The following is a 57,671-nucleotide window of genomic DNA, read 5'->3' on the forward strand; positions in this document are numbered from 1 at the left end:
CCGCTGTCCCCGCGCGCGGTCTTCGCCCCGCTGTCCCCGCGCGCGGTCTTCGCCCCGCTGTCCCCGCGCGCGGTCTTCGCCCCGCTGTCCCCGCGCGCGGTCTTCGCCCCGCTGTCCCCGCGGGCGGTCTTCGCCCCGCTGTCCCCGCGGGCGGTCTTCGCCCCGCTGTCCCCGCGGGCGGTCTTCGCCCCGCTGTCGCCGCGCGCCGTCCCCGCCCGGCCGTCCCCGCCCCGTTGTCAGCCCAGAGTCTCCCCGCCCCGTGTCGATCATGGAATTGTGGTGCCTCACAAATCGGGTGAACGTGGTTATCCTGCCCACCACAACTCCATGATCGGCAGGGGCAGGGGCAGGGGCAGGGGCAGGGGCAGGCTTGACCCCGTTCCGCCCCGCCCCCGCCGATCTTGCACTTCCTGCCGCGACTAATGCCCGTAATTGCGACATCTTGGCGACAGTAAGTGCAAGATCGCCGTGCCGTGCCGTGCCGTGCCGTGCCGTGCCGTGCCGTGCCGCGTCGCGCGCATGGCGGGGCGGGGCCGGGCGGGGTGAGGGCGGGGCTGCGGTGGAGGTCCGGGTTAGGGGGTTTGTTCTTTGCGGGCCTGGTCGGCTAGGTGGGTGGGCATGGGGTCGTGGCGGACGAAGTGGCGGCGGAAGGTGCCGGTGCCGGCGGTCAACGAGCGCAGCTCGACGGCGTAGCGGAGCAGTTCGAGGGCGGGTACCTCGGCGCGGACGAGAGAGCGGCCCTCGACCTCCGGGTCCGGTTCGGTGCCGAGCACCCGACCGCGCCGGCTGGACAGGTCACCCAGGACGGCGCCCACCGAGCCGTCCGGCACTCGGATGGTCACCTCGTCGATGGGTTCGAGCAGTGTCGGCTGACCGCGTTCGGCGGCGTCGCGCAGGGCCAGCGCGCCGGCGGTCTGGAAGGCCGCGTCGGAGGAGTCGACGCTGTGCGCCTTGCCGTCGACGAGGGTCACCCGCAGGTCCACCACGGGGTGCCCGGCGACCAGGCCGCGGTCCAGTTGGGCGCGTACGCCCTTCTCCACCGACGGGATGTAGGTGTGCGGCACGGCGCCGCCGACGACCCGGTCGACGAACTCGAAGCCGCTGCCGCGCGGCAGGGGCTCGACCTCGATGTCGCAGACCGCGTACTGGCCGTGGCCGCCGGACTGCTTGACGTGCCGGCCGTGCCCCCTGGCCGGCGCGGTAAGGGTCTCGCGCAGCGACACCTTGACCGGCTCGGTGTCCAGCTCGACGCCACCGGCGCGCAGTCGGTCGAGCACCACGTCGGCGTGCGCCTCACCCATGCACCAGAGGACCAGCTGGTGGGTCTCCGGGTTGCGCTCCAGACGCAGGGTGGGGTCGCCGGCGACGAGCCGGGCCAGGTTGCGGGCCAGCGCGTCCTCGTCGGCGCGGCTGCGGGCGACGATCGCCACCGGCAGCAGCGGCTCGGGCATCTCCCAGGGGGCGATCAGCAGCGGGTTGTCCTTGGCCGAGATGGTATCGCCGGTTTCGGCGCTGCCCGACTTGGTGATCGCGCAGATGTCGCCGGCCACGCAGAGCGGCACCTCACGCAGGGTGGCGCCGAGCGGGGTGTAGATGTGCCCGACGCGCTCGTCGGCGTCGTGGTCGGGGTGCCCGCGTTCGGCCATGCCGTGCCCGGAGACGTGCATCGTCAGGTCGGGGCGCAGCGTGCCGGAGAAGACCCGGACCAGGGAGACGCGGCCGACGTGCCGGTCGACGGTGGTCTTGACCACCTCGGCGACGAGCGGCCCGTCCGGGTCGCAGGTCAGCGGTGGGCGGGGTGAGCCGTCCACGCCGGTCACCGCGGGCAGTTCGTGTTCCAGGGGCGACGGGAACGCGGCGGTCAGCACCTCCAGCAGCGCGTCCAGGCCGACGCCGGTCTGGGCGCAGACCGGCACCACCGGGTAGAAGTGGCCCCGGGCGACCGCTTTCTCCAGGTCCTCGATGAGCACCTCGGTGTCGATCTCCTCGCCGCCGAGGTAGCGGTCCATGAGCGTCTCGTCCTCGCTCTCGGCGATGATCCCCTCAATCAGCTCGTTGCGGGACTCGGCGATGGCCGGCTGGTGCTCCGGGTCCGGGTCGCGTACGTCGGCGGGGAGCCCGCCGGTGTAGTCGAAGACCCGGCGGGTGATCAGCCCGAGCAGCCCGGCGGTGGAGACCCCGTCGTCGCCGAGCATCGGCAGGTAGAGCGGCATCACGTTGTCGCCGAAGAGTCGCTGGCACAGCGCCACGGTCTCGTCGACGTCGGCGCGGGGCTGGTCCAGTCGGGCCACCGCGACGGCGCGGGGCATGTCGACCGCCGCGCACTCCTCCCACAGCGCCACGGTGGCCGCGTCCATCCCGCCGGCCGCCGACACGACGAAGAGCGCGGCGTCGGCGGCCCGGAGGCCGGCGCGCAGCTCACCGACGAAGTCGGCGTACCCGGGGGTGTCCAGCAGGTTGACCTTGATGCCGTTGTGCAGCAGGGGCGCGCAGGACAGACTCACCGAGCGCTGCTGGCGTACGGCTGCGGGGTCGTGGTCGCCGACCGTGGTGCCGTCGACCACGCTGCCGGCCCGGCCGATCGTGCCGGTCGCGGCGAGCAGCGCCTCGACCAGCGTCGTCTTGCCCGCTCCGGAGTGCCCGACGAGCACCACGTTGCGAACCCGGTCGGGCTCGGTCACCGCCGACGCGCCGCCGGCGGGACCCTTTTCCTGACTTTTCTGCGCCATGGTGGCGCACCTCCCTCAGCCGGTGGTGGTGGCGACCGCCGCGCGACGGGAAGCGGCCCGGGGCGAGTGCGCGGCGATATCCTCCGGTGGTCTGCTGCACAGCGGGAACGGGACGGGTGGATGGGTGAGCTGGCTCACCTCTCGCCTCGATCTCACACCCGTTGCCGGACAGGCACAAGCCTGCCCCCGGCGGGTCGGAGGGACCGGCCGTTCCGCCGGAGCTGGGCGGACCGTTATCGTGGGGACCGCCATGGCGAAGATCTTCCAAGTGTCGGCCCGCGCGGGGATGACCCGCGTCGTCGAGCCGATCGCCCGCGCCCTGCTGCGCGCGGGCGTCACCCCCAATGCCGTCACCGTCGCGGGCACCGTTGGTGTGCTCGTCGGCGCGCTCGGCTTCGGTGCCCGCGGCCATCTGGTCGCGGGCGCGTTGATCGTCACCCTGTTCGCGCTCACCGACCTGCTCGACGGGACGATGGCCCGGATGAGCGGTGGCTCCACCAAGTTCGGGGCGTTCCTCGACTCAAGCATGGACCGGGTCGCCGACAGTGCCGTCTTCGGCGCTGTCGCGTACTGGCTGGCCACCCAGGGTAACCACTCCGGGGTGGCGGCCGCGCTGCTCTGCCTGGCCGCCGGTGGGCTGGTCTCCTACGTGAAGGCCCGCGCCGAAGGGCTCGGCATGACCTGCAACGTGGGCATCGCCGAGCGCACCGAGCGGCTGCTGATCGTCGGGGTCGGCGGCATCCTCACCGGCGTCGGCGTGAAGCCGGCGCTGGAGATCGCGCTCTGGCTGCTCGCCGCCATCTCGATCTTCACGGTGGGGCAGCGGATGGCGCACGTCTACCGCCAGGCCCAGCAGCTCCAGCCGGACGGCCAGGCGTGAGCGGGGCCAGGCGGGAGACGCGACGACCGGACGTGTCGAGCGTGGGTCGCGCGCTGGCGACGCCGCGCCGGACGACCGGCGGCCGGGCCGCGTGAACCTGACCGAGCTGGGGTACGTCGCCGGCTGGCGGCTGGTCCGCGCGCTGCCCCGGCCGCTGGTGGCGGCGGCGTTCCAGGCGGGCGCGGACCGCGCGCACCGCCGGGCCGGCGGGGGTACGGCTCGACTGCGCGCGAACCTGCGTCGGGTGGTCGGCCCGGAGCTGCCCGAGGCCGAACTGGACGACCTGGTCAAGCGCGGTCTGCGCTCGTACGCCAGGTATTGGATGGAGGCGTTCCGGCTGCCCGCGTTGAGCCGGGCGCAGATCCTGGAGGGCTTCCGCCTCGACGGCGCGGAGTTGCTCGCCGCCGACGTGGCCGCCGGACGGGGTGCGGTGGTGGCCCTGCCGCACGCCGGTAACTGGGACGCGGCGGGCGCCTGGGTGGCGGCCACGGGCTGGCCGATCACCACGGTCGCCGAGCGGCTCAAGCCGGAGGGCGTCTACGAGCGGTTCGTGGCGTTCCGTGAGGGTCTGGGGATGGAGATCCTGCCGACGCACGGTGGGCCACGTCCGGCGTTCGACGTGTTGCTGGACCGGCTGCGCGCGGGGGCGATCGTGCCGCTGCTGGCCGACCGGGACCTGTCGGCCCGTGGCGTGGAGGTGGACTTCTTCGGCGCGAAGACGCGCATGCCACCTGGGCCGGCGTTGCTCGCGCTGCACACCGGCGCGCCGCTCTACGTGGCGTCGATGTGGTTCGAGCAGGACACCGCGCATGCCGCGCTCGCCGGCCCGCTGCCGGTGCCGGGGCCCGAGGTGGGGCCCCTGGACCAGCGGGTGCGGTCGCTGACCCAGATGATCGCGGACCGTCTGGCGGCGGGTATCGCCCGGCATCCGCAAGACTGGCACATGTTGCAGCGGATGTGGCTCGACCAGCGAGGGTCGGGGGGCGCGGCGCTGTCCGCACCGGCCTCGGGCCGGTCCTGAAGGGGGTGGGCTCGGTGCGCGTGAGGAGTGCAGCGCAGCGGAGCCCCGCTGTCGCGGACGAGGGGCGCTGACGTATGCGGATCGGCATCGTCTGCCCGTACTCCTTCGATGTTCCCGGCGGGGTGCAGAACCACGTCATGGACCTCGCGGAGGCGTTGATCGCCCTGGGTCACGAGGTCAGCGTGCTCGCGCCGGCCGATGAGGATTCACCGCTGCCGGAGTACGTGGTCTCCGCCGGTCGGGCGGTGCCGCTGCCGTACAACGGGTCGGTGGCGCGGATCGCGTTCGGCCCGGTCTCCACGGCCCGGGTCCGGCGGTGGCTCACCAACGGTGACTTCGACGTGCTGCACGTGCACGAGCCGCTCACGTTGAGCCTGTCGCTTTTGGCGGTGCTGTCCGCCCGTGGGCCGGTGGTGGCGACGTTCCACACCGCGATGACGCGGTCGCGGGTGTTGGCCGCCGCGCAGGGTGTGCTGCAGATCGTGCTGGAGCGGATCACCGCCCGGATCGCGGTGAGCGCGTTGGCCCGCAAGGTGCAGGTCGAGCACATGGACGGCGGCGCGGTGGAGATCCCCAACGGGGTGGCGGTGGTCAAGTTCGCCGACGCCGAGCCGTTGCCCGGGTGGCCGGGGGAGTGCGCTGCGGGCTCCGGCGGCACGTTGGGGTTCCTGGGCCGCTTCACGGAGGCGCGGAAGGGGTTCCCGGTGCTGCGGGACGCTTTCGTGTCGTTGGCCGAGACCCGTCCGGGGCTGCGGCTGCTGGTCGCGGGGCCGGGTGACCCGGACGACCTGTATGACCAGTTCCCGGCGGCGCTGCACGACCGGGTGACCTTCCTCGGGCTGGTCTCCGAGCCGGACAAGGCGCGGATGCTGCGCAGTGTGCACCTGTACGTCGCGCCGAACACGGGTGGCGAGTCGTTCGGGATGATCCTGACCGAGGCGCTGGCCGCGGGGACCACGGTCGTCGCGAGCGATCTGGACGCGTTCCGTCGGGTGCTCGACGGCGGGCGGGCCGGGCGGCTCTTTCCCACCGGTGACGCGGCGGGGCTGCGCGACGCCCTGTCCGAATTACTGGACGATCCGGACGGCCGGGCCGTGTTGAGCGCCTGCGGCGATCAGGTGGTGGCGAATTATGACTGGCCGGTGGTTGCTCGCCGTGTTCTGGAGGTATACGCAGCGGCGATCGAGGCAACCGACGGGCGGGTCATCGACCAGGAATGGGTGGGGCTGGGCTGAGCCGATGTGACGGATGGCGCGGCTGGTGACAGGGTGACCGGCGAGAACGCGCACAGTCGGAGGAGAAACGGAGCAGCACGACGATGCCGCACATGTGGTGGGTGGTGGCCGCGAGTGTGGTCGTGGGGCTGGTCGCGGCGTACCTCATCTGGACCGCCGGCCGGGTCGAGCGGCTGCAGGGCCGCGCGGAGCTGGCGGCGCGGGCCCTCGACGCCCACCTGTTGCGCCGGGCGGCGGCCGCCGCCGTGTTGGCGGAGCGGCGCTTCGGCGTCGAGCTGTACGCGGCGGCCCGGATCGCGCTGGACGCGCACCCCGACGAGCGGGAGGCGGCGGAGAACGATCTGACCCGTCAGCTGCGCTCGGTGCAGCTGGACCCGGCCGACCCGGACTGCACGGCGGTGATCGCGGCGAGCCGCCGACTCGCGCTGTCCCGGCAGGTCCACACCGACCTGGTGCGGGACGCCCGGTCGGCACGCAGCCGGCCGCTGGTGCGGTTGTTGCGGATGGGGCGGGGTCGGGACTGGCCGCGCTACTTCGACATCGACGACCCGACGCTGGTCGCGCCAGCGGACGTCCCCACCGGCTGACCGGCACCCACCGGCCGGCTGGTGACGACGGCCACAGGGCAGGCCACCGGGGGTCGAATTGGCTGTCGGAGTGGCGTTGCACCGGACGTAGCATTTCGCTGCCACCTCCCCAGAGCACGTCCAAGGAGCGATGCCCCGTGTCCGACACCACCGCCTCGACCACCGGTACCGGTACCGCCCCCGTCGTCGGCACGGCCCGCGTGAAGCGCGGCATGGCCGAGATGCTCAAGGGCGGCGTGATCATGGATGTGGTCAACGCCGAACAGGCCAAGATCGCTGAGGACGCCGGCGCCGTCGCCGTCATGGCGCTGGAGCGGGTGCCCGCCGACATCCGCGCCCAGGGCGGGGTGTCCCGGATGAGCGACCCCGACATGATCGACGGGATCATCGAGGCGGTCTCCATCCCGGTGATGGCCAAGGCCCGCATCGGTCACTTCGTGGAGGCGCAGATCCTCCAGTCGCTCGGCGTCGACTACGTCGACGAGTCCGAGGTGCTGACCCCGGCGGACTACGCGAACCACATCGACAAGTGGGCGTTCACGGTCCCCTTCGTCTGCGGTGCGACCAACCTGGGCGAGGCGCTGCGCCGGATCACCGAGGGCGCGGCCATGATCCGCTCCAAGGGTGAGGCGGGCACCGGTGACGTCTCCAACGCCACCACCCACATGCGCAAGATCCGCCAGGAGATCCGCCGGCTCCAGTCGCTGCCCACCGACGAGCTCTTCGTCGCGGCCAAGGAGCTGCAGGCCCCGTACGAGCTGGTCAAGGAGGTCGCCGACAGCGGCAAGCTGCCGGTGGTGCTGTTCACCGCCGGCGGGATCGCCACCCCGGCCGACGCGGCGATGATGATGCAGCTCGGCGCGGAGGGTGTCTTCGTCGGCTCCGGCATCTTCAAGGCCGGCAACCCGGCGCAGCGGGCCGCCGCGATCGTCAAGGCCACCACCTTCCACGACGACCCGGACGTGCTGGCGAAGGTCTCCCGTGGCCTCGGTGAGGCGATGGTCGGTATCAACGTCGACGAGATCCCGCAGCCGCACCGCCTGGCCGAGCGCGGTTGGTGAGCAGGCCGCCGTTTCAGACGCTCGGGCGGGCGCGAGTGCGTCCGCCCGGCGTCCGCGACAGGTCGACGAGAGGAACTGTGACATGAGCGACGTACCCGTCATCGGTGTGCTCGCCCTGCAGGGCGACGTGCGCGAGCACGTCGCCGCGCTCGTCGAGGCCGGCGCGGACGCCCGCCCGGTGCGTCGTGCCCGCGAGCTGGACGAGGTGGACGGGCTGGTGATCCCCGGCGGCGAGTCCACCACCATCAGCAAACTCGCCGACATCTTCGAGCTGCGCGAGCCGATCGACAAGCGGATCGCCGACGGCATGCCGGTGTACGGCTCCTGCGCCGGCATGATCATGCTGGCGACCGAGGTGCTCGACGGTCGCCCCGACCAGCGGGGCTTCGCCGGCATCGACATGACGGTCCGGCGCAACGCGTTCGGCCGGCAGGTCGACTCGTTCGAGGCACCGGTGGAGATCACCGGAGTGCCGGGGCAGCCGTTCCACGCGGTCTTCATCCGCGCCCCCTGGGTGGAGCGGGTCGGTGCCGGCGTCGAGGTGATCGGGACGGTGACCGGTGGCCCGGCCGCCGACCGGATCGTCGCGGTCCGCCAGGGCAACCTGCTGGCCACCTCCTTCCACCCCGAGCTGACCGGTGACCTGCGCGTGCACGCGTACTTCGTGGAGCTGGTGCGGGCCGCCACCTGAGCGGCGGCCCCGCGCCGCCGGGGCGTGGTTCGCGCCCTCCGACCGTCGATTTCTGGGTGATCCGACGCCGCGACGGCACCCCGGGCAGGTCCCGGGTGTGACATGCCGGGGTGTCACGTCGGTAAGATTGCCGCGGTTCGGCAGGGCCGTCGCCCGGCGCGGCATCTCCCCGCAGGGCCGACCGGCCGCCGGATCACCGGATGCGGCGCGGATCGGTGCGGCAGTCGACGCAGGCGTGCAATGACAGACGGAGGTAGAAGATGTCCGGCCACTCAAAGTGGGCGACGACCAAGCACAAGAAGGCCGTCATCGACGCCAAGCGCGGCAAGATGTTCGCCAAGCTGATCAAGAACGTCGAGGTGGCCGCACGGACCGGCGGCGGCGACCCCTCCGGTAACCCGACGCTCTTCGACGCCATCCAGAAGGCGAAGAAGAGTTCGGTGCCGAACGACAACATCGAGCGCGCCGTCAAGCGCGGCTCCGGCCTGGAGGCCGGCGGCGCCGACTGGCAGACCATCATGTACGAGGGGTACGGCCCGAACGGCGTCGCCATGCTGATCGAGTGCCTCACGGACAACCGGAACCGGGCGGCCACCGAGGTGCGGACGGCGCTGACCCGCAACGGCGGCTCGCTGGCCGACGCGGGCTCGGTGTCGTACATGTTCTCCCGCAAGGGCGTGGTGATCGTCCCCAAGGGCGACACGACCGAGGACGACGTGATGATGGCGGTCCTCGACGCCGGCGCCGAGGAGGTCAACGACCTGGGCGAGGCCTTCGAGGTCGTCTCCGAGCCGACCGACCTGATCCCGGTGCGTACCGCGCTGCAGGACGCCGGCATCGAGTACGAGTCGGCCGAGTCCGCCCTCATCCCCAGCATGAACGTGCCGCTGGACGAGGAGGGCGCTCGCAAGATCTTCAAGCTGATCGACGTCCTGGAAGACTGCGACGACGTGCAGAACGTCTACGCGAACTTCGACGTCTCCGATGACGTGATGGCCGCAGTAGACGCCTAACCCGCGCCGCCCCTGATCTCCGCCCCAACCCGCGCCGCGATCTTGCACTTTCTGCCCCGACGAAACGGCGTTTAGACGACATTTCGGCGACACAAAGTGCAAGATCGCGGCGTGGTTTGTGGGGAGCGCGGGGGACGGTCGAGAGGGGAGGGGCGGGGTGGGGTTTTTGCGGGGCGACACCGTTGTTCGGCGTGAGGTTCTGCGCGGTGAGGTGTGGTTCGGCTGCTCTACGATCTGCGTCGAGGACTCGCCCGACCTGCTCGCCCTCTACCTCCCGCCGGGGGCCGAGTTCGGCTTCCCGCGGACCGGCGTCTTTCCCTGCGGGCGGCACCCGTGGGAGGTCGCCGGGCACCGCTCCTGGTCGGGGCACGGCAAGCTGATGCTGCACCGCCCCGGCGAGGCGCACTCGATCGACGTGTTCTGGACCGGGCCGGGGCGTGACTTCGCCGGCTGGTACTTCAACCTCCAGGACCCGTTCCGGCGTACGCCGATCGGGGTGGACACCCTCGACCACGAGCTGGACCTGTGGTGGGGCGCGGACGCCGACCGGTACGTCTGGAAGGACGTGGGAATGTTCGCCCAGCGCCTCGTCGAGGGGCGCTACCCCGGCATGGCGGACGCCATCCAGGCCGAGGGTGACCGGATTGCGGCTCTGCTCGACGCGGGCGAGCGCTGGTGGGACCCGGCGTGGGCGCGGTGGCAGCCCGACCCGGCCTGGTCGGCGCCCCCGCTGCCCGCCGGCTGGGACGAGGTCCCGCCCGCCCGCTGAGCAGCCCGCCGATCAAGGTTGGAACATCCGGGCGTCGGCGTCCGATCAGGACACCGACGCCCGGATGGGGTGACCGCTCGGCTCAGCCGATCGTCTCCCGCTCCCGCCAGGCGGCGCGCAGGGAGGTCCGGCCGTTGGTCCGCAGCAGCGAACCCTCGTAGATCCGGGCGCCGGCGACCACGAACACGCCGGCGGCGACCAGCAGGATGGCCAGCGACACGATCGGCTCCCAGCCTGCCGCGTCGCCGGTGAAGAGCCGCAGCGGCATCGCCGTGGGCGACGAGACCGGCAGGTACGACAGCACCCGCATCGCGGTCGCGTTGTCGTTCAGGAAGATCACCGCGAAGAACGGCAGCATGACGGCGAGCTGCACCGGCGTCGACACCCCGGCGATGTCCTCCTGCCGGTTGACAAGCGCCCCGGCCGCCGCCCACATCGCGGCCAGCAGCACGAAACCGAGCAGGAAGAACGGCACGAACCAGCCGATCGCCGGGGCGAGCAGGGTGAGCAGGTCGCCGCTGTCGCCGATCTGCATGCCGATGACGGCCACGAGGCCGATCAGCACGATCTGCCCGAGCGCCAGGATGCTCCCGGCGAGCACCTTTCCGGCCAGCAACGCCCGCACCGGCACCGCCGCGACCAGGATCTCCACGATCCGGGTCTGCTTCTCCTCGGTGACGCTCTGCGCGATCTGCAGGCCGAACGTCTGCGAGGTGATGAAGAAGACGAACGCGAAGATGAACGGCACCAGGAACGCGACCACCGGATCGACCGCGTCGGGGTCGAGCAGCTGCACCGGCGGCGCGCTGCTCAACGCCCGGACCACGTCGTTGGGGATGTCGTCCATGGCGAGCACCTTCGGGCCGGCGACCACCGCGGCGTCCACGTCGCCGTCGCGGACGGCCTGCTCGGCGGCGCGGTCGTCGGCCACCACGCGGACGTCGAGGCCGGCGTCCCGCAGCGGACCGGCGGCCTCCTGGGTGACGGCGACACTCTCCGGGCCGCCGGACAGCAGCGGCGGCAGGATCGTGCCCGCCGCCGCGATCAGCAGGAAGAAGAGCGTGCCGAACAGGAAGGTACGGTCGCGCAGCTTGACCCGGATCTCGCGTTCGGCGACCAGCCGGGTGGCCTGGGAGACGTTCACTGGGTGACCTCTCGGAAGATCTCGGTGAGCGAGGGGCTGACCGGGCGGAAGGCGCGCACCGGGCCGCGGGCCAGGGCCGCGCGCAGCACGGGCTGCTCGTCGGCGCCGACCGGTAGGTCGAAGACCGCCCGCGGGCCGTCCAGCTCGACCAGGGTGACGCCGGGCTGGTCGCGGACCCAGCCGGCGTCGGTCTCCACCACCAGCTCGAAACGGGGCGAGGTGTACGAGGCGCGTAGCTGCTCGCGGCTGCCGGTGGCCCGGATCGCCCCGTCCCCGATGATCACGAGGTCGTCGCAGAGCCGCTCCACCACGTCCAGTTGGTGGCTGGAGAAGAGCACGGGCGCCCCGGCGGCGGCGCGTTCGCGCAGCACGCCGACGACCGTGTCGACGGCGAGGGGGTCGAGGCCGGAGAACGGCTCGTCGAGCACCAGCACCTCGGGGTCGTGCACCAGCGCGGCGGCGATCTGCGCCCGCTGCTGGTTGCCCAGTGACAGCGTCTCCAGCAGGTCGTCGCCGCGTTCGCCGAGCCCGACCCGTTCCAGCAGGTCGTCGGTGGCGCGCCGGGCGGCGGGGGCGTCCAGGCCGTGCAGCCGGCCCAGGTACGTCACCTGCTCCCGCGTGGTCATCTTGGGATAGAGGCCACGCTCCTCCGGCATGTAGCCGAAGCGGCTGCGGTCCTGCCGGGTGAGCCGCGCGCCGCCCCAGCTCACCTCGCCGGCGTCCGGGGCGAGCACACCCAGGATGATCCGCATGGTGGTGGTCTTGCCGGCGCCGTTGGCGCCCACGAAGCCGGTCATCCGGCCGGCGACCACATCAAAGGACACGTTCGTGAGTACCTGCCGGTCGCCGAAGCTGCGTTCGACGCCGTCCAGGCGGAGCGTTCTGGTCACGCACCCACGCTAGATCCAGTACGTCGGCGCGCCGTCCACCCGGCGGCGGAACCGGTCGGTCCCCCTTGCGACGGATGCCGGTCACCCGCCGGGTCGGACCACCCCGTTCTCGTACGCGAACACCACCGCCTGCACCCGGTCGCGCAGGCCGAGTTTGGCCAGTACGCGGCTCACGTGCGTCTTCACCGTCGCCTCGCCCAGGTGCATGCTCACGGCGATCTCCGCGTTGCTCGACCCGGCGGCGAGCAGCACCAGCACCTCCCGCTCGCGCGGCGTCAGCTCGCCCAGCGCGACCTCGGCGCCCGGCCCGAGGTGGGCGGTGCCCGCCGGATCTCCGGGACGGGCGAACGTCGAGATCACCCGCCGGGTGATCTCCGGGGCGAGCAGGGCGTCTCCCCGGGCGAGCACCCGGATCGCGTCGACCAACTCCTCGGGTGTGCCGTTCTTGAGCAGGAAGCCACTGGCCCCGGCTCGCAGCGCCGCGAAGAGGTAGTCGTCGCGGTCGAAGGTGGTGAGGATGAGCACCGCCGGCGCGCCGGGCCCGGCGCCGGTGATCTCTCCGGTGGCCTCCAGCCCGTCCATGACGGGCATCTCCACGTCCATCAGCACCACGTCGGGCTGGGTGGCGCGGGCCATGGTGACGGCACGACCGCCGTCGGCCGCCTCGCCGACCACCTCAATGTCGTCCTCCACCTCGAGGATGACCCGGAAGCCGGTGCGTACGAGGTGCTGGTCGTCGGCGAGCAGCACCCGGATCCGCTCGTCGGCGCCCGGCACGGCGTCACCCGCCACCGAGGTGCTCACGCCGACCATCCCGCACCGGCCGCCGCCCCGTCTCGGGTCGGCGGCTTCCCGCGCTGGGTCGGCGTCGCGCCCGCGCCTGCCCGGGCCCGGGTCGGCGCGTTCTCGCCCCGGCTCGGCACGTCCTCCTGGGGTGTGGACCCGGCGTCGGTTCGCGTCACGTCCGGCTCATTGCCCGTGGGCAGGGGGAGTCGGGCGCGGACCCGCCACCCGCCGCTGGAGCGCCGCCCGGCCTCCAGGACGCCGTCCTGGGCGGCGACGCGTTCCCGCATGCCGATCAGGCCGAGCCCGTCGGTGGGGAACTGGCTCCCGCCGTGTCCGTCGTCGCTCACGTCCAACTCGACCTCCCGTGCCAGGTAGCGGATCCGTACGTCCAGCAGGCCGGCGCCGGCGTGCTTCAGCGTGTTGGTGACCGCCTCCTGCACCACCCGGTACGCGGTCTGGGACACCGACGCGGGAAGCGGAACCGGCTCGCCGTACACCCCGATGGTGGCCGTGAGGCCGGCGGCGCGGGCCCGTTCGATCAGCTCGTCGATGCGCTCGATGGTCCCGGCGGACGGCGGCGGGGAATCGGTGGCTCCGTCGGGGGCGCGCAGCACGCCGAGCATCCGGCGCAGCTCGTCGACGGCGGTGCGGGCACTCTGCTCGATGGCGGTGAGTGCCGTGCGGGCCTTGCCCGGGTCGCGGTCGAACACCCGGCGGCAGGCGGACGCCTGCACCCCCATCACCGACACGTGGTGCGCGACCACGTCGTGCAGCTCCCGGGCGATGCGTACCCGTTCGCCGAAGACCGCCCGCTCGCGGGACTCGGCCTGCGACCGGCGCAGTTCCTCGGCCTGGGCGCGTACCTCGTGTTCGCGCCGCGCGGCCACCCAGGAGGTCTCCCCGAAGAAGTACGCGAAACCGAAGTACAAGCCGTTGATCAGGACTCCGGTGACCATCGCGGCGAGCAGTGGTGGCACCGGCCCGACGGCGTTGGCGAAGGCGCCGGGTGGGATGTGCTCGATGCTGACGGCGTAGTAGACGCCCAGCCAGGCGAACATCGTGACGATCACACCGATGCGCAGCCGGCGGGCCAGCCGGCGATCCTGTCCCCAGGCGCCGACGGTGTAGAGGGCGCAGAACAGCGCCCACGAGGAGAGCTGGGTCTCCGGCGCCGACCGGGCCTGCGCCGCGATGAACGCCACCGAGACGACCAGCAGGGTGGTGGCCGGCCAACGTCGCCGCCAGATCAGCGGCAGCGTCACCGCGACGGTCCAGAGCAACTGCTCCGGCCCGGACGGTGGCGGGCCCAGCAGGAACGCCCCGGTGCTGCGGGCCAGGGTGAGACTCACCAGGGCCAGCAGGGTCACGCCCAGCCCGATCCAGAGGTCGATCCGGCGCTGCTCCGGCGTCGGACCCGGGCGGCGCCACCCGTCACGCTGTGCCACGGTCATCCGGGAACGATGCCACGTCACCCGCCGCGTCCGCTAACCGGACAGGGCGAAGGTGACCTGGTCAGGCCTGTGTGCTGTGGCTCCTTCGCGTCGGCGCGCGGCGGCCCGGCGCGGAGTCCGCGCCGGGCCGCCGTGTCCGGATCAGCTCACGCCGTCTGGCGGCGGGTCTTGATGGCGGTGTCGATCAGGTCCCAGACCAGCACCACCACCGCGCCTATCGCGATGACAGCCCCGAGGATGTTCGTGTTCTCCGGCTCGGCCAGCCAGCTCAGGCGGTCGGCCAGGGCCGGGTTGAGCAGCCGATCGGAGAGCGCCAACCAGATCACCGGCACCGTGAACGCGACGTTGATCAGGGCCTTCACCCCGAACAGGGCCCAGTTCCAGCGCCCGATCCGGTACTTGACGATTTCGAACACCAGGCTGGCGACCAGCACCGCGATCAGCGCCGGCAGCCAGAACGACCACAGAGCCGGGTCGAGGATCGGGATGTTCTCGCCGTTGGTGCCGTTCACCCAGGACCGGTAATGCTGGAAGGGCAGGTAGCCGATGGTCAACACCAGCATGGCCACCGCGGCGACGGTGTCGGTGAGGGAGACGTCCTTGTGGGCGGGGACGTCGGGCAGTTGGTCGACGTTCCAGTCGGGCAGGTCGGCGGCGGGTTGGAAGCGGTCGATGAGCGCGAAGGTCAGGGTGAGCCAGAAGGCGATCTGCACGGCAACCTCTATGGCGGTGCCGATGCCGCTCCCGATGGCCCCGAAACCCTTGCCTTCGGCCACCTCGACGATGGCGACGATCGCGCCGACGAGCGCCGGGATGAAGCTGAGCAGCAGCTTCAGCAGCCGCAGCCAGACGAGGTAGTAGGTCGGGCCGATGAGCTGGAGCCGACGGTCGGCGTACTGGGCGGCCAGCAGGTCCGGGTTGCCCAGCTCGGTGAGCACCGCCCGCTCGGCGGCGGTGGCGTCCTCGCCGCCGCTGGTCCGGTCCTCGATCATGTCCTGGATCGAGGCGCGCAGCTCCGTGGCGATCTCGCCGCGGCGCTGGGCGGGCACTGATCGCAGGGTGGCGGCGAGATAACGGTCGGTCAGGGTGTTCATCGGTCCACTCCTTGGATCAGCCCGGTGATGGAGGTCTGTACGGCGGCGAGGTCGTCCAGGAGCCGGCTCAGCATCGACTCGCCCTCGTCGCTGGTCCGGTAGAACTTGCGCGGCCGGCTCTCCTCGGTGTTCCACTCGCTGGTCAGCAGGCCCTGGTCCTCCAGGCGGCGCAGCAGCGGGTAGAGCGTGTTGGCGTCCACCGGGAAGCCGTGGTCGGTGAGCCGTTGCAGCAGTGCGTAGCCGTAGTCGGGTCGGCGCAGCGCGACCAGGCTGGCCACCACGACGGTGCCTCGACGCAACTCCTGTAGGTGCGTCCGTAGAACGTCCTCGCTAACCATGTGTCACACCATACTGTGTGCCACACACTGTTGTCTACGCCAATAACGTTGTGCCGGCTCGGCGGCTCGCGGGGGATCCCTGGTCGGCTGGTGTGGTGGTCGCCCTTTGCTCTGCTTCAACCCACGCAACAGGTAAGCGCCGTCCCTGGTGCGCCGGTTGAAGCAGAGCAAAGGGCGCGCGGCAGTGACCCGGCTCCGGCCGGTGCCGGGAGCGGGTTGGTGGAGGTGTGTGCGCGGGCGCGCTACTCGAAGCGGGACACGTCTCCCGCGCCCCGGCGCAGGATCTCCGGCTCCGACCCGGACAGGTCGATGACCGTCGTCGGGTCCTTGCCGCACTCGCCGGCGTCGAGGACCGCGTCGACTTGGTGGTCGAGCCGTTCCTTGATCTCCCAGCCCTGGGTCATCGGCTCCTCGTCGCCGGGCAGGGTCAGGGTGCTCGACACCAGCGGCTCACCCAGCTCGGCCAGCAGCGCCTGGGTCACCGTGTGCCGGGGTACGCGAACACCGACGGTGCGCTTACGGGGATGCAGCATCCGGCGCGGCACCTCGCGGGTGGCCGGCAGGATGAAGGTGTAGCTGCCCGGGGTGGACGCCTTCACCAGGCGAAAGACCGAGTTGCTGATCTGCACGAACTGGCCGAGCTGCGCGAAGTCCCGGCAGACGAGGGTGAAGTGGTGCCGGTCGTCGAGGTGACGGATCTGCCGGATCCGGTCCAGCCCGTCCTGGTTGCCCAGCTGGATGCCGAGCGCGTAGCAGGAGTCCGTCGGATAGGCGACCAGCCCGCCGCCGCGGATCAGGTCGGCGACCTGGCCGATGATCCGGGGCTGCGGGTTCTCCGGGTGCACGTCGTAGTACCTCGCCATCTCCCGAGACTAGCTGTGGGGGAGACACGGACCACCCTCGGCGCGGACGGTGGAGCCGTCGAGATCACCTCGGTAGGGTAGGTGCCGGTCGGCTCCGACCAACAAGATCCACAACGCCGGGGGGCGCCACACATGGCCGATTCGTTCGCGCATCTGCATGTGCACACCGAGTATTCGATGCTCGACGGGGCGGCCCGGCTCAAGGACCTGTTCGCCGAGGCCAACCGGCTCGGCATGCCGGCGGTGGCGATCACCGACCACGGCAACATGCACGGTGCGAACGACTTCTACAACCAGGCGATGGCCGCCGGGATCACCCCGATCCTGGGCGTCGAGGCGTACGTGGCGCCGGAGTCGCGCTATCACAAGGCGCGGGTCAAGTGGGGTCGGCCGGAGCAGAAGAGCGACGACGTCTCCGGTAACGGCGCGATCACCCACAAGACCATGTGGGCGAAGAACGCGCAGGGCCTGAAGAACCTGTTCACCCTCAACTCGCGCGCGTCCATGGAGGGGCACTACGTCAAGTGGCCCCGGATGGACATGGAGCTGATCGCCGAGCACGCCGAGGGCATCATGGCCACCACCGGCTGTCCCTCCGGCGCCGTGCAGACCCGGTTGCGGCTGGGTCAGTTCGACGAGGCGCTCAAGGTCGCCGCGAGCTACCAGGACATCTTCGGCAAGGACAACTACTTCCTGGAGATCATGGATCACGGCCTCTCGATCGAGAGCCGGGTCCGTGAGGGGCTCACCGAGATCGCCCGCAAGCTCGACATCCCGCCGGTGGTCACCAACGACTCGCACTACACCCACGAGGCGCAGGCCACGGCGCACGACGTGCTGCTCTGCGTGCAGACCGGCAGCAACATCGACGACCCGAACCGGTTCCGCTTCGAGGGCGGTGGCTACTTCGTCAAGAGCGCCGACCAGATGCGCGCGGTGGACTCCTCGGAGCTGTGGCAGGAGGGCTGCCGCAACACCCTGCTGGTCGCCGAGAAGGTCGACCCGAAGGGCATGTTCGAGTTCCACAACCTGATGCCGCGCTTCCCGGTGCCCGACGGCGAGACCGAGGAGTCCTGGTTCCGCAAGGAGACCTTCGCCGGGCTGGCCCGCCGCTACCCGAACGGCATCCCGGAGGGGCACGTCGTCCAGGCCGAGTACGAGCTGGGCGTCATCAACCAGATGGGCTTCCCGTCGTACTTCCTCGTGGTCGCCGACTTCATCCAGTGGGCCAAGAGCCAGGGCATCTCGGTGGGCCCGGGTCGTGGTTCCGCCGCCGGCTCGCTCGTCGCGTACGCGTTGGGCATCACCGACCTGGACCCGATCCTGCACGGCCTGATCTTCGAGCGGTTCCTCAACCCCGAGCGGGTGTCGATGCCGGATGTCGACATCGACTTCGACGAGCGTCGGCGCGGCGAGGTGATCAAGTACGTCACCGACAAGTGGGGTGAGGACAAGGTCGCCCAGATCGCCACCTTCGGCACGATCAAAGCGAAGGCCGCGATCAAGGACTCGGCCCGGGTCCTCGGGTTCCCGTACGCGGTCGGCGACCGGATCACCAAGGCGATGCCGCCGGCCGTGATGGGCAAGGACATCCCGCTCACCGGCATCTTCGACCCGAAGCACCCCCGCTACGCTGAGGCCGGCGAGATCCGTGGCCTGTACGACTCCGACCCGGACGTCCGCAAGGTGATCGACACAGCCAAGGGCATCGAGGGGCTGATCCGGCAGACAGGTGTGCACGCCGCCGGCGTCATCATGTCCGCCGAACCGATCATCGAGCACATCCCGTTGATGCGCCGCGACGCCGACGGGGCGATCATCACGCAGTTCGACTACCCGACCTGCGAGTCGCTCGGCCTGTTGAAGATGGACTTCCTCGGCCTGCGCAACTTGACGATCATCGACGACGCGGTCAAGAACATCGAGCTCAACCACGGTACGAAGCTCGACCTGCTGGGCTTGCCGCTGGACGACAAGGCCGCGTACGAGCTGCTGGCCCGGGGCGACACCCTCGGTGTGTTCCAGCTCGACGGTGGGCCGATGCGGTCGCTGCTGCGGTTGATGAAGCCGGACAACTTCGAGGACATCTCCGCCGTCCTGGCGCTGTACCGACCCGGCCCGATGGGCGTCGACTCGCACACCAACTACGCGCTGCGCAAGAACAACCTCCAGGAGATCACGCCGATCCACCCGGAGCTGGAGGAGCCGCTGCGGGAGATCCTGGCGCCCACCCACGGCCTGATCGTCTACCAGGAGCAGGTGCAGCGCGCCGCGCAGATCCTCGCCGGCTACACGCTCGGCCAGGCGGACCTGCTGCGCCGGGCGATGGGTAAGAAGAAGAAGGAGATCCTCGACAAGGAGTTCATCCCGTTCCGGGACGGCTGCCGCGAACGCGGCTACTCCGACGAGGCGATCCAGGCGGTGTGGGACGTCCTCGTGCCGTTCGCCGGGTACGCCTTCAACAAGGCGCACTCCGCCGCGTACGGCCTGGTCTCCTACTGGACGGCGTACCTCAAGGCGCACTACCCGGCCGAGTACATGGCCGGGCTGTTGACCTCCGTCGGTGACGACAAGGACAAGATGGCGCTCTACCTGTCCGAGTGTCGCCGGATGCGCATCCAGGTGCTGCCGCCGGATGTGAACACGTCGGCCGGGCCGTTCACGCCGGTCGGCAAGGACATCCGCTTCGGCCTGGCGGCGGTGCGCAACGTCGGCGCGAACGTGGTCGCCTCGATCATGCGGTGCCGCCAGGAGAAGGGCGACTACACCGACTTCTACGACTTCCTGTCCAAGGTGGACGCGGTGGTCTGCAACAAGAAGACCATTGAATCGCTGATCAAGGCGGGCGCGTTCGACTCGATGGAGCATCCGCGCAAGGGCCTGCTCGCGGTGCACGCGGACGCCATCGACGCGTACGCCGACGTGAAGCGCAAGGAGGCGGTCGGCCAGTACGACCTCTTCGGCGCCGGCTTCGGTGACGCCGACACGGGCAGCACGACGGTGATGCCGGTCATCGGTGACAGCGAGTGGGACAAGCGCGACAAGTTGGCCTTCGAGCGCGAGATGCTCGGCCTGTACGTCTCCGACCACCCGCTGTTCGGCCTGGAGCACATCCTCGGCGCGGCGGCCGACACCACCATCGCCTCCCTGGCCGAGGACGGCGCGGTGCCCGACGGGGCGGTCGTCACCCTCGCCGGCATCCTCTCCGGGGTGCAGCGGCGGGTCACCAAGCAGGGCCGTGCCTGGGCCTCGGCGACCCTGGAGGACCTGGCCGGTGGGGTGGAGACGCTGTTCTTCCCCAACACCTACGAGGTGATCGGGCAGTACATCGCCGAGGACGCCATCGTGGTGGTCAAGGGTCGGGTGGACCGCCGCGACGACACCCCACGGATCATGGCAATGGACATGTCCATGCCGGACGTCAGCACCAGCGCCACCAACAAACCGGTCACCCTCACCATCCCGGTGCACCGCTGCACGCCACCGCTGGTGGAGAAGCTCAAGGAAACGTTGGTGCTGCACCCCGGCGACACCGAGGTGCACGTCAAACTGCTCAACGGCGGCCGCACCACCACCCTGCGGCTAGGCCCGTTCCGGGTGGCGGCGACCACCGCGCTGATGGGTGACCTGAAGAGCGTCCTCGGCCCAACCAACGTGACCTGACCGGGCCGCAGACGCCGCCGATCGGGCTCAGGCCCGGTTGGGGGCCGCGATCTCGCGTAGTTGGCCGTCGGCGAGCCGCAGCCAGCGCCGCACGCCGATCTCGGCGAGGAACCGCTCGTCGTGGCTGACCACCACGAAGGCACCCTGGTACGCGGTCAGCGCGCTCTCCAACTGGGCCACGCTGACCAGGTCCAGGTTGTTGGTCGGCTCGTCGAGCAGCAGCAGCTGTGGCGCCGGTTCGGCGCAGAGCACACAGGCCAGGGTGGCGCGCAACCGTTCGCCGCCGGAGAGGACCCCGACGGGCAGGTTCACCCGGGCGCCCCGGAACAGGAACCGGGCGAGCAGGTTCATCCGCTTGGCGTCCGGCAGGCTCGGCGCGTACGCGGCGAAGTTCTCCGCCACCGTACGGTCGAGGTCCAGCAGGTCCAGCCGCTGCGACAGGTACGCGATCCGCCCGTCGGCCCGGCGGATCTCGCCCCCGGCCGGTTCGAGGTCACCGTTGACGAGGCGCAGCAGGGTCGATTTGCCGACGCCGTTCGCCCCGGTGAGCGCGATCCGCTCCGGCCCCCGGATCACCAGGTCGGCGCCGTCGCCGCCGAACAACTCCCGGTCGTCGAAGCGGGCCCGCATCCCCGTACCGGAGAAGACCGTGCGACCGCCCGGGACGGTGGTGTCCGACAGGTCCACGACGATCCGGTCCTCCTCGCGGAGCGCCCGGCCGGCCTCGTCGAGCCGGGACCTGGCCTGACCGAGTCGGGCCGAGTGCGTCTCCTGCGCCTTGCCCGCTGACTCCTGCGCACTGCGCTTGAGCCCGCCGGCCACGATCCGGGCCAGGCCGGCGTTCTTCAGGTTCTTGGAGGCGTTGCTGGCCCGCCGGTCGGCCCGCTCCCGGGCCTGCTGCATCTCGCGCTTCTCCCGCTTGACTTCCTGCTCGGCGTTGCGCAGGTTGCTCTCGGCCACCTCCCGCGCCGCCTGCACCGCCTCCGTGTACGCGGTGAAGTTGCCCCCGTACCAGTGGATCTCGCCATGGTCCAGCTCGGCGATGCGGTCCATCCGGTCCAGCAACTCCCGGTCGTGGCTGACCAGCAGCAGACACCCGGTCCAGTCGGTCAGCACGTCGTAGAGCTTGTGCCGGGCCTCCAGATCCAGGTTGTTGGTGGGTTCGTCGAGCAGCAGCACGTCCGGGCGTCGAAGCAGTTGCGCCGCCAGGCCGAGGGAGACGACCTGGCCGCCGGAGAGGGTGTGCAGGCGCCGGTCGAGCGACAGCTCGCCCAGGCCGAGGCGGTCCAGTTCGGCGCGGGTGCGCTCCTCGATGTCCCAGTCGTCGCCGATGGTGGCGAAGTGGTCCTCGCTGGCGTCGCCGCCCTCGATGGCGTGCAGGGCCGCGATCCGCTCGGCGACGCCGAGCACTTCGGCCACGGCCAGGTCACCGGCCAGGGGCAGGGTCTGCGGGAGGTAGCCGAGCACGCCGTCGACGGTGACGCTGCCGCCGCTGGGCGTCAGCTCCCCGCCGATCAGCTTCAGCAGGGTGCTCTTGCCGGCGCCGTTGGGAGCGACCAGGCCGGTGCGACCGCCCGGAACGGCGAAGGACAGCTCCGAGAAGACCGGGGTGTCGTCCGGCCAGGAGAAGGACAGGTTCGAGCAGACGATGAACGCATCAGACATGCGAGTGACCTCAGAGGTGGGGTGGGCGCGCCAGAGCCGCCCGACGACAACGGGGACCGGTGGAACGACAACATGGCCACGGCGGCTGCGCGGACGCGCGCCGAACGGTGGCCGAACACATCCGGTCTCACCCGGAGATGTCGTCGTCACCCGCCATGTCTGGTCTCCCTGGTCATTCGTTGACACCCAACGCGGCCGAGTCTAACAACGGATCTTCGCCCCGCCACCAGGTTCCCGCAGCGGACAGAGTGCTCGACGCCGCGGATCTAGGAGACGTCGAAGAGATGCAGCCCGTCATATTCAGCGAAGTCGGCGTAGTCCTTGCCGTTGAACGTCGCCAGCGGTAGCCGGTCGACCAGGCAGCACGCCGCGATCCAGGAGTCGTTTGTCGGCCGGGGCCGCCCCCGGTGCTGAGCCCGCGCCTGGAGTTGCCCCCAGGTCACCGCCACCGCCTCGTCGAAGGGGAGCAGCACGATCCCGGACCGCCATTGCGCGAGGTCAGCCAGCTTCCGTGGCCCCCAACTGCGCAGCGCCGTCCACTTGGTCAGCTCCCCGAGTGTCACGAAGGTGATGCACAGGGTCTTCCCGGTCAGACGGGCACGCAGACGGTCAGGTAGCCGGCCCCGCAGGATCGCTGATGCCACGTCGGTGTCCAGGACGACGAGGCTCACGCGGCACCGGCCCGCCGAGAGGTGTACAGATCGGCGAGAAAGTCATCCAACTCGTCGTCCGACTCGAACAGGTCCGGACGGGCCAGGTCGTCCACGGAGGCGATCGGTCGTATGCCCTGACGACGGGCCAACTCCTCGGCTGGCACGTGCTCAGCCGTTGGCCATTCGGGCACCCGCTCGGCGTTGCTCGACGTCACGGCTTGCCTCCTGCGTATCGGGTCGTCTTCGATTCTCGCACTTCCGACATCGATACACGGCACGTCGCGGCCGGCTGTCGAGGTCGAGCTCCGCTACCGGGGTCGGTATTCGACCTCGGGGCGGCCCGGGGTGCCGTAGCGAGGGCTGCGGGCTGCTCGGTCGACGGTCACCAGGTATTCCAGGTAACGGCGGGCCGTTACCCGGGAGATGCCGGTCAGACCGCTCACCTCGGTCGCGGACAGCCCCGCCCCGCGAGTCCCGTCGGCCAGGGCGGCGCGTACCCGATCGAGGGTGTGCGCGTCGAGCCCTTTGGGCAGGCTGTGCCCGGCGGTGCCGCGCAGGGTGGCGAACATCTGGTCCACCTCGTGCTGCGCGGCCACCTCACCGTCGGCGAGCGCCTGGGCACGGTAGTCGGCGTAGCGTTCCAGCTTGTCGCGGAACGCCGCGAACGTGAACGGCTTGAGCAGGTAGTGCGTCACCCCGAGGGACACCGCGGTGCGTACCACCGCCAGGTCCCGCGCGGACGTCACCGCCAGCACGTCGACGCTGCTGCCCGCCGCGCGCAGCGCCCGGCAGACGTCGAGGCCGTGCAGGTCGGGCAGCCGAAAATCGAGGAGTACGAGGTCCACGTCGCCGCCGCCGCCCGCGCGCAGCGCCGCCATCGCCGCCCGCGCGGTGTGAGCCACCCCGACCACCACAAAACCGGGAACCCTCTCGGTGTACGCGGAATGCGCCTCGGCCAGCAGCGGCTCGTCCTCGACGACCAGCACCCGGATGTCGGTCATCGGCGTGCCCCGACGACGGGTAGGCGGACGGTGAACACGCTGCCGCCGTCGGCCGAGCGGCCCACCTCGGAGCTGCCTCCGTGGCGACGGACCACCTGCCCGATCAGCGCCAGACCGAGGCCCCGGCCGGTGCTCTTGGTGGACCAGCCGCGCCGGAAGGCATCCGCGACCCGCTCGGGGGCCAGCCCGGGGCCGCTGTCGGCGACCCGTACCACCAACTCGTCGTCGACCTCACCGACGAAGACCCGCACCCGGCGCGGCGCGGGCGTGCCGGCCACCGCCTCCAGGGCGTTGTCGACGAGGTTGCCGACGACGGTGAGCAGGTCGCCGGTGGGCAGTGGGCTGTCGTCGAGCCGGCAGTCCGGCTCGATCACGAGGTCCACCCCGCGTTCGCCGGCCTGCGCCGACTTGCCGAGCAGGAGCGCGGCCAACGCCGGCTCGGTCACCGCGCCGACCACCCGGTCGGTCAGTTGCTGGGCGAGGGCCAGGTCCCGGGTGCCGAGCCGGACGGCCTCCTCGGTGCGGCCCAGCTCCACCAGGGTCAGCACGGTGTGCAGCCGGTTGGCCGACTCGTGGGTCTGCGCCTGCAACGCCTCGGTCAGCGCGCGGACCGAGTCCAGCTCGCTGGCCAGGGTGCGCAGCTCGGTCTGGTCGCGCAGGGTGAGCACGGTGCCGAGCACCGCGCCCTCGAAGCGGGTGGTCCGCTGGTTGGCGACCAGCACCCGGTCACCGGCGAGGATGGGCTCGTCGCGGGCGTCGCGCTGGGAGCTGAGCAGCTCGGCCACCGCGGGTGGCAGGTCGATCCCGGCGACCGGCTGATCGGTCACGGGTACGTCCGCGTCGAGGCCCAACAGCCGGCGCCCCTCGTCGTTGACCAGGGCCACCCGCCGGTCGGTGGTCAGCACGACGAGACCTTCGCGCACCGAGTGCAGGACCGCGTCGTAGTACTCGTACATCCTGGTCATCTGCGCTGGCCCCAGGCCGTGCGTCTGGCGGCGCAGACGGCGGCTGAGCAGCCAGGAGCCGGTCGCGGCGAGGGCGAGCGCCGGTGCGGCGACACCGAGCAGCACCGGCAGTTGTCCGAGCAGTTTGCGGTTGATCGCCCGGGTGGTGATGCCCACCGAGACGAGGCCGACAATGTGCCGCTGGTCGTCGTACACCGGAACGACCGCGCGCACCGACTCGCCGAGCGTGCCGACGTTGGTGATGGTGAAGGGGCGGCCCGCCAGGGCGGGCCCGATCTCCCCGACGAACGGCTGGCCGATCAGCTCCCGGGTGGGGTGCGAGAAGCGGGTCCGGTCGGGGGCCATCACCACCACGAAGTCGGTGCCCGTCGCCAGCCGGGTCGATTCGGCGTACGGCTGGAGGATGCTGGCCGGGTCGGCGGTCGTGAGGGCCGCGCGGACGTCGGGGGAGCGGGCCACGGTCTGCGCCACCGCGAGCACCTCCTCCTGTGCGGCCTGGCGGGCGTCGCTGCGGGCCAGCCAGAAGGCGCCCGCCGCGCCCGCCAGCACGAGCAGCGTCACCACCATCGCCTGGAGGGCGAAGAGTTGCCCCGCGATGCTCCACTGGCGTCGGGTCACCTCCACCACCTCCTCGGGTTTTCGCGGTGAACAGAATGACCGCAAGGCTGTCAACGGGTGAGACGGGCTTCACATTGTCGACATGGACACCACCGACTCCACCACCACACCGGCGCCGCCGGTCCGCCGGGACCGTACCCGTTACCTCTACCTGGCCGTCATCGTGGCCGTGCTCGCCGGCATCGTGGTCGGCCTGGTCGCCCCCGAATTCGGCAAGGAACTCAAGCCGATCGGCACCGGCTTCGTCAACCTGATCAAGATGATGATCAGCCCGGTCATCTTCTGCACGATCGTGCTGGGCGTCGGCTCCGTCCGGCAGGCCGCGAAGGTCGGCAAGGTCGGCGGCCTCGCCCTCGGCTACTTCCTGACCATGTCGACCGTCGCGCTCGCCATCGGCCTGGTGGTCGGCAACCTCATCCACCCCGGCTCCGGCCTGGACCTCGGCCAGGACCTCGCCGGCGCGGGCAAGGCCGCAGCCGGCGACGAGGCCGGCGGTACGGCGGACTTCCTGCTCGGGATCATCCCGACCACGCTGCTCTCCGCGCTCACCGAGGGCGAGGTGCTCCAGACATTGCTGGTCGCCCTGCTCGTCGGCTTCGCCGTGCAGGCCATGGGCCGCCGTGGTGAACCGGTGCTGGGCGCCATCGGTGTTATCCAGCGGGTGGTCTTCAAGGTCCTCGCCATGATCATGTGGCTGGCGCCGGTCGGCGCGTTCGGCGCCATGGCCGCCGTGGTCGGCGCCACCGGCGTCGACGCGCTCAAGAGCCTCGCCCAGATCATGCTGGGCTTCTACGCGACCTGCCTGATCTTCGTGCTGGTGGTCCTCGGCGCGCTGCTCTGGTTCGTCGCGCGGATCTCGATCTTCTCGCTGCTGCGCTACCTGGGCCGGGAGTTCCTGCTGATCCTGTCGACCTCCTCGTCGGAGTCGGCGCTGCCGCGCCTCATCGCGAAGATGGAGCACTTCGGCGTGAGCAAGCCGGTTGTCGGCATCACGGTCCCGACGGGGTACTCGTTCAACCTGGACGGCACGGCGATCTACCTGACGATGGCGTCGCTGTTCGTCGCCGACGCGCTGGGCAAGCCGCTGTCGATCGGCGAGCAGATCTCGCTGCTGCTATTCATGATCATCGCGTCCAAGGGTGCCGCCGGCGTCACCGGCGCTGGGTTGGCGACGTTGGCCGGTGGGCTCCAGTCGCACCGGCCGGATCTCGTCGACGGGGTCGGGCTGATCGTGGGCATCGACCGCTTCATGTCGGAGGCGCGGGCGCTGACCAACTTCGCCGGCAACGCGGTGGCGACGGTGCTGGTGGGAACCTGGACCGGGGAGTTCGACCGGGAACGGGCGGTCGGGGTGCTGCGGGGCGACGACCCGTTCGACGAGGCCACCATGCTCGACGAGCACGACGACGAGGACGAGTCGACGGCCCGGCGGTCAGCCGAGCCGGCGACGCCAGTAGGGGCGCCGGCCTGATCACGCCCGTCTGGGGCCGTGTCGGCCGGCTGCCGACGCGGCCCCAGCCCTGAGCCGGCCAGATCCAGGGCGCGGACGTCCGAACACGGTCGACGGTTGCGGGCCGACCAGCGAGGCGGTGGCCCTACCCTCGCTGCCCCCTTTGCTCTGCTTACACCCACGCACCACCCGGTGTCCGATATCCGGACGGTCGGTGGTGCGTGGAGTGAAGCAGAGCAAAGGCGGTGTCGGCACTGAGAAGCGAGCCGAGCGGGGTTGCTCTCGTGCCGGCTCATTCGTCGAATAGTTGAGCTGCTGGGTCAGCCTTCGCTAGCGACGTCGTGCATGCCGCTCGACATCACTCCCGCAAGTCCACCGGGCTTCGCCGTCGACAGGCGACGCGGGTGCGACGGTGTGAATCAGTTGGTCGCGCACAAAGACTGGCAGCGCCACCAGTGGGAACAGGCGGCCACAGCCCACAAGCGGCCTGGTCCGGTGGCTGACTGGGTTCCGGGCGGAGGGGGGAGCCACGCGTCACTGGTTTCCGGGAAATTCGAATTCATTCGATATTCATCACCCGTTGCCGATATACGTGTCGGTAACGTTGCGCTGGGCGACGTCGCCAGGTCGAAAGTGGAGTTGTGTCAAATGGGCGATGGTTGTCGCTGAAAGCCGCATGTGACAAAGCCAACTGTCGCTTATCTACCGGCCGAAGAAATTGGGCATGTAATCATCGCCCGGTACCTTCCTGTCGTGCCTGATGCCCCGCGACAGTTGATCGCCAATCGCTACCGGCTGGTACGTCCGCTCGGGCAGGGCGGGATGGGCCGCGTGTGGCAGGCCCGTGACGAGATGCTTCAGCGGGACGTGGCCATCAAGGAGTTGGTGGCGCCTCCCGGCCTGCGCGACGACGAGCGCCGGGAGATGCGCGAGCGGTCGATGCGTGAGGCGCGGGCCGTCGCCCGGTTGGGTCACGTCAACGTGGTACGCGTCTTCGACGTGCTGCATTCCGGGGATGACCCGTGGATCGTGATGGAGCTTGTTCCGTCCCGCTCTCTGCACGAGGTCCTCGAAGCCGAGGGTCCGATGTCGGCGGCCAGCGCCGCGCGGATCGGGCTGGGTGTGCTGAGCGCGTTGCGGGCCGCGCACCGGGCGGGCGTGTTGCATCGGGACGTGAAGCCGGCCAACGTGCTGCTGGCCGATGACGGCCGGGTGGTGTTGACCGATTTCGGGTTGGCGACCCTCCCTGGTGATCCGCGGATGACCCAGACCGGGATGGTGCTGGGCTCGCCGGCGTACCTCGCGCCGGAGCGGGCCACTGACGGCGATGTCGGTCCGGCCGCTGACCTGTGGTCGCTTGGCGCGACTCTCTATGCGGCGGTCGAGGGCCGCACCCCGTACCAGCGTTCGTCTCCGATGGCGACGCTGGCGGCGCTCGCCACTGAGGCGCCACCGCCGGCCCAGCGCGCCGGTCAGTTGACCCCGCTCTTGGAAGGGCTGCTGCGCCGGGACCCGGATCAGCGGATCAGCGCCGAGGAGGCCGATCGCCTCCTGCGGCACGCCGCCGGCCCGGTCGACCCGGTCAGCGGTGGAGGCCAGACCGGCCCGCTGGGCGGGATCGGCCCAAGCAGCTCGACGGCCGCCGCGTCGGCACCGGCCGTGCCGGTGGCGAGGATCAACACCGGCGAGGGTACGCCTCAGCCGATCGTGCCCGAGTTCGTCACCGCCAGGTCCGGTCGGCCGGTCGAATCGCCGCCGACCGTCCCGGCGGCGAGCGCCACCTCACCGGCTCCCGCCGCGACGACGGAATCCTCGCTGGCTTCCGTCGTGCCGACGGAGTCGTCACCGGTTCCGGCCGTGACGGCGGAATCCTCGCCGGTTCCCGCCGTGACGGCGGATCCGGCGCCGGTGGTCTCCACGACGTGGAACGCGCCTCTCCCGACCCCGTCAGTTCTCGGGTCGGTCGTGCCGCCGGACAGCGGGGTCGTTCCGACCAGTGGCCCGGCCCGTCGGCGTCGCGGGTGGCTGGTCGGCTCGATCGCCGCCGCCGTGCTGGTCGTGGTGCTGGTGAGCGCGTCGCTGCTGAACGGCGGATCGCCCGGCACACCGGGCCCGGCGGCTCCGACCGCCGACCCCTCGTCGGTCGCCGAAGCGCCGGTCGCCGGGGTGCTGCCGCCGCCCTCCGGCTGGCGCTACCACCGGGACGACCCGCGTTTCCTGGTGCCGGTGCCGGACGGCTGGCGGTCCCAGCGCGTTGGCGAGGGGGTCGAATTCCGTGAGCCGGGCGGTAGCCGACGGCTCGTCCTCGACGAACTCCGGTCGGTCCCCGCGGATCTGGTCGCCGGGCTACGAACGCGGGAGAAGGCGGAACGTGAACGGTATGCCAGCTACCGGCGGGTCCGGCTCGCCGCGTTGAAGTACCAGGTGCGGGCCGCCGAGTGGGAGTGGACGTACACCGATGCGGACGGCACGCCGATGCGGGCGTCGAGCCGCGCTTTCGTCGATCGCAATGGGCACGCGTACACGATCGGCTGGACCACCTCGGACGCCGAGTGGTCGGTCAGTCGGGGGATCTTCGAGTTGGTCACGGATGGCTTCCAGGGGCTGCCGGTGACGGCCGCCCCGCCGTCCGGATCGGCCAGTTCTCCACCGGCCGGAGGGGCGGGGCATCCGTCGACCGGGCCGGGCGGCGGTTCGACGACCGCTGCGGGGAAACCGGGGCAGCAACCGTCGACGCCGGCCGCTCCACCACCGTCACCGACGCAGGCCAGCGCACCCGCCGGCCAGCAGATCGTCAGCTTCGCCAGTGACCGTTGCATCGACATCCGGGACGGCAACGCCACCGCTGGTGCCCGACTCCAGATCTGGGACTGCCGCCGGACCGCCAAGCAACTGTGGACCTTCCCCGCCGACGGTACGGTCCGGTCGATGGGCAAGTGCCTGGACGTCGCCGGCCACTCGACGGCGGACGGCGCGGCTGTCCAACTGGCCGACTGCACCGGCGCCGCGTCCCAGAAGTTCAATCTCAACAAGGCTCACGACCTGGTGAACGTCCGGGCGGACAGATGTGTCGACGTGCTCGACGGGAACCCCGACAACGGTGCCCGGTTGCAGATCTGGCAGTGCACCGGAAACGCCAACCAGAAGTGGCGGGCCGCGTGAGGGCCGACCGTAAGCCCTGTCTGACGTGAACCGAGAGCCGGACGGCTATTCGTCGCGAAAGCCGCCGCCGGCTGATTGGCTGGATTGGGCTTTGAAATTTCTGCGGATGGCACCGGTGGGACCGTAACCGCCGAGCCCATGTGTGACGTAGGTAACTGTCGGGTTCTCGCCTGCCCCGGAAATGGGGCATGCAATGGTTCGCCCGGTACCTTCCCTGTCGTGCCCGATGCCCCGCGACAGTTGATTGCCGATCGTTATCGGCTGGTTCGTCCGCTCGGGCAGGGTGGGATGGGCCGCGTGTGGCAGGCCCGTGACGAGATGCTTCAGCGGGACGTGGCCATCAAGGAGTTGGTGGCGCCTCCCGGTCTGCGTGACGACGAGCGCCGGGAGATGCGCGAACGCTCCATGCGCGAGGCACGGGCCGTCGCCCGGTTGGGTCACGTCAACGTGGTACGCGTCTTCGACGTGCTGCACTCGGGCGACGACCCGTGGATCGTGATGGAGCTTGTTCCGTCCCGCTCCCTGCACGAGGTCCTCGAAGCCGAAGGGCCGATGCCGGTGGCCCACGCCGCGCGGATCGGGCTGGGCGTGTTGGGTGCGTTGCGGGCGGCACACCAGGCTGGCGTGCTGCACCGGGATGTGAAGCCGGCCAACGTGTTGCTCGCTCATGACGGCCGGGTGGTGCTGACGGATTTCGGGCTGGCGACCCTTCCCGGCGATCCGCGGATGACCCAGACCGGGATGGTGCTCGGCTCGCCGGCGTACCTTGCGCCGGAGCGGGCCACTGACGGCGAGGTCGGTCCGGCTGCTGACCTGTGGTCGCTCGGCGCCACTCTCTATGCGGCGGTCGAGGGCCGTACCCCGTATCACCGTTCGTCTCCGATTGCGACGCTGGCGGCGCTCGCCACCGAGCCGCCACCGCCGGCCCAGCGGGCCGGTCGGTTGACCCCGCTCCTCGAAGGGTTGCTGCGTCGGGACCCGGGTCAGCGGATCAGCGTCGAGGAGGCGGATCGCCTCCTGCGGTACGCCGCCGCCCAGGTCGACCCGGTCGACGCTGCCGGCCCGCCGGCCGCCGCGTCGGGACCGGCCGTGCCGTTCACGCGGATCAACACCGGCGACGGTACGCCCCGATCGATCGTGCCCGAGTTCGTCACCGCCGGGTCCGGTCGGCCGGTCGATCCGTCGACCGACCCATCGGCGAGCGCCACGTCACCGCCTCCTGCCGCGACGTCGGACTCGTTGTCCGTCCCGACCTCGTCAAATGCCGAGTCGGCCGCGGACAGCGAGGCCGGTCCGACCAGCGGCCCGGCCCGCAGGCGTCGCGGTTGGCTGGTCGGCTCGGTCGCCGCTGCCGTGATGGTCGTGCTGGTGGTGAGCGCGTCGATGCTGAGCGGCCGACCATCCGGCGAAGCGAACGGAGCGGCGGCGCCGACCGCCGATCCCTCTTCGGTTGCCGACGAGGCGGTGTCCCAGGTGCTGCCGCCGCCATCGGCCGGGTGGCGCTACCACCGGGACGACCCTCGCTTCCTGGTGCCGGTGCCGGACGGCTGGCGGTCCCAGCGCGTTGGCGAGGGGGTCGAATTCCGTGAGCCGGGCGGTAGCCGGCAGTTCGTCCTCGACGAACTCCGGTCGGTCCCCGCGGATCTGGTCGCCGGGCTACGAACGCGGGAGAAGGCGGAACGTGAACGGTATGCCAGCTACCGGCGGGTCCGGCTCGCCGCGTTGAAGTACCAGGTGCGGGCCGCCGAGTGGGAGTGGACGTACACCGATGCGGACGGCACGCCGATGCGGGCGTCGAGCCGCGCTTTCGTCGATCGCAACGGGCACGCGTACACGATCGGCTGGACCACCTCGGACGCCGAGTGGTCGGTCAGTCGGGGGATCTTCGAGTTGGTCACGGATGGCTTCCAGGGGCTGCCGCTGCCCGCCGGCCCGCCGTCCGGGTCGCCGAGTGCCCCGGCCGGAGGTGCGGGACGCCCGTCGGCCGGTCCGGGCAGCGGTTCGACGGCCGGTGCGGGGCAGCCCTCGGCGACGGCGGCTCCACCACCCAGTGCGCCGGTCCGGCCGGCCGGCACCAAGCAGATCGTCACCAAGGAGACCGGGCTCTGCCTCAGCAGCGGCGAACGCGACGGCGTGCGGGTCACCGTGCGCAAGTGCCAGGAGGTGCGCAACCAGTGGTGGACCTTCTCGTTCGACGGCACCATCCGGGCGAACGGCTTCTGCCTGGACGTCGCCTGGGGTGAGAAGCGCGACGGCGTTGCCGTGCAGTCCGCCAACTGCACCGCCGGGGCCGCCCAGAAGTGGGAGTGGATCGAGAAGGATGGGCGCCGCTCCCTTTTCAACCGCTTGACCGACAAGTGCGTGGACGTCGACGGCCACGCGGCGGGCGCGCCGCTGATGATCTGGACCTGCGTGTTCAACGCAAAGCAGACCCTCAGCCAGAAGTAGCCCGGTCCGCAACCAGGGCTGCCGCACCAGCCGGACGATTCGCCGCGAAAGCCGTCGCGGCCGGGCAAGATGGTCAACCGGGGATAGGGGCGTGGCGACGAACCCGGGGGACCAGGCGTGCTCGGAACCAGCCTCCTGGGCCGGCTCCGTCGCCGCGACCCGGGGGACGCCGTCCTGCGGCGCGCCGCACGGCTGACCCTCGTCGCGTCCGTTGTCTTCTACGCCTGCCGCTACGGGGTCGGCAGCTCGGTGCTCGCCACGTACGCGCTGTTCGGCACGGTGGCCGCCGGGTCGTTCGCGCAGCTGCCCGGCCCGGCGCCGCAACGGGCGCGGATCCTGATCACGTCACTGCCGGCGATCTGGGCGCTGATCACCGTGGGCACGCTGCTGGCGTGGAGCACCTGGGCGGCGGCGGCCGGGATGCTCGTCATCGGGTTCGTCGTGGCGTTCGCCGGGGTCGGCAACCCGCGTCTCGTCGGGCTGGGCAGCGCGTTTCAACTCGTCTTCATCCTGGCGTCCTTCCCGCCGTACCAGCCGGGCACCCTGCCGGAGCGGCTGGGCGGGGTCACGCTCGCCATCGTGCTGCTCGCCGTGGCCGAGGTGCTCCTCTGGCCCGATCCGGTGCCGATCTCCTACCGGCAACGACTCGCCGACGCGGCGGAGGGCGTCGCGGCGTTCCTCGACGCCACGGCGGACGCGCTGACCGACCGGCGCGCCGATCGCGACGCTCGCGACAGGCGGCGCGAGCGGGCATCCGAGGCGGTGGCCGCGCTCGCGTTGAGCGGGACGTCCCCGGCGTGGGCGCCGACCGCCGCCGACGCCCGTCACCGGGCGCTGCGGATCTGCGCGGCGGCGCTACGGGAGGCGCTCGCCGAGGCGAACCGGCTGGCGTCGGACGCCCCACCGGAGCCGATCCCGGACCTGGCGGCGGCGCGACTGCTGCGCGCGTGCGCCGACACGACCCGTGCCGCTGGCCGTAGCCTGCCGCCGGGTGCGCCGCCGGTCGACCTCGGCGCTCTGAGCGCCGCGATCGGTCAAGCCGAGACGACGTACCCCGCAGGGCAGGGCAGCGCCGTGCCGGACGTACCCCGGATGTGCCGGGACGCGACGGCGCTGGCCCTGGCCGACCAGGTGCGGGTGCTCGCCGTGGGCACCCGCGTGGCCAACGGGGTACGGCCCGACGCCGGGGATGACTATTCGGGGCTGTTCGAATATGCGCGGCACGGCCCGTTGGCGCTGTACTGGCGGCAGCTCCGCTCCCACCTGGCGCCGCGCTCCGCCCACCTGCAGAGTTCGTTGCGGCTGGCCGTGGCGCTGGCCATCGCGCGGGTGGTCGCCGGGGTGTTGCAGCTGACCCACGGCTTCTGGGTGCTGCTGGCGACCCTCACGGTCCTGCGCACCTCTGCCGCGGACACCCGCACCGCGCTGCGGCCCGCCGTGCTGGGCACGATCGTCGGTGCCGCCGTCAGTGGTCTGGTGATGCTCGTCGTCGACGAGCCGATCGTCTACGCCGTCGTGTTGCCGGTCACCCTGCTGTTGGCCTTCGGCGTTGGTCGGCTGCTCGGCCCGCTGTGGCAGCAGGCGCTGTTCACCGTGCTGTTGACGGTGGTCTTCGCCCAGCTCAGCCCGGAAGGATGGCGGCTCGCCGAGGCTCGTCTCGTCGATGTCGTGCTCGGCGCGCTGATCGGCGTGCTCGCCGGGGTGGCGATGTGGCCGCGCGGCGCGAGCCGCGACCTGCGGCCCAACGCCGCCCACTACCTCACGGCCAGCGCGGACGCGATCGACGAGACGGTCCGGGCGCTGCTCGGGGACGCTCCGCCCGACCGGGCCCTCGAACGGGTCCGCCAGCGGATGGTCCTCGTCGACTCGTCCTACTGCCAGTACCACTCCGAGCGGCACGACACGGTGAACCAGCGGGTGGACTGGGACGCCGTCCTGGGCGCCGGCCAACACGTGGTGCTCGGCGCCGAATCGCTGCTGCGGCGCAACCCGCCCGGCTGCCTCGCCGGTTGGCCGGCCGCGGCGGGGTTGCTGCGGGATTCGGCAGGCCAGCTGCGATCGGCGTACGACGACCTCGCCGACCAGGTCGCGCACGGCCGACCCTCCGGCCCGGTGCCCGCCCTGCCCGGCTGCGTGGACGAACTCGACCGGATCCGCCCGCTGTCGGGCGCGGCGAACCCGTCGTCGGTGCGGCATCTGGTGGAGGTCGACCAGTGGCTCGCCGGTCTCGCCGACAGCCTCGCCCGGATCCGCCCACCCGCTCCGGGTGAGTCGGTCGACCGCGACGGGAAACCCTGAGCCGGAGCAGCCGGGCTGGCCGGCGGGATGCCGACGAGCGATATACCTCAGTGTCATATCTATACCTCAGAGTCATAACGCTCATGAGGGTGATGCCCGCCGCCCCGCCCGCCGCCGGCCAGCGCGTCGGTGTTCCGCAGGCCGCCGCTCACCGATTGGCCATGCCCTGCCGACGCCAGCGCGCCTAGCGTCGAGGCCATGGACATCGAGCAGGCGCAGCGATTGTGGAAGCCGGAGCCGGGCTGGTTGAACACCGCCTCCTATGGGCTGCCGCCCGAGCCGGCGTGGACGGCGTTGCAGGAGGCGATGGCCGCGTGGCGGATCGGCGGCACGTCGTGGGAGGGCTGGGGTGACGCCGTACACCGGAGTCGTAGCGCCTTCGCCGGCCTGATCGCGGTGCCGGACACCGACGTGGCGGTCGGCGTGACCGTCTCCCAGCTTCTCGCCCCGGTCGCGGCGGCGCTGCCGGAGGGAGCCACCGTGGTGGTGCCGGACGTCGAGTTCACCTCGAACCTCTTCCCGTGGCTGGTCCAGGAGGATCGCGGCGTCACGGTCCGCACCGTGCCGGCGGAGGGGCTGGCTGACGCGATCGACGCCGACACCGACCTGGTCGCGTTCAGCCTGGTGCAGTCGGCCGACGGGTCCGTGGCGGCGTACGACGAGATCGTGGCCGCCGCCCGCGCGCACGACGCGCTGGTGGTGGTGGACGCGACCCAGGCGTGCGGGTGGCTGCCGTTCGACGGGAGCTGCGCCGACGTGGTGGTGGTGGGTGGCTACAAGTGGCTGATGGCGCCACGCGGCACCGCGTACGCCTATCTGGCCCCCGGGCTGCGCGACCGGCTGCGTCCGGACGCGGCCGGCTGGTATGCCGGTCGCGACCCGCACGCTTCCTACTACGGCCCGCCGCTGCGGCTGGCCGACGACGCCCGCCGGTTCGACATCTCACCGGCCTGGTTCAGCTGGATCGGCGCGGCGCCCGCCCTGGAGTTGATCGCCGAGATCGGCGTGCCCGTGATCCAGGCGCACGACGTGGCGCTGGCCAACCGTTTCCTGACCGGGCTGGGCCGGCCGCCGGGGGACAGCGCCATCGTCACCGTGGACGTGCCCGGCGCGGAGGAGCGTCTCGCGGCGGCCGGCATCCGGGCGGCGGTGCGCGCCGGGCGGGTCCGCGCCTCGTTCCACGTCTACTCCACCGAAGCCGACGTGGACGAGGCGCTCACCGCGTTGACGGGGTGACCCGGCTCAGGCCAGGTGACCGCCGATCTTCGTGTACCCGCGCAGCAGGTCCCGCGAGATGATCAGGCGCTGCATCTCGTCGGTGCCCTCGAAGATCCGGTACAGCCGGACCTGCCGGTACCAGCGTTCGATGGGCAGCTCACGGGTGTAGCCCATGCCGCCGTGGATCTGGAGCACCCGGTCGACCACCCGGTTGACCATGCCGGCGCCGTAGAGCTTGCCCATCGACGAGGCGTGCCGGGGGTCCAGGCCCTGGTCGACCGTCCACGCCGAGCGCAGCACCAGCCAGCGGGCCGCCTCCAGCTCGGTCTCCGAGTCGGCGATCATCCACTGGATGGCCTGGTTGGTGCCGATCTTCGTGCCGAAGGTCTCCCGCGTGTTGGCGTGGTCGATCGCCATCTGCAGGACCCGCTCGGCGATGCCGATGGCGTGCGACGGGATGGTGTAGCGGCCCTTGCCGATCCACTCCATGCCCAGCGTGAAGCCCTGCCCGATCTCGCCGAGGATGTTGCGGTGCGGCACGCGTACGCCGTCGAAGATCAGCGACGCGGGCCCGCCCTCGCCCATCGTCTGGATGAACTCCGAGCGCCAGCCCATCGCCCGGTCCACCAGGAACGCCGTGGCCCCGCCGTTGCGGGCGCCCTTCTCCCGGTCGGTCACCGCGACCACGATGGCGAAGTCGGCGTCGTGGCCGCCGGTGATGAAGGTCTTCTCGCCGTCGAGGATCCAGTCGTCGCCGTCGCGGCGGGCGGACAGCCGGATGTTCGCCGCGTCCGAGCCGGCGCCCGGCTCGGTGATCGCGAAGCAGGAGCGTCGCTCGCCCTCGATCGTCGGGACGAGGAACTCCCGTTTCTGGTCCTCGCTGGCGTGGAACAGGATGTTGTCGGCCTCGCCGCCGAAGCGGAACGGCACGAACGTGCGGCCCAGTTCCGTCCAGATCAACGACTGGAGCACGGCCGGCAGGTTCATCCCGCCGTACTCCTCGGGGGTGGCCAGGCCCCAGAAGCCGAACTTGCGCGCCTTGAGTTGCAGCTCGCGCACCTCGGAGTGGTCCAGGCCCGGCTGGTGTGCCCGCTCCCGGCGGAGCACCTCCGCCTCCAGCGGCATCACCTCGCGCTGGATGAACGACCGGACGGTGTCGCGCACCGCCCGCTCCTCGTCGGTGAGCGAAAAGTCCACGGTGGTCCTCCTGGCGTCGACGCTGCCGGTCTCCCTTAAACTAGCGCTGTAAGTTTTGCCGCGTCCAGACCCTATGGCCGAGACCCATGAGGAGCGCAGTGCCCCGACCCCGCCAGCCCCGGCTCACCCGGCAGTTGATCGTCGAGACCGCCACCGCGCTCATCGACGCCGAAGGGCTGCCGGCGTTCTCCACCCGCCGGCTCGCCGCCGAGTTGGGCGTGCGCGGTCCGTCGCTCTACAACCACTTCGCCACCAAGGACGAGATCCTGGACGCGGTCGCCGACACGGTCGTCGCCGCCGTCGACACCAGCGGCTTCGCCAGCCGGGACTGGGTCGCCGCGCTGCGCGACTGGGCCTGGTCGTACCGGCGGGCGCTCACCGCGCATCCGAACATCGTGCCGTACCTGGCCCAGGGGCCGGGCCGGCGACCGGCCGCGCTGGCCATGGCCGACGCGGTCTACGGCGGGCTGGTACGCGCCGGCTGGCCGCCCGCGCGGGCCACCCACATCGGAGCGGCGGTGCGCTACTTCGTGGCCGGGTCGGCGCTCGGCTCCTTCGCCCGGGGCTTCGTCGAGGACCCCGAGCTGTACGCCGCCCACTACCCGCACCTGCGCCAGGCGCACCGGCTGGCCGAGCACCAGCAGAGCGTGGACGAGGGCGCCTTCGCCCTCGGCCTGGACGCGCTGCTGCACGGCCTGGCCGCCGAGTACGCCCGCACCATCGGCCCCCTCGACCCGGTGGAGTCCGCCCGGCCCAGCGGGTAGCGTCCAAACTCCCAGCGCTAGTTTCAACGCCCGTCGCGACCTCGTCGCCATCGCCCATCGCTCACCCCCGAAGGGACGACATGGACCTCGCCGCCCCGCCCTCGCAGTTGCCCGACGCCCTGCGCCTGCGGCGCCACCTGCACATCGGCGGCGAGTGGACGTCTCCCGCCGGCACCGACGTGATCGACGTGGAGACCCCGAGCACCGGCGACCTGATCGGGCAGGTGCCCTTCGGCACGGCAGCCGATGTGGACGCCGCTGTCGCCGCGGCCCGCGCCGCCTTCCCCGGCTGGGCGGCCACCGCACCCGCCGAACGCTCCGCCCACCTGGACCGGCTGCACACCGCGCTGGCCGCCCGCGCCGACGACCTCGCCCGCACCATCGCGGTCGAGTTGGGCGCACCGCTCAAGCTCGCCACCCGGGTGCAGGTCGGGCTGCCGCTGACCGTGCTGCGCGACCACGTCGCCCTCGCCGCCCGGCCAGCGGTCGAGGAGAGCATCGGCAACTCCCTCGTCGTCCGTGAGCCGATCGGCGTCGTCGGCGCGATCACCCCGTGGAACTACCCCCTGCACCAGGTGATGGCGAAGCTGGCGCCCGCGCTGGCCGCCGGCTGCACGGTGGTGCTCAAGCCCAGCGAGCTGACCCCGTTGACGGCGTACCTGCTCTTCGACGCGGTCACCGAGGCCGGGCTGCCGCCGGGTGTGCTCAACCTGGTGCCCGGCACCGGCGCGGTGGTCGGTGAGGCGCTCGCCGGGCACCCCGACGTCGACCTGGTGTCGTTCACCGGCTCCACCGTGACCGGCGCGCGGATCATGCGACTCGCCGCCGACCGGATCGCCCGGGTGGCGCTGGAGTTGGGCGGCAAGTCCGCGAACGTGATCCTCCCCGACGCCGACCTGGCCACCGCGGTCAAGGTCGGCGTCGGCAACGCCCTGCTCAACTCCGGCCAGACCTGCACGGCGTGGACGCGGATGCTGGTGCACCGCGACCGGTACGACGAGGCGCTCGACCTGATCGCCACGGCGGTGGCCGGCTATCGGCTCGGCGACCCGTTCGACCCCGCCACCCGGCTCGGCCCGCTGGTCTCCGCCGCCCAGGCCGCGCGGGTCCGCGGCCACGTCGACCGGGCTCTCGCCGACGGCGCCCGACTGATCGCCGGCGGCCCGGACGCGCCGGTGCCCGCCCAGGGGCACTTCGCCGCACCGACCGTCTTCGCCGACGTGCACCCGGACAGCGCGCTCGCCCAGGAGGAGGTCTTCGGGCCGGTGCTCGCCGTTCTCCCGTTCGACGACACCGACGAGGCCGTCGCCATCGCCAACAACTCGAAGTACGGGCTGGCCGGTGCGGTCTGGTCCGCCGACCCCGACGCGGCGCTCGCGGTGGCGCGACGGCTGCGCACCGGCGCGGTCGACATCAACGGCGCGTCGTTCAACCCGCTCGCCCCGTTCGGCGGCTACAAGCAGTCCGGCCTCGGCCGGGAGCTGGGCGTGCACGGGCTCGCCGAGTTCTGCGAGCTGAAGGCGATCCAGCGATGAGCGGCCCCGAGCTGCCGCCGGCCGCGCCGACGGGCGGCCCCGAGCCGGTCACTGTCCGCGCGCTTGTCGCGCGTGGGTCCGGCGCCGAGCTGCGGGTCGAGCGGGTACGCCTGCCCGTGCCCGGCCCCGGCGAACTGCGGGTGAGGATCACCGCGGCGGGCGTCTGCCACTCCGACCTGTCCATGGTGAACGGCACCCTCGCCGCGAGGTTCCCGCTGGTGCTCGGGCACGAGGCGACCGGGGTGGTGGCCGAGGCCGGGCCGAACACCCGGTTGGCGGTCGGCACGCCGGTGGCCCTCAACTGGGCGCCCGCCTGTCGGGCCTGCTGGTGGTGTCTGCGCGACGAGCCGTGGCTCTGCGCCGCCAACACTGCCCCGACGGTGGCGCGTGGCGAGACCGACGACGGCATCCGGCTGCACCTGACCCTCGGCCTCGGGGCGCTCGCCGAGGCCGTGGTGGTGCCCGAGAACGCCGTCATCGCGATCCCCGCCGGGCTGCCGCCCGAGCAGGCCGCGCTGCTCGGCTGCGCGGTGCTCACCGGGGTGGGCGCGGTCGGCAACACCGCTCGGGTGGCTCCCGGCGAGTCGGTGGCCGTGATCGGGCTCGGTGGGGTCGGGCTCGCCGTGCTCACCGCCGCCCGCCGGGCCGGTGCCACGACGATCCTCGCCGTCGACGTCGCCGAGGCCAAGCGGGAGCTGGCGCTCGCCGCCGGGGCGACCGACTTCCTGCTCTCCGACGACCGGCTCTCCAGGGAGGTCCGGGGGCGCACCGAGGGCCGGGGCGTCGACCACGCCTTCGAGTGCGTCGGCCGTGCCACCACCATCCGGGCGGCCTGGCGTCTCACCCGGCGCGGGGGAGCGGTGACAGTGGTCGGCATGGGTGCCAAGGACGACATGGTCAGCCTCGGCGCGCTGGACATCTTCCACTCCGCGCGGACGCTGCGCTCCTCGGTGTACGGCTCGTCCGACCCGGACCGTGAGGTGCCGGAGCTGGCCCGCGCGGCGCTCGACGGCACGCTGGACCTGTCACCTCTGGTCAGCGGCGTGGTCAGTCTCGACGAGGCGCCGGCCGCGTTCGACCGACTGGCGCGGGGTGAGGGCGCCCGCTGGGTGGTCAGCCTCGACTGACCACCCGGCCGGGCCCGCCGTCACTTGCCGGTGACGATGCCCGGGTTGATGCAGAGGCCCGGGTTGGCGCCGTTCTTCTCGGCGATCTCCAGGCAGCGGGTCACCTTGTCGACCTTCGCGTTGGTCTCGGTGATCTGCTTGGAGATGTCGGCGTTCTTGCGGTCCTGCTCCAGGTTGCGGGTCTGCGCCAGCTTGTCCTGGAACGCCTTGATGTTGCCCTCGGTCTTGTCGTCGTGGTTCACCCGGGTGATGGTCACCGAGAGGATGTCGACGTCCGTGGCGAGCCGGCTCTCCGCGCTGGTCTTGATGTTCGCGGCGAACGGCTTCAGGTCGACGTTGAGGCTGCCGGTCTGCGAGTCGATCTTTTCGAGGGGGTTGTACGTGGCGAACGCGTCGTTGACGGCGCTGTCGAGCTGCACTCCGACCCGCTGGCCCCGGAAGCTGTCGAAGTCTCCCTTGTAGTCCATGAACTGCTTCGGCGCGTTCTCCGGCTTGACCTGCCACTCGACGAGCACCTCGACGCACGCGTCGGCGAGCGTGCCGGTGCGCACGCGTACGCAGTTGTTGCCGCCGATGTGGTCGTACTTCTGCCGGCCCGCGTCCCACTCGCCGACCTTCTGCCAGGGCGCCACCCACTTCAGGCCCGAACCGGTGACCTCGCCGGTGGGCTTGCCGAAGCTGGTGACGATGCCGACCGAGCGGATGGGCACGGAGTGGGCGCTGGAGGCGACGCCGATCAGCACTGTGACGGCGAGGAGGCCGAGCGCCGCGAGGGCGGCCGTCTGCTTCATCGCGCTCTTGGGTGCGACGAGTGCCAGGATGGCGCTGACCGCCATTGCGATGGCGAAGACGATCGCCATGGTGAAGCCGACAGGCATGGGGTGGGGACCTTTCGTTGGGCCGTGTTGATGATCAACATAGGGGGCCCGGTCAAGTCGGCCGTGCCCCGCTGGCCTGCGGGCTCGCCGCGCGCCGTCGGTAAATTCCGCGACGGCGCATCCACCGCGCGTCGTTTCAGCGAACCCCGGATGGAGAACACCTATCCGGGGGTACGTCTGGTGCTGACCGATCCGATGCCGGCGGATGCCGTGGAGACCGCGCACAAGCGCATCCGGCTGGCCACCGAGGACCTGGACGGCAACCGTGTCGCCACGGTGCTGCTGGAGATGGCCGAAGCCTGGGGCGTGCCGGCGCTCTGGGAGCAGGTCTGCCGGCCGCTGCTCACGCAGCTATCGGGGCGTACGGCCGCCGAGATCGCCAGCGAGCACGCCCTGTGCGAGGGCGTGCGGGTCGGGCTGGACGTGTACCGCCGCCAGCCCGGCCGGTCACTGCCCGCCGCAGGGGTGCTGCTGGCCGGCGCCGAACAGGAGGCGCACTGCCTCGGCCTGCACGCGCTCGCCGCCGCGCTGCGCGAGCACCGCCGCGGCTGCCTGCATCTCGGCCCGGCGTTGCCCTGGTCCGCGCTGACCAGCGCGGTGCACCGGGCTCGCCCGCACACCGTCGTGCTCTGGTCACAGACACCGGTCACCGGCCGCGCGTACCGCCTGGTGCGCTTCGCCCGGGACTTTCCGCACCTGCGGGTGTACGCCGCAGGGCCGGGCTGGATCGAGCCGCCCGCCGCGCCGGCGACCCACCTGGGCACGTTGCCGGCCGCTGTGGCCGCCTGTCTCGCGACGGCACACGCCCGCTGAGATCGTGCCCCCGCGCTCCGTCATGCCCTCGCGTGACGTCGATGTTCTGCCCGCGTGACGTCGATGTCGTCGTGCCGGCGGACGTCTGCCCGGCCTGGACGTCCGGGCACGGGGGTCGGCCCACGTCCTTTGCTCTGCTTCAACCGGCGCAACGGTTTGGGGGCGCGGCTGGTGCGTCGGTTGAAGCAGAGCAAAGGCTGCGAAGGTCACCCGCAGGCTGGACGCGGACGACCTGGTCGGCTCCGGGCGGCCGGAGGCGCGTGACGGTCGGCGTCGTTGAACAGTTGGGCGACAGGTGATCGAGTCCGCCCCCGGAGGTCCGTCGGGGGGCACGTGACACCCCTCACATACGATACGGATCCGTTCCGTATCGTTAATGCTGCGCCTAGGCTCTTCGCTGTTACGAGTCTGGCCCGTATCGTATTGCGCGACGGGTGAATCCGGGGGGAGACCGGGCAGTGGAACTGCAGAACAACACGGGACATCCGAGGAGGTGGGCGATCCTGGGGGTGCTGGTGATCAGCCTCCTCGTCGTCGTCCTCGACAACACGATTCTCAACGTCGCCCTGCGCACCCTGGCCGACCCGGTGCACGGCCTCGGCGCGACGCAGGGCGAGCTGGAGTGGTCGATCAACTCCTACACGCTGGTCTTCGCCGGGCTGCTGTTCACCTTCGGGGTGCTCGGCGACCGCTCCGGCCGCAAGCGCTTCCTGATGATCGGGCTGGTGCTGTTCGGCTTGGCGTCGCTGCTCTCGGCGTACGCCCAGAGCCCCGGACAGCTGATCGCGGCCCGCGCCCTGATGGGTATCGGCGGCGCGGCGATCATGCCGGTGACGCTGTCGATCATCTCCAACGTCTTCGACCCGCGCGAGCGCGGCCGTGCCATCGGCGTCTGGGCCGGCGCGGTCGGCCTCGCGGTGGCGATCGGCCCGATCCTCGGCGGTGCGCTGCTGGAGCACTTCTGGTGGGGCTCGGTCTTCCTGATCAACGTTCCGGTGGTGGCCGCCGGCGTGGTCCTGGTCGCGCTGCTGGTCCCCGAGTCGCGTGACCCGCGACCGGGCCGGATCGACGTCCTCGGCGTCCTGCTCTCCGTGGTGGGCCTGGTCGCCCTCTCCTACGGCATCATCGACGGCGGCGAGCACGGCTTCGGCCGGCCGGTGGCCTGGGGTTCCATCCTGGTGGGCCTCGCGGTGCTGGCCTGGTTCGTGCAGCACGAGCGGCGCAGCGACCACCCGTCGCTGGACGTCCGGCTGTTCAAGGTGCCCCGGTTCGCCGCGCCGGTGGCCATCGTCGGCCTGGTGTTCTTCGCCGCGATGGGCGTGATGTTCTTCAGCTCCTTCTACCTGCAACTGGTGCGCGGCTACAGCCCGCTGCAGACCGGCCTGCTCTTCCTGCCCTTCGCCGGCGCCCAGCTGATCTTCGCGCCGCGCAGCGCCGCGATGGTCCGCCGGTACGGCGGCCGGGCGGTCGCCACCGTCGGGCTGGGACTGACCGTGGTGGCGCTCGCCGCGTTCGCCTTCATCGGCGCGTCCACCCCGATCTGGGTCGTCCTGGTCGTCTTCTTCCTCCAGGGCGTCGGGATGGCCAACATCATGCCCCCGGCCACCGAGTCGATCATGTCGGCGCTGCCCCGGGAGAAGGCCGGGGTGGGCTCCGCGGTGAGCAACACCGTCCGCCAGGTGGCCGGCGCGCTCGGCGTGGCGGTCCTCGGCTCGGTGCTCTCCGCGGTCTACCGCAGCGACGTGGGCGACGCGCTGACCAGCCTGCCTCCGCAGGCCCGCGACGCGGCCAACGAGTCGATCTCCGGGGCGTACGCGGCGGCCGGGCAGCTCGGCCCGGCGGCGCCGACGCTGATCTCGGCGGCCAACGACGCCTTCGTCACCGCCATGCACTGGGCGGCGGGCCTCTCCGCGGTGGTCGCGGCGCTTGGAATGCTGGTGGTGCTGCGCTGGATGCCGGGTCGGGAGGCCGTCACCGAGGCCCCGACGGCACCCGTCGCCGAGCCCGAGTTGGCCGGGACGGCGTAGGTCCGGGGACAATGTCCGACATGAGGTCCACTGCTGATGCTCCGCGGTCGCCTGGGCGGCCGCGGAGCCTCCGCGCCGATGAGGCGATCATTGAGGCCACCCTCGACCTGCTCGCCGAGGGCAGCACCATCGAGGCGCTCTCGATCGAGGCGATCGCCACCCGGGCCGGGGTCGGCAAGGCCACCATCTACCGCCGCTGGGCCGGCAAGGACGCGCTGCTGCTGGACGCGCTGCGCCGGCTCAAGGGCGTCCTGCCGCAGCCGGCCGGCCACTCCATCCGGGACGACCTGGTGCTGCTGGTCGGCGCGGTCGGGCAGAACGTCGACCCCCGGGCGGCGAAGATCATGCCGTGCCTGGTGCCCGCGGTGAACCGCAGCCCGGACCAGTACCAGCTCTACCAGAACATCATCTCGCCCCGGCGGCAGCTGATGCGCGAGGTGCTCCGACGCGGCATCGACGAGGGTGTGCTCCGGGCCGACACCGACCTGGAGGTGACCATGGCGCTGCTCACCGGGCCGATGTTGATCCAGCGGGTGCTGCAGTGGAGCCCGGATCTGAACGAGGTCAACCTGCCAGAGCGGGTCGTCGACGCCGTGCTCGAGGGCATCCGCGCCCGCTGACCGTCAGGCCGGGGCGCGCAGGCGGTGCAGGCGCAGCGCCAGCTGCACCTCCAGCGCCCGCTCGGGCCGCTGCCAGTCCGCGCCGAGCAGTTGTCCCACCCGCTCCAGGCGCTGGGTCACCGTGTTGACGTGCACGTGCAGCTGCTCGGCGGCGCGGGCCAGACTGCCACCGACCCCGAAGTACGCCTCCAGCGTCTTCACCAGCGCCGTTCCCCGCCGGGCGTCGTAGTCGACCACCGGCCCGACGGTGGCGGTGAGGAACTGGGCCACGTCCTTCTCACCCCGGTCACCGACCGTGCCCAGCAGCAGCCCGACGAAGCCCAGCTCGGCGGTGCTCGCGCCCTGACCGGCGCGGCCCAGCGCGCCGAGCGCGGTGAGGCAGCGGTCCGCCTCGTGGAACGACCCCGCCAGCGTCGCCGGCCCCGTCGACGGGCCACTCGCCCCGGCGGTCACCGGCCGGCCCGTCACCCGGGACAGGTCCCGGGCCACCGCCCGGGCGCTGCCACCCGCGTCCTGACCAGGCAACATCAGGACCACCCGACCGTCGCGCGCCGCAGCCAGGCCGCCACGCGCCGAGGCGTACGTGGTGGCCCAGGAGAGCACCCGCTGCCGGGCCGAGCCGGTGGCCGCGATGGCGTCATCGTCCACCGCCACCAGCACGTGCGGGGCGTCCAGGTCCACCCCGAGCCGGCGAGCCCGGCTGCGCAGCGCGTCGGTGTCGCGCAGGGGTCGGGCGATCAGGTCGTCCAGCAACTCGCCACGGACCCGACCCTCCGCCTCGGCCACCGTCCGGCGGAACAGCAGCAGCAGCGCGGTCACCAGCGCGGCCCGCTCCAGGATTCGCTGGTCGGCGTCGACCAGCTCGTCGTCCGGGCGCAGCACCAGAGCGCCCAGGTTCTCGGTGCCCGCCACCACTGCCGCGTACCAGAGCGGGCCACGCCGCACGCTGCGCCCCTCGGTGCGGGACGCGGCGACCGCCTCGACGATGTCCGCCCGATCCGGCTCGTCGATCTCGCCGACCCGGGCCAGCAACCGGCCCTCGGCGTCCAACGCCAGCAGCGCCCCGCCCAGCACCTCGGTCACCGCGGCCGTCACGTCCTCCACCCCGCCGCCGCGCAGCACCAGCGCGGTCATCCGGTCGTGCGCCGCCGCGGCCCGTTCCACCGAGCTGCTGTGCGCCCGGATGGTGGTGTTCGCCGCCGACAGCTCGGCCAGCGCCGAGCGGGTCTCGGCCAGCAGCCGGGCCGTGTCGATCGCCACCGCCGCGTGCGCGGCCAGGGAGACCAGCAGCGCCACCTCCTCCCGGACGAACGGCCGGGCCGAACGGTTGGCCGAGTAGAGGACGCCGATCGAGGTGGAGCCGAGCCGCAGCGGCACCCCGAGGATCGCCACCAGCCCCTCCTCGCCGACCCCGGCGTCGATCTCCCCGGTGTGGTGGAAGCGCTCGTCCTCGCCGTAGTTGGCTGTCACGTACGGGGCGCCGGACTGGGCCACCAGGCCACCGAGGCCGGCGCCCATCGGCAGCCGCAACCGCTGGAAGCGGGCCGATACGGACCCGTCGGTCACCCGCATGTAGGTGTCGCCGCGCTCGTCGTCGTTGAGCGTCATGTACGCCACGTCGGCGCCGAGCAGGTTGCGGGCCCGGTGCGCGATCGCCCGCAGCACGTCGTCCAGGTCGCGCAGCCCGGCCAGGTCGCTGACCGTGTCGTACAGGCCGGACAGCTCGATCTCCCGACGGCGGCGGCGCTCCAGCAGCGCGCGGACCCGCAACGCCACCGTCCTGGCCTGCTCCAGCTCGGCCAGCCGCTCGGCGGGCGCCCCGGCGGCCCGCGCGGCCACCAGCGGTCCCTCGAACTCCACCGCCGCGGCCTCGCGGGCGAGCAGTTCCAGAAACTCCACCGGCGACGACATGGTCGACATTGTGCTCAGGCCCACTAGTTGGCCGTCCAGCCCCCGTCGAGCGCGATCGACGCGCCGGTGATGAAGGCCGCCGGTGGTGAGCAGAGGTACGCCAGCAGTTCAGCCACCTCCTCCGGCTCGATCAACCGCTTGATCGCGGCCCGGGCCAGCATGATCTTCTCGATCACCTCGGCCTCGCCGATGCCATGACTGGTCGCCTGGTCGGCGATCTGGCTCTCCACCAGCGCCGTGCGGACGTACGCCGGGTTGATGCAGTTGGCGGTGACCCCGTGCGCGGCGCCCTCCAGCGCCACCACCTTCGACAGCCCTTCGAGGGCGTGCTTCGCCGTCACGTACGCCGACTTGTACGGCGAGGCGCGCAACCCGTGCACCGACGAGATGTTGACGATCCGGCCCCAGCCCTGGGTGTACATGTGCGGCAGCGCGCGGCGGATCAGCCGGAACGGCGCCTCCACCATCACCCGCTGGATGTACCCGAAACGCTCGACGGGGAAGTCCTGCAGCGGCGCCACGTGCTGGAGACCGGCGTTGTTCACCACGATGTCCACGTCCACGTCGAGGCGGTCCACGGCCTCGGTGTCGGACAGGTCCACCCCCTCGGCACGCCCACCGGCCTCGGCGGCCACCGCCTTGGCGGCATCCAGGTTGCGGTCCACCACGAGCACCTTGGCGCCGGCCGCGCCCAGCCGCAGGGCGCACGCCCGCCCGATGCCGCTGCCGCCCCCGGTGACCAGGGCGGTGCGACCGGCGAGATCGACCTGTACGACGTGGGGGACCGCCACGGGTTCTGCCGTCATGGCGCAAGAAGTTACGAGCTGTCAGGCCCCCGGCACATGGGCCAACAACACATACTCCGGGCCAAAGCTGTGTGGCCCCGCCCGCCCGCCACCCCCTGCTCGCCCGCTCGGACGCCTTGATGCGGGCGCGGGGCGCGGGAGGGTGTGTCCCGTGGGGCTGGTGGGAGGGCCGGGAGTTAGGGTGTCGAACACACGTACTGCTGACGGCTGGGGAGGGGGCGGCGTGCGCGTGCTCGGTGTCGACCCGGGGTTGACCCGGTGTGGGGTGGGCGTGGTCGAGGGTGTGCCGGGTCGGCCCTGCACTCTGGTTGCCTACTACGTGGTCTACACCGATCCGGCTGACGATCTGGCGCTGCGCCTGCTGCACCTGGACCGTTCGCTCACCAAGTTGGTCGCCGAGCACCAACCGGAGAGCGTCGCCGTCGAGCGGGTCTTCAGTCAGCACAACGTGCGTACGGTGATGGGCACCGCGCAGGCCAGCGGCATCGCCGTGCTGGCGGGAGCACGCGCCGGGCTGCCGGTGCAGACGTACACCCCCAGCGAGGTGAAGGCGGCGGTGACCGGGTCCGGTCAGGCCGACAAGGCGCAGATGACGGCCATGGTGACCCGGCTGTTGCGGCTGGCCGAGCCGCCGAAGCCGGCCGACGCCGCCGACGCGCTGGCCCTGGCCATCTGCCACGTGTGGCGCGGCGGCACCCGCTCGAAGCTGGCCGCCGCGGCCGATCGGGCACGACGAGGAGGAGCACGATGATCGCCAGCGTGCGCGGCACGGTGACCGCGACGGGTCCGGACCTGGCCGTGATCGAGGTCGGCGGGGTCGGCCTGGCCGTGCACTGCGCCCCCGGGACCCTCGCGGAGTTGCGGGTCGGCCAGGTCGCCCGGCTCGCCACCAGCCTGATCGTGCGGGAAGACTCGCTGACTCTTTACGGCTTCGCCGACGACGACGCCAAGTCGCTGTTCGAACTGCTCCAGACCGCCAGCGGGGTCGGCCCCCGGCTGGCCCAGGCGGTGCTGGCGGTGCACACCCCGGACGCGGTACGCAAGGCCATCGCCAACGCCGACACCGCTGCCCTGACCCGGGTGCCCGGTATCGGCAAGAAGGGCGCCGAGCGCCTGGTGCTGGAGCTGCGGGACCGGATCGGCCCGGTGTCGATCGGGGCCGACGGCGTGGGCGGCGTGACCGCCGGCGCCTGGCCCGACCAGGTCCGCCAGGCGCTGGTCGGCCTGGGCTGGACGGCCGGGCAGGCCGACCAGGCGGTGGCCGCCGTCGCGGAGACCATCGACGGTGCCACCCCGCCCGTGCCGGTCCTGCTCAAGCAGGCCATCCGCCTGCTCGGCCGCACCCGATGAGCGCGCGGACGCGCGTCGCGGGGGATGCGCCCGCGCCGGATCGTGTGCGTGAGCCGGGTGCGCGGGTCCTGCGGACGGAGGCGGCACGGTGAGCGAGACCGAGGGGCTCGTCTCGGCGTACGTCAGCGACGCCGAGCGGGACGCGGAGGCCACCGTGCGGCCCCGGCGGCTGGCCGAGTTCATCGCCCAGGACCGGGTTCGCGACCAGCTTGACCTGCTGTTGCAGGGCGCCATGCGGCGTGGTTCCCCGCCGGATCACATCCTGCTGTCCGGGCCGCCCGGGTTGGGTAAGACCAGCCTGGCCAACATCGTCGCCGCCGAGCTGGGCGCGGGCATTCGGGTGACCAGCGGGCCGGCGATCGAGCGCTCCGGGGACCTGGCGGCGATCCTGACCAGCCTCGCCGAGGGCGACGTGCTCTTCATCGACGAGATCCACCGGATCGCCCGGCCCGCCGAGGAGCTGCTCTACAGCGCGATGGAGGACTTCCGGGTCGACGTGGTGGTCGGCAAGGGGCCGGGTGCCACCGCCATCCCGCTGGATGTCGAGCCGTTCACGCTGGTCGGCGCGACCACCCGGTCCGGGCTCCTGACCGGGCCCATGCGGGACCGGTTCGGTTTCGTCGCGCACCTGGACTTCTACGCCCCGGCGGATCTGGAGACGCTGCTGCACCGCTCGGCGCGGATCCTCGGTGTGCCGATCACGGGCGAGGGCGCCACCGAGATCGCTGGTCGGTCGCGGGGCACCCCCCGGATCGCCAACCGGTTGCTGCGCCGGGTCCGCGACTACGCGGAGGTGCGGGGCGACGGGGTGGTCGATCTTGACACCGCCCGTGCCGCGTTGATCGTGTACGACGTCGACGCGCTCGGCCTGGACCGGCTGGACAAGGCGGTGTTGACCGCGCTGGTGGACTCGTTCCGGGGCGGCCCGGTGGGGCTTTCCACGCTTGCGGTGGCGGTGGGGGAGCAGCCGGACACGGTCGAGGAGGTCTGCGAGCCGTTCCTGGTGCGCGCTGGCCTGCTGGCGCGTACGCCGCGTGGCCGGGTGGCTACGGAGGCTGCCTGGCGGCACCTGGGCCGCACGCCGCCGAATGGTACATTTGGGGCGGATGTCCCTCCGCCGCCCGATCTGTTCTCGGTGGAAGCCGATCAGCCGTGATGTGAACGTGATCTGTGCCGCATTCGGCGTTCTCAGGTGCAGGGTTTAGACTTCGCCGCGGTCTGTACAGGACGTGAGAGTCTGCCTCCGCTCCGACGCATCCCGCGTCGCGACGGGGGCCAATGGGAAGGTTTTTAACGTGCATTACGCACAATCGGCAGGCGGGGCCGGCAGCTTCACGCCGATCCTGATGATCGCACTGCTCTTCGGTGTCATGTACTTCATGATGATCCGGCCTCAGCAGAAGCGCCGTCGCGAGGCGGAGTCGATGCAGTCGAACCTCGGCCCCGGCGACGAGGTTGTGACCATCGGCGGGCTTTACGGCACCGTCACCGGCATCGAGGACGACAGTGTCCTGCTCGAGATCGCTCCGGGCGTGCAGACCCGCTACGCCCGCCCGGCCATCGCGCGGGTGGTCACCCGCGCGGAGTTGCCGAGCGAGCCGGTGACCGAGGACGCGGACACCGCCAAGGACTGACCCCTGCACAAGGGGGTGCGCGTCCGGCGTGCGGCCGGGTGACCGGTTCCCAGGGGGGGCACCGCGCCCGACGGGGCAGCGGACGCGACGTGAAAACTGGATAGTTGGGTCGACGCCGGGCATCGGCACGTCCCCGTGACCGCCAGCGTTCCGCGCCGGCGCGTCCGGCTCTCGTGTCGGCGTCTTGCCGGCCCAGGTCAGACCCGGTCGGCCGGACCCCCGGCCCGACACTCGCCGCCGCGCACAGCGGCGCGACCGTACAGGGAGACAGACAACCGTGGCACCACCTCAGGGACAGATGCGCCCCGGCCGGCAGCTCGCCGTGCTCGGGGCCATCTTCGTGGTCCTCTACCTTCTGGTGTTCTTCGCGGGCGGTGCCAGCGGCAGCTTCAAGGATCGGCTCGAGCCTCGGCTCGGTCTGGACCTGATCGGCGGCACCCGGGTGACGCTGGAGGCCACCAACTCCGTTGACGGCAAACCCCCGACCGCGGAGAACCTCGAGGAGGCCCGCCAGATCATCGAGAGCCGGGTCAACGCGTTCGGCGTGGCCGAGGCCGAGGTGGTCACCGAGGGCAACCGGAACATCGTCATCTCCCTGCCCGGAGAGAACCGGGACCTCACCGACGTGGGCAGCGCGGCTGAACTGCGCTTCCGCAAGGTGTTGAAGGCCGCCGACGGCAGCGGAGCGGTCGCCGCCCCGCCGGCCGCCGAGCCGAGCCCGTCCGGCAGTCCGGCTCCGTCCGGCAGCGCGACCCCGAGCCCGTCGGGCAGTGACGCGCCGAAGGCGACCGCGTCGCCGAGCGGCGGTCAGGGTGGGATGGCGCCGGCGTCGCCCAGCGCCACGCCGACTCCGTCCGCCTCGGCGAGTGCCGCCGCGCCGACGCCCAGCGCCAGCACCGAGCCGGTGCCGGCGAGCATCGAGGAGCAGCGCAAGGCCGTCGAGCAGAAGGTCGGCGCCGCCGCGTGGCAGGCCGCCAACGGTCTGCAGGGGCCGGCCGACCGGACCGCCGACCCGTCGCTGGCCGACAAGCTCAAGCCGTTCGGCACGCTGTCTCCGCAGGAGGTGGCGGTGCTGCCGGCGCAGATGCAGTTCAACGTGCCGACGATCGGCTGCGCGCAGCTCGACAAGCGCCCCCCGGCGTCGATCTCCGACCCGAAGCAGCAGGTCGTCTCCTGCGAGGACGGCGTCTCCAAGTACCTGCTCGACCAGGCCAAGGTGCTCGGCACCGACGTGTCGGACGCCGACGCGGTGCTCGACCAGACCAACGCCTGGGTGGTCAGCCTGGACTTCACCGGTAAGGGCCAGGGCAACTGGACCGCGCTCACCCGTGAGGCGTTCACCAACGAGGGCCAGGCGTGCGACGCGACCGCCCTCGGCCAGGACGGCAAGTGCCGGGTGGCCGTCGTGCTGGACAACGAGATCGTCTCCTCGCCGGAGATCCAGGGCGTGCTGACCGGCGACTCGCAGATCACCGGCAACTTCACCCAGAAGGACGCCAGCACCCTCGCGGGTCAGCTCCGCTACGGCGCGCTGCCGGTGACCTTCGAGCAGCAGGAGGCGCAGAACGTCACCGCCACGCTGGGTGCCAGCCACCTGCGCGCCGGTCTGCTCGCGGCCGGCATCGGCATGCTGCTGGTCATCATCTACGCGTTCTTCTACTACCGGCTGCTCGGCTCGGTGATCTTCCTGAGCCTGATCCTCTCCGCGCTGCTGGTCTTCGGCGCGCTGGTGGTGCTCGGCCGGCAGATCGGCTTCACGCTCACCCTCGCCGGCATCGCCGGCATGATCGTGTCACTCGGTGTGGCGGCGGACTCGTTCGTCATCTACTTCGAACGATTGAAGGACGAGATCCGGGAGGGGCGCAGCCCACGCAGCGCCGTACCCCGGGCCTGGATTCGAGCCCGCCGGACGATCATCTCGGCCAACGCGATCACCCTGCTCTCGGCGGTGGTGCTCTACGTGGTCTCGGTCGGCACGGTGAAGGGCTTCGCCTTCGCCCTGGGTCTCGCCACCGTGCTGGACCTGGTCGTGGTCTTCCTCTTCCGCCACCCGATCATGACGATGTTCGCCCGGACCCGGGCGTTCCTGTCCCCGCGGGTCAGCGGGCTCGGCCGGGCACTTCCGGCCCGGACCCAGCAGACTCAGCCCCGCAACCCGCGCGCCAAGGAGGCCTGAGATGGCTGATAACAGTTTGGCGAGCCGCCTCTACAACGGCGAGGCCGGTCTCAACGTCGTCGGCCGGCGCAAGCTCTGGTTCGGCGTCGCCGGGATCCTCGTCCTGATCGCGATCCTCAGCATCTCGGTCCGGGGGTTCAGCCTCGGCATCGAGTTCGCCGGCGGTAACTCGTTCTCGGTGCCGGCCAGCGTCGGCACGCTGGAGCAGGCCGAGGAGGAGGTCAACGCGGCTCTCGCCGCCGAGAACACCGGCGTCGAGGTGGCCACCGCGCAGCAGGTCGGCGGCACCGGCGGCGACTCCTACGAGCTGCGTACGCCGCAGCTCACCGTCGACCAGACCAACGCGGTCAAGGCCCAGATCGCCGAGGACTTCGGCATCGACCCCGGTTCGATCAGCAGCAACCAGGTCAGTGAGGCGTGGGGCAGCCAGGTCACCGAGCGGGCGGTGCTCGGTCTGGTGGTCTTCATCGCGCTGGTGATGCTCTACCTGATCCTGCGCTTCGAGTGGCGGATGGCCGTCGCCGCCGTCACCTCGCTGCTGCTCAACCTGATCCTCACCGCCGGCATCTACTCGCTTGTCGGCTTCGAGGTCACCCCGTCGACGATCATCGGTTTCCTCACGATCCTGGGCTTCGCGCTCTACGACGTGGTGGTGGTCTTCGACAAGGTGCAGGAGAACACGCGGGGCATCACCGCCAACAACAACCAGACGTACGGCGAGGCGGCCAACCTGGCCGTCAACCAGAGCCTCATGCGGTCGCTGAACACGTCGGTGGTGGCGCTGCTGCCCGTCGGTGGTCTGCTCTTCATCGGCGCCGGCCTGCTCGGGGCCGGCACGCTGAAGGACCTCGGCCTGGTGCTGTTCGTCGGTATGGCGATGGCCTTCCTGACCTCCATCGTGGTGGCCACGCCGATGCTGGCGCTGCTGAAGAACTACGAGCCGCGGATCCAGGCGCACAACAAGCGGGTGCAGGCCCGCCGAGGTGCGCTGGCCCGTGGCGAGGTCCCCACGAAGGGTGCGGTGAGCCCGGCCCAGGCCGACGCGGCCGACGCGCCGATCGACCCGGACTCCGCCGCGTTGGCCGGCGCCGCTCCCAAGGTGGGTGCCCGGCCGGCGGGCAAGCGGCCCACCGGCGCCCGGGGCGGTCGCCCGGGTGGCGGCGGCAACCGGCCGGGTGGCGCCAAGCGGCGCTGACCGGACCAAGCGGCGCTGGCACCACGCAGCGCTGGCAACCCGGGTAGACCCGGGATGGAATGACCGAACGGCGTCCGGCATGCTGTGCGAGCAGCACTGCCGGACGCCGTCGTCGTTGGAAGGGAAACGGAGCAGCCGTGACGGAGACCCACAGCACCGCGCCGCGCGGGGACAGCGGCCCGGAGACCGCCCGGCTGGTGGCCAGCCGCGTGCTGGACGTGCCGGACTTCCCCCAGCCCGGTGTCCTGTTCAAGGACCTGATGCCGCTGTTCGCCGACGCCAAGGTGTTCCGCGAGGTGGTCGACGGGATCGTCGAGCACCAGGGGCGGGACGGCTTCGACGTGGTGGTCGGTATCGAGGCGCGCGGGTTCGTGGTCGCGGCGGCTGTCGCGTACGCGGCCGGGGTGGGTGTGGTGCCGGTGCGCAAGGCCGGCAAGCTGCCCCGCCCGGCGCACTCGGTCTCCTACGCCCTTGAGTACGGCGAGGCCACGCTGGAGGTGCACGAGGACGCGTTCACCGCCGGCCACCGGGTGCTGGTGGTCGACGACGTGCTGGCCACCGGCGGCACCGCCGAGGCGACGCTGGACCTGGTCGAGCGGGCCGGTGGGACCGTCACCGGCTTCACCGTACTGCTGGAGTTGGGTTTCCTGGGTGGCCGTGAGCGGCTGGCGCCGCGTCCGGTCCATGCCCTGCTGACCGTTTGAGTCGAGGCCCGTCGGGCGGACCCCGCGCCGACCGTCCGGCGGAGCGGCAGGGGACCGTCCGTGCGGGTAGCATTGCCCTTTGCTGACGCCGGCGGTACACCGCCCGGCGGCGCGAGACCAGGCCGGCCGACGGACGGCCGGTGTTTTCCCGGCGAGCGGTGAGGAGGCCGGTGTCCCACGATGTCGTCCCTCCGGCGGAGGGCACGGTGCACCCGACAGGCGACGCTGACGGCTCGGTGACCGACCGGAACGCTGACGCCCCGGCCCGGGTGACGGGCTCCGGCAACGGCACCGGCAGGGCTGCGATCGACGGCACGGCGGTGACACCCGCGGCCACGGCGGCGGGCGTCGTCGAGGCGTCTCCCAGCGCTGACGGGGCCGTGGTCCCGTTCCCGACCGACTCCGGCGTCGACCCGTCGCCCAGCGGCGGGTTCGGGCTGTCCAGCGCGCCCACCGGCCGGCGGGTCCGGGCCCGGCTGGCCCGGTTCAACGCGCCCTGGCAGACCTCGCAGGTCAGCGAGGTGCTGGAGCCGCTCATCGCGAGCCACCGGGAGAACCACCCGAAGGCCGACGCCCGGCTGCTGCAGCGTGCCTTCGACACGGCCGCGCGGTGGCACTCCGGGCAGTACCGCAAGTCCGGCGACCCCTACATCACCCACCCCCTGGCCGTGGCGACGATCCTCGGCAACCTGGGGATGGACACCACCACGCTTGTCGCCGCGCTGCTGCACGACACCATCGAGGACACCGAGTACACCCTCGACCAGATGCGCGCCGACTTCGGTGGCGAGGTCGCCCTGCTGGTCGACGGCGTCACCAAGCTGGACAAGGTCAAGCTGGGCGACGCGGCGAAGGCCGAGACCATCCGCAAGATGGTCGTGGCGATGGCCAAGGACCCGCGGGTGCTGGTGATCAAGCTGGCCGACCGGCTGCACAACATGCGTACCCTGACCTTCCTGCCCCGCCCCAAGCAGGAGCAGAAGGCCAAGGAGACCCTGGAGATCCTGGCCCCGCTGGCCCACCGGCTCGGTATGAACACGATCAAGTGGGAGCTGGAGGATCTGGCCTTCGGCACGCTGTTCCCGAAGCGGTTCGAGGAGATCAACCGGCTGATCGGGGAGCACCAGCCGCAGCGTGAGGCGCTGCTGCGCCAGGTGACGCAGAAGGTGTCGACCGACCTCAAGGCCGCCAAGATCAAGGCGGACACCACGGGCAGGCCGAAGCACCTCTACTCGATCTACCAGAAGATGATCGTGCGGGGGCGCGACTTCAACGACATCTACGACCTGGTGGGTGTGCGGATCCTGGTCGACACGGTTCGTGACTGCTACGCGGCGTTGGGTGTGATCCACGCCAACTGGCAGCCGGTGCCGGGTCGCTTCAAGGACTACATCGCGATGCCCAAGTTCAACATGTACCAGTCGTTGCACACGACGGTCATCGGGCCCACCGGCAAGCCGGTGGAGATGCAGATCCGCACGTACGCGATGCACCGCACCGCCGAGTTCGGCATCGCCGCGCACTGGAAGTACAAGGAGCACAAGGGCACCCAGATCGTCGGCCCGCCGGCGCACATCGACGAGATGACCTGGCTGCGGCAGTTGCTCGACTGGCAGCGCGAGGCCGCCGACCCGAGCGAGTTCCTCGACGCGCTGCGCTTCGACCTGTCCAGCCAGGAGGTGTACGTCTTCACCCCCAAGGGTGACGTCATCCCGCTGCCGACCGGGTCGACGCCGGTGGACTTCGCGTACGCGGTGCACACCGAGGTCGGGCACAAGTGCATCGGGGCGCGGGTCAACGGCAAGCTGGTGCCGCTGGAGTCGACGCTGTCCAACGGCGACGTGATCGAGATCTTCACGTCGAAGTCCGAGACGGCCGGCCCGACTCAGGACTGGCTGGGCTTCGTCAAGAGCCCTCGCGCCCGTACGAAGATCCGCCAGTACTTCAACAAGGAGCGGCGCGAGGAGGCGATCGAGGCCGGCAAGGACGCGATCGTCAAGGCGATGCGCAAGCAGGGCATGCCGTTGCAGCGGATGCTCACCTCCGACGCGCTGATGTCGATCGCCCGGGACCTGCACCTGGCCGACGTGGCGTCGTTGTACGCGGCGGTCGGCGACAGCCAGGTCTCCGCCCAGTCGGTGGTGCAGAAGCTGATGGCCGCGTACGGCGGCGAGGAGGGCGCGGCGGAGGACATCGCCGAGACCGCCGTCGCCACCCGGCCGCCGCGCAGCCGGCAGAGCAGCAGCGACCCCGGCGTGGTGGTCCGTGGCGTCAGCGACGTCTGGATCAAGCTGGCCCGCTGCTGCACCCCGGTCCCACCGGACTCGGTCTTCGGGTTCGTCACCCGCTCCGGCGGGGTGAGCGTGCACCGCGACGACTGCGCCAACGCCGAGGACCTGCGGGCGCAGAGCGAGCGGGTCGTCGAGGTCAGCTGGAAGCTCACCTCCGCCTCGACGTTCCTGGTGGCCATACAGGTCGAGGCGCTGGACAGGCACAAGCTGCTCGCGGACGTGACGCGGGTGCTCTCCGACGAGCGGGTCAACATCCTCTCCGCCACCGTCACCACCACCCGTGACCGGGTGGCGGTGAGCCGGTTCAGCTTCGAGATGGCCGACCCGAAGCACCTGGGCCACCTGCTGGCCACCGTCCGCAAGGTCGACGGCGTGTTCGACGCGTACCGGGTCACCTCCGGGGCCTGACCCCGACATGGAAGCGCCCGCCGGCTGAGCCGGCGGGCGCTTCCTCGTGCGCGGGCGTCAGCCCTGCGGGTTGCTCATGGTGAGGTCCTTGATGACGATCTCCTTCTTCGGGTGGCCGCCACCGGCCTGCTGGGCGAACGCCCCGTCGTCGCCGGCCTTGGCCACGTCCTTGACGATGTCCATGCCGCCGGTGATGGTGCCCAGAACGGTGTACGCCGGGTCCAGCGGCGAGTCACCGTAGACGATGAAGAACTGGCTGCCGGTGCTGCCCGGCTGGCCGGAGTTGGCCATCGCGATGACACCCTCCGGGTACGGCGGGCGCTTGTCGGTGGGCAGGTTCTCCTCGGCCTGACGGTAGGTCGGGCCGCCGGTGCCGTCGGTGTCCCGCCAGCCCTTGCCGGTGGCGCTCGGGTCGCCGCACTGCAGCACCTTGATGCCCTCGGTCACCAGGCGGTGGCACTTGCTGTTGTCGAAGAAGTTCTTCTCCGCGAGGTAGGTGAAGCTGCCCGCAGTGCACGGCACCAGCGACCGGTCGACCTTGG

45 protein-coding genes and 1 pseudogene (1 of these 46 cut by a window edge) are annotated in these 57,671 nt (G+C 71.5%); 28 read left to right on the top strand and 18 right to left on the bottom strand.

Going from position 1 to position 57,671, the window contains the following annotated elements; translation table 11 throughout:
• Positions 1 to 572 precede the first annotated feature (572 nt).
• Entirely contained in the window at positions 573 to 2,729 is a 2,157-nt protein-coding gene (locus tag ABZ808_RS15915) for an elongation factor G-like protein EF-G2 (RefSeq protein ID WP_357006324.1), read from the bottom strand.
• Between the two features lie 250 nt (positions 2,730 to 2,979).
• Between ABZ808_RS15915 and pgsA the strand changes: the two genes are divergently transcribed.
• From pgsA to ABZ808_RS15955, 8 genes are all read left to right on the top strand, one after another.
• Positions 2,980 to 3,609, top strand: coding sequence for a phosphatidylinositol phosphate synthase (pgsA, locus tag ABZ808_RS15920; protein WP_357006326.1), 630 nt, complete (start codon positions 2,980 to 2,982; stop codon positions 3,607 to 3,609).
• Positions 3,610 to 3,700: 91 nt separating this feature from the next.
• The gene (locus ABZ808_RS15925; protein ID WP_357006328.1) at positions 3,701 to 4,630 is read left to right on the top strand and encodes a phosphatidylinositol mannoside acyltransferase; all 930 of its coding nucleotides are present in this window, start codon (positions 3,701 to 3,703) and stop codon (positions 4,628 to 4,630) included.
• Between the two features lie 74 nt (positions 4,631 to 4,704).
• Positions 4,705 to 5,865 (top strand): glycosyltransferase family 4 protein, encoded by a 1,161-nt coding sequence (locus tag ABZ808_RS15930; RefSeq protein ID WP_357006330.1) that lies wholly within the window; start codon positions 4,705 to 4,707, stop codon positions 5,863 to 5,865.
• 83 nt (positions 5,866 to 5,948) lie between these two features.
• Complete coding sequence (locus tag ABZ808_RS15935) at positions 5,949 to 6,452, top strand: hypothetical protein (protein ID WP_357006332.1); 504 nt, start codon at positions 5,949 to 5,951, stop codon at positions 6,450 to 6,452.
• Between the two features lie 137 nt (positions 6,453 to 6,589).
• A complete protein-coding gene (gene pdxS / locus ABZ808_RS15940) occupies positions 6,590 to 7,513 on the top strand; it encodes a pyridoxal 5'-phosphate synthase lyase subunit PdxS (protein ID WP_357006334.1) in 924 nt (307 codons plus the stop codon).
• 82 nt (positions 7,514 to 7,595) lie between these two features.
• On the top strand, positions 7,596 to 8,204 hold the full coding sequence (gene pdxT, locus ABZ808_RS15945) for a pyridoxal 5'-phosphate synthase glutaminase subunit PdxT (protein ID WP_357006337.1): 609 nt from the start codon (positions 7,596 to 7,598) through the stop codon (positions 8,202 to 8,204).
• 260 nt (positions 8,205 to 8,464) lie between these two features.
• The gene (locus ABZ808_RS15950) at positions 8,465 to 9,217 is read left to right on the top strand and encodes a YebC/PmpR family DNA-binding transcriptional regulator (RefSeq protein ID WP_357006340.1); all 753 of its coding nucleotides are present in this window, start codon (positions 8,465 to 8,467) and stop codon (positions 9,215 to 9,217) included.
• Between the two features lie 157 nt (positions 9,218 to 9,374).
• Complete coding sequence (locus ABZ808_RS15955; RefSeq protein ID WP_357006343.1) at positions 9,375 to 9,986, top strand: DUF402 domain-containing protein; 612 nt, start codon at positions 9,375 to 9,377, stop codon at positions 9,984 to 9,986.
• 82 nt (positions 9,987 to 10,068) lie between these two features.
• Here the strand turns inward: ABZ808_RS15955 and ABZ808_RS15960 are convergent, their stop codons facing one another.
• The 7 genes and pseudogenes from ABZ808_RS15960 to ABZ808_RS15990 form a co-directional block, all read right to left on the bottom strand.
• Complete coding sequence (locus ABZ808_RS15960; protein ID WP_357006346.1) at positions 10,069 to 11,130, bottom strand: ABC transporter permease; 1,062 nt, start codon at positions 11,128 to 11,130, stop codon at positions 10,069 to 10,071.
• Positions 11,127 to 12,020, bottom strand: coding sequence for an ATP-binding cassette domain-containing protein (locus tag ABZ808_RS15965; RefSeq protein WP_357006353.1), 894 nt, complete (start codon positions 12,018 to 12,020; stop codon positions 11,127 to 11,129). Before ABZ808_RS15965 ends, ABZ808_RS15960 begins: the two co-directional genes overlap by 4 nt.
• An 81-nt stretch (positions 12,021 to 12,101) precedes the next feature.
• Positions 12,102 to 12,797: a response regulator transcription factor gene (locus ABZ808_RS15970; RefSeq protein ID WP_357006819.1), complete on the bottom strand. Its 696-nt coding sequence runs from the start codon at positions 12,795 to 12,797 to the stop codon at positions 12,102 to 12,104.
• Positions 12,798 to 13,003: 206 nt separating this feature from the next.
• A pseudogene (locus tag ABZ808_RS15975) lies at positions 13,004 to 14,257 on the bottom strand (sensor histidine kinase); the annotation flags it as partial.
• Positions 14,258 to 14,403: 146 nt separating this feature from the next.
• Positions 14,404 to 15,351, bottom strand: a complete 948-nt coding sequence (locus ABZ808_RS15980; RefSeq protein WP_357006356.1) for a permease prefix domain 1-containing protein — start codon at positions 15,349 to 15,351, stop codon at positions 14,404 to 14,406.
• Entirely contained in the window at positions 15,348 to 15,689 is a 342-nt protein-coding gene (locus tag ABZ808_RS15985; protein ID WP_110564981.1) for a PadR family transcriptional regulator, read from the bottom strand. The genes ABZ808_RS15980 and ABZ808_RS15985 overlap by 4 nt, the downstream gene beginning before the upstream one ends.
• A gap of 242 nt (positions 15,690 to 15,931) precedes the next feature.
• Complete coding sequence (locus tag ABZ808_RS15990) at positions 15,932 to 16,552, bottom strand: L-threonylcarbamoyladenylate synthase (RefSeq protein ID WP_357006359.1); 621 nt, start codon at positions 16,550 to 16,552, stop codon at positions 15,932 to 15,934.
• Between the two features lie 132 nt (positions 16,553 to 16,684).
• On the opposite strand from ABZ808_RS15990, the gene dnaE reads away from it, so the two are divergent.
• Positions 16,685 to 20,215: a DNA polymerase III subunit alpha gene (gene dnaE, locus ABZ808_RS15995; RefSeq protein WP_357006362.1), complete on the top strand. Its 3,531-nt coding sequence runs from the start codon at positions 16,685 to 16,687 to the stop codon at positions 20,213 to 20,215.
• A gap of 27 nt (positions 20,216 to 20,242) precedes the next feature.
• Here the strand turns inward: dnaE and abc-f are convergent, their stop codons facing one another.
• From abc-f to ABZ808_RS16020, 5 genes are all read right to left on the bottom strand, one after another.
• Entirely contained in the window at positions 20,243 to 21,880 is a 1,638-nt protein-coding gene (abc-f, locus tag ABZ808_RS16000; protein ID WP_357006365.1) for a ribosomal protection-like ABC-F family protein, read from the bottom strand.
• A gap of 266 nt (positions 21,881 to 22,146) precedes the next feature.
• Positions 22,147 to 22,551, bottom strand: coding sequence for a type II toxin-antitoxin system VapC family toxin (locus ABZ808_RS16005; protein WP_357006368.1), 405 nt, complete (start codon positions 22,549 to 22,551; stop codon positions 22,147 to 22,149).
• Positions 22,548 to 22,748 carry a hypothetical protein gene (locus ABZ808_RS16010; RefSeq protein WP_357006371.1) on the bottom strand — a complete coding sequence of 67 codons (201 nt, stop codon included), beginning with the start codon at positions 22,746 to 22,748 and terminating at the stop codon, positions 22,548 to 22,550. The genes ABZ808_RS16005 and ABZ808_RS16010 overlap by 4 nt, the downstream gene beginning before the upstream one ends.
• Before the next feature lie 93 nt (positions 22,749 to 22,841).
• Positions 22,842 to 23,534 (bottom strand): response regulator, encoded by a 693-nt coding sequence (locus tag ABZ808_RS16015; RefSeq protein ID WP_357006374.1) that lies wholly within the window; start codon positions 23,532 to 23,534, stop codon positions 22,842 to 22,844.
• Positions 23,531 to 25,117, bottom strand: a complete 1,587-nt coding sequence (locus ABZ808_RS16020) for a sensor histidine kinase (protein WP_357006377.1) — start codon at positions 25,115 to 25,117, stop codon at positions 23,531 to 23,533. The genes ABZ808_RS16015 and ABZ808_RS16020 overlap by 4 nt, the downstream gene beginning before the upstream one ends.
• A gap of 82 nt (positions 25,118 to 25,199) precedes the next feature.
• On the opposite strand from ABZ808_RS16020, the gene ABZ808_RS16025 reads away from it, so the two are divergent.
• The 5 genes from ABZ808_RS16025 (at position 25,200) to ABZ808_RS16045 (ending at position 35,711) form a co-directional block, all read left to right on the top strand.
• A complete protein-coding gene (locus ABZ808_RS16025) occupies positions 25,200 to 26,588 on the top strand; it encodes a cation:dicarboxylase symporter family transporter (RefSeq protein ID WP_357006379.1) in 1,389 nt (462 codons plus the stop codon).
• 732 nt (positions 26,589 to 27,320) lie between these two features.
• Positions 27,321 to 29,729 (top strand): protein kinase, encoded by a 2,409-nt coding sequence (locus tag ABZ808_RS16030; RefSeq protein WP_357006381.1) that lies wholly within the window; start codon positions 27,321 to 27,323, stop codon positions 29,727 to 29,729.
• Positions 29,730 to 29,948: 219 nt separating this feature from the next.
• Complete coding sequence (locus ABZ808_RS16035) at positions 29,949 to 32,177, top strand: serine/threonine protein kinase (protein WP_357006384.1); 2,229 nt, start codon at positions 29,949 to 29,951, stop codon at positions 32,175 to 32,177.
• 117 nt (positions 32,178 to 32,294) lie between these two features.
• On the top strand, positions 32,295 to 34,475 hold the full coding sequence (locus ABZ808_RS16040; protein WP_357006387.1) for an FUSC family protein: 2,181 nt from the start codon (positions 32,295 to 32,297) through the stop codon (positions 34,473 to 34,475).
• 198 nt (positions 34,476 to 34,673) lie between these two features.
• Positions 34,674 to 35,711: an aminotransferase class V-fold PLP-dependent enzyme gene (locus ABZ808_RS16045; RefSeq protein WP_357006390.1), complete on the top strand. Its 1,038-nt coding sequence runs from the start codon at positions 34,674 to 34,676 to the stop codon at positions 35,709 to 35,711.
• A 6-nt stretch (positions 35,712 to 35,717) separates the two neighbouring features.
• Here ABZ808_RS16045 and ABZ808_RS16050 read toward each other — a convergent pair whose 3' ends face one another.
• On the bottom strand, positions 35,718 to 36,890 hold the full coding sequence (locus tag ABZ808_RS16050) for an acyl-CoA dehydrogenase family protein (protein WP_357006393.1): 1,173 nt from the start codon (positions 36,888 to 36,890) through the stop codon (positions 35,718 to 35,720).
• Between the two features lie 98 nt (positions 36,891 to 36,988).
• Between ABZ808_RS16050 and ABZ808_RS16055 the strand changes: the two genes are divergently transcribed.
• From ABZ808_RS16055 to ABZ808_RS16065, 3 genes are all read left to right on the top strand, one after another.
• Positions 36,989 to 37,654 carry a TetR/AcrR family transcriptional regulator gene (locus ABZ808_RS16055; protein ID WP_357006397.1) on the top strand — a complete coding sequence of 222 codons (666 nt, stop codon included), beginning with the start codon at positions 36,989 to 36,991 and terminating at the stop codon, positions 37,652 to 37,654.
• An 80-nt stretch (positions 37,655 to 37,734) separates the two neighbouring features.
• Positions 37,735 to 39,189 carry an aldehyde dehydrogenase family protein gene (locus tag ABZ808_RS16060; RefSeq protein WP_357006400.1) on the top strand — a complete coding sequence of 485 codons (1,455 nt, stop codon included), beginning with the start codon at positions 37,735 to 37,737 and terminating at the stop codon, positions 39,187 to 39,189.
• Positions 39,186 to 40,316, top strand: a complete 1,131-nt coding sequence (locus ABZ808_RS16065) for a zinc-binding dehydrogenase (RefSeq protein ID WP_357006404.1) — start codon at positions 39,186 to 39,188, stop codon at positions 40,314 to 40,316. The genes ABZ808_RS16060 and ABZ808_RS16065 overlap by 4 nt, the downstream gene beginning before the upstream one ends.
• Before the next feature lie 20 nt (positions 40,317 to 40,336).
• On the opposite strand, the gene ABZ808_RS16070 is transcribed toward ABZ808_RS16065, so the two are convergent.
• A complete protein-coding gene (locus tag ABZ808_RS16070) occupies positions 40,337 to 41,194 on the bottom strand; it encodes an SPFH domain-containing protein (protein ID WP_357006407.1) in 858 nt (285 codons plus the stop codon).
• Positions 41,195 to 41,344: 150 nt separating this feature from the next.
• Between ABZ808_RS16070 and ABZ808_RS16075 the strand changes: the two genes are divergently transcribed.
• The 3 genes from ABZ808_RS16075 to ABZ808_RS16085 all read left to right on the top strand — a co-directional run bounded on the left by ABZ808_RS16075 (position 41,345) and on the right by ABZ808_RS16085 (position 44,654).
• On the top strand, positions 41,345 to 42,007 hold the full coding sequence (locus ABZ808_RS16075) for a transcriptional regulator (protein ID WP_357006410.1): 663 nt from the start codon (positions 41,345 to 41,347) through the stop codon (positions 42,005 to 42,007).
• A 458-nt stretch (positions 42,008 to 42,465) separates the two neighbouring features.
• Positions 42,466 to 44,034, top strand: a complete 1,569-nt coding sequence (locus tag ABZ808_RS16080) for an MFS transporter (RefSeq protein ID WP_357006413.1) — start codon at positions 42,466 to 42,468, stop codon at positions 44,032 to 44,034.
• 11 nt (positions 44,035 to 44,045) lie between these two features.
• On the top strand, positions 44,046 to 44,654 hold the full coding sequence (locus ABZ808_RS16085; protein WP_357006416.1) for a TetR/AcrR family transcriptional regulator: 609 nt from the start codon (positions 44,046 to 44,048) through the stop codon (positions 44,652 to 44,654).
• A gap of 3 nt (positions 44,655 to 44,657) precedes the next feature.
• On the opposite strand, the gene ABZ808_RS16090 is transcribed toward ABZ808_RS16085, so the two are convergent.
• Positions 44,658 to 46,574, bottom strand: coding sequence for a helix-turn-helix domain-containing protein (locus ABZ808_RS16090; protein WP_357006419.1), 1,917 nt, complete (start codon positions 46,572 to 46,574; stop codon positions 44,658 to 44,660).
• Between the two features lie 14 nt (positions 46,575 to 46,588).
• The gene (locus tag ABZ808_RS16095) at positions 46,589 to 47,371 is read right to left on the bottom strand and encodes a 3-hydroxybutyrate dehydrogenase (protein WP_357006422.1); all 783 of its coding nucleotides are present in this window, start codon (positions 47,369 to 47,371) and stop codon (positions 46,589 to 46,591) included.
• Positions 47,372 to 47,594: 223 nt separating this feature from the next.
• On the opposite strand from ABZ808_RS16095, the gene ruvC reads away from it, so the two are divergent.
• The 8 genes from ruvC (at position 47,595) to ABZ808_RS16135 (ending at position 57,129) form a co-directional block, all read left to right on the top strand.
• Positions 47,595 to 48,122 carry a crossover junction endodeoxyribonuclease RuvC gene (gene ruvC, locus ABZ808_RS16100; protein ID WP_053657691.1) on the top strand — a complete coding sequence of 176 codons (528 nt, stop codon included), beginning with the start codon at positions 47,595 to 47,597 and terminating at the stop codon, positions 48,120 to 48,122.
• Entirely contained in the window at positions 48,119 to 48,721 is a 603-nt protein-coding gene (gene ruvA / locus ABZ808_RS16105; RefSeq protein WP_357006425.1) for a Holliday junction branch migration protein RuvA, read from the top strand. The genes ruvC and ruvA overlap by 4 nt, the downstream gene beginning before the upstream one ends.
• A gap of 88 nt (positions 48,722 to 48,809) precedes the next feature.
• Positions 48,810 to 49,877, top strand: a complete 1,068-nt coding sequence (ruvB, locus tag ABZ808_RS16110) for a Holliday junction branch migration DNA helicase RuvB (protein WP_357006428.1) — start codon at positions 48,810 to 48,812, stop codon at positions 49,875 to 49,877.
• 139 nt (positions 49,878 to 50,016) lie between these two features.
• Positions 50,017 to 50,355, top strand: a complete 339-nt coding sequence (yajC, locus tag ABZ808_RS16115; RefSeq protein ID WP_357006431.1) for a preprotein translocase subunit YajC — start codon at positions 50,017 to 50,019, stop codon at positions 50,353 to 50,355.
• 277 nt (positions 50,356 to 50,632) lie between these two features.
• The gene (secD, locus tag ABZ808_RS16120) at positions 50,633 to 52,531 is read left to right on the top strand and encodes a protein translocase subunit SecD (RefSeq protein ID WP_357006434.1); all 1,899 of its coding nucleotides are present in this window, start codon (positions 50,633 to 50,635) and stop codon (positions 52,529 to 52,531) included.
• 1 nt (position 52,532) lies between these two features.
• Positions 52,533 to 53,726, top strand: coding sequence for a protein translocase subunit SecF (secF, locus tag ABZ808_RS16125; protein WP_357006437.1), 1,194 nt, complete (start codon positions 52,533 to 52,535; stop codon positions 53,724 to 53,726).
• Between the two features lie 137 nt (positions 53,727 to 53,863).
• Positions 53,864 to 54,430: an adenine phosphoribosyltransferase gene (locus ABZ808_RS16130; protein ID WP_357006440.1), complete on the top strand. Its 567-nt coding sequence runs from the start codon at positions 53,864 to 53,866 to the stop codon at positions 54,428 to 54,430.
• A 170-nt stretch (positions 54,431 to 54,600) separates the two neighbouring features.
• A complete protein-coding gene (locus ABZ808_RS16135; RefSeq protein WP_357006443.1) occupies positions 54,601 to 57,129 on the top strand; it encodes a bifunctional (p)ppGpp synthetase/guanosine-3',5'-bis(diphosphate) 3'-pyrophosphohydrolase in 2,529 nt (842 codons plus the stop codon).
• Between the two features lie 57 nt (positions 57,130 to 57,186).
• Here ABZ808_RS16135 and ABZ808_RS16140 read toward each other — a convergent pair whose 3' ends face one another.
• On the bottom strand, positions 57,187 to 57,671 hold the 3' portion of the coding sequence (locus ABZ808_RS16140) for a peptidylprolyl isomerase (protein WP_357006446.1). It continues 355 nt past the right edge of the window; 485 of the gene's 840 nt are visible here — the last part of the coding sequence; its start codon lies beyond the right edge, outside the window; it ends in the stop codon at positions 57,187 to 57,189.

This window comes from Micromonospora sp. NPDC047527 (assembly GCF_040643015.1).
GTDB lineage: Bacteria > Actinomycetota > Actinomycetes > Mycobacteriales > Micromonosporaceae > Micromonospora.

Coding starts and splice junctions, on each gene's coding strand:
- ABZ808_RS15915 (WP_357006324.1), bottom strand. CDS start 2,729: ATGGCGCAGAAAAGTCAGGAAAAGGGTCCCGCCGGCGGCGCGTCGGCG.
- pgsA (WP_357006326.1), top strand. CDS start 2,980: ATGGCGAAGATCTTCCAAGTGTCGGCCCGCGCGGGGATGACCCGCGTC.
- ABZ808_RS15930 (WP_357006330.1), top strand. CDS start 4,705: ATGCGGATCGGCATCGTCTGCCCGTACTCCTTCGATGTTCCCGGCGGG.
- ABZ808_RS15935 (WP_357006332.1), top strand. CDS start 5,949: ATGCCGCACATGTGGTGGGTGGTGGCCGCGAGTGTGGTCGTGGGGCTG.
- pdxT (WP_357006337.1), top strand. CDS start 7,596: ATGAGCGACGTACCCGTCATCGGTGTGCTCGCCCTGCAGGGCGACGTG.
- ABZ808_RS15950 (WP_357006340.1), top strand. CDS start 8,465: ATGTCCGGCCACTCAAAGTGGGCGACGACCAAGCACAAGAAGGCCGTC.
- ABZ808_RS15980 (WP_357006356.1), bottom strand. CDS start 15,351: ATGAACACCCTGACCGACCGTTATCTCGCCGCCACCCTGCGATCAGTG.
- ABZ808_RS15985 (WP_110564981.1), bottom strand. CDS start 15,689: ATGGTTAGCGAGGACGTTCTACGGACGCACCTACAGGAGTTGCGTCGA.
- ABZ808_RS15990 (WP_357006359.1), bottom strand. CDS start 16,552: ATGGCGAGGTACTACGACGTGCACCCGGAGAACCCGCAGCCCCGGATC.
- dnaE (WP_357006362.1), top strand. CDS start 16,685: ATGGCCGATTCGTTCGCGCATCTGCATGTGCACACCGAGTATTCGATG.
- abc-f (WP_357006365.1), bottom strand. CDS start 21,880: ATGTCTGATGCGTTCATCGTCTGCTCGAACCTGTCCTTCTCCTGGCCG.
- ABZ808_RS16015 (WP_357006374.1), bottom strand. CDS start 23,534: ATGACCGACATCCGGGTGCTGGTCGTCGAGGACGAGCCGCTGCTGGCC.
- ABZ808_RS16025 (WP_357006379.1), top strand. CDS start 25,200: ATGGACACCACCGACTCCACCACCACACCGGCGCCGCCGGTCCGCCGG.
- ABZ808_RS16045 (WP_357006390.1), top strand. CDS start 34,674: ATGGACATCGAGCAGGCGCAGCGATTGTGGAAGCCGGAGCCGGGCTGG.
- ABZ808_RS16060 (WP_357006400.1), top strand. CDS start 37,735: ATGGACCTCGCCGCCCCGCCCTCGCAGTTGCCCGACGCCCTGCGCCTG.
- ABZ808_RS16065 (WP_357006404.1), top strand. CDS start 39,186: ATGAGCGGCCCCGAGCTGCCGCCGGCCGCGCCGACGGGCGGCCCCGAG.
- ABZ808_RS16070 (WP_357006407.1), bottom strand. CDS start 41,194: ATGCCTGTCGGCTTCACCATGGCGATCGTCTTCGCCATCGCAATGGCG.
- ABZ808_RS16075 (WP_357006410.1), top strand. CDS start 41,345: ATGGAGAACACCTATCCGGGGGTACGTCTGGTGCTGACCGATCCGATG.
- ABZ808_RS16085 (WP_357006416.1), top strand. CDS start 44,046: ATGTCCGACATGAGGTCCACTGCTGATGCTCCGCGGTCGCCTGGGCGG.
- ABZ808_RS16090 (WP_357006419.1), bottom strand. CDS start 46,574: ATGTCGACCATGTCGTCGCCGGTGGAGTTTCTGGAACTGCTCGCCCGC.
- ABZ808_RS16095 (WP_357006422.1), bottom strand. CDS start 47,371: ATGACGGCAGAACCCGTGGCGGTCCCCCACGTCGTACAGGTCGATCTC.
- ruvA (WP_357006425.1), top strand. CDS start 48,119: ATGATCGCCAGCGTGCGCGGCACGGTGACCGCGACGGGTCCGGACCTG.
- secF (WP_357006437.1), top strand. CDS start 52,533: ATGGCTGATAACAGTTTGGCGAGCCGCCTCTACAACGGCGAGGCCGGT.